Raw genomic sequence first — 57,671 nt, forward strand, 5'->3', positions numbered from 1 at the left:
CCCTCACGCAGCGGTTCGAGCCTCGGTGCGCAGCCACGCCGGAATCGCCTCCGGGGTTCGATCCAGCCACTCCAGGTAGCGGCTCACCCCGTCCTCGATGTCCACCTGCGGAGCCCAGCCCAGCACCTGGCGCATCCGGGTGATGTCGGCGCAGGCGCCGAGCGGATCGCCCTGCGGCCGCGGGGTCTCGACGATCCGGGCGCCCGGGCAGTGACGGCGTACCAGGTCGGCAACCTGCCGGATGGAAGTGGCCCGGCCAGTACCGACGTTGAGCGTCGTACGGTGCGCGCGCTCGGACACGGCCGCCAACAGGGTCGCTTCCGCGATGTCGTCGACGTGCACGAAGTCCCGGACCTGGTCGCCACCACCGTTGAGGTGCAGCGGCAGACCGAGCGCGGCCCGCATGGCGAACCAGGCCACCACCCAACTGTGGCTATTCTCTTTGACCACCTGCGGTTCCCCGTAGACGGAGAAGTACCGCACGATCGTGTACGAGTCGTCGGCGCCGACCAGGGTCAGGGCGGTCTGATGCTCGCCCCACAGCTTGGTGTTGGCGTAGACCGACCCGGGCACGAGCGAACCCTCTTCGCTGAACCGGGCTCCCGTGGTTCCCGAACCGTTTCCGATGCCGTAGACGCTTGCCGAGGAGACGAACACCAGCCGCTTCAGCGTGCCGCTGTGCCGAGCCGCGGCATCCAGAACGGACTGGGTGCCGTGGATGTTGGCGCTCAGAGCCGCCACCGGGTTGCGGGTGCACTCCGCGACGTCCGCCAGGGCCGCGGCATGGATGACGTAGTCGCTGCGCGACACCAAGTCATCCATCAGCGCGACGTCGGTGATGTCGCCGACGATGACGTCCGGGTCCCGGGGCGAGATGCCGAAAACGGAGGAGTAGACGGAGACGGATCTGCCGTAAGCGTCCAGCCGTCCCACGGCCAGCGGCTCGGCGCCGACCTCCCGGAGCTTGTGCACGATGCGGCTGCCGACCAGCCCGAAGCCGCCGGTCACTGTGACCGTGGTGCCAGACAGATCGGCAATGAGATCCCTTGTGTTCATGCGGGTCGGCCCTTCTCGACAGTGCCACGCGGCTGCACGGCATCACGCTGCCGAGGACACCACCTGCCCTCCGCCGTGCTCCAGGGGACGACTGTGTGGCCGGTGTGTGCCCGGCCCTGGTGAAGCCTCCTCACTGCCCGGCCGGGTAGGGCATCGTGGAAGGGAGGCATCGGCGATGACACCTCGGGGGCGGCATGGATCTGGACAGGCACCCGCTGGCGCACCTGCGCCGGCTCCACCACTGGTCCATGAGCGACCTCGCCCGCCTCCTGCGCGATCAGGCCCGACGGCGTGGCCTGCGCAGCGGAATCGACCGCAATCGGATCTGGCTCTGGGAAGCCACCAGCACCACGCCGAGCGAGGAGAGCCAGTCACTGCTCGCGGATGTCCTCGATGTTCCCGCCGCCACGGTCGAGCAGCTCGGATGGCCCGACTGGCTGCCCGCCTTCGAACAGCCCGCCCCGTTCAGCCCCTCGGGAAGCCGGGCTGCCCTGAGAGAGGTGCAGATCACCCGCATGGACCGACGATCCTTCCTGGTACTCAGCAGCAGCACCCTTATCGAGGTCGCCGCAGACTGGGCCCGCATCGAGCCACGTCACCTGTCCCAGGCCCTCGACGGGCAGAGCATCGACGGTGAACTCCTGACCTGGCTGGAGCAGCGGTCCGGCGAGCTGCGCGCCCTTGCCGCCGGACCGCACCCGCAGGTCTCCGGTCTCATCGACGCACACCTGAACACCGCCATCGACCTGATCACCCAGGACCGCTACACCGCGGCAGCCGGTCGCCGTCTCCACTCCGTAGCCGCCGACCTCGCACACTGCGCCGCATGGCTGCGCTTCGACGCCGACCGGCACGCCGCCGCCCAACGCCACTGGCAGGCCGCCGTTCACGCCGCGCACCAGGCCGGGGACCGCGACCTCGCCGCCGTCGCCCTGTCCGACCTCGCCTACCAGGCCACCTGGCTGTCCAGGCCCGCCGATGCGATCCAAGTCCTGGAACACGCCCGCTCCCGCACCCGTTCGCCGGCCGCCCGTTCCCTGCTCGACGTACGCCGCGCACGTGCCTGCGCCGTACTCCAGGACCACCAGGCGACCCAGCACGCGCTGACATCCGCGGAGACCGAGTTGAACCGCAGCTGCTCGCGGGACACACCCCCCGTGGTCTCCTGGATGTCGATGGCGGACGTCAACGCCGACGCCGGACGCTGCTGGCTCGACCTCGGCGACCCCGGCCGCGCCGACGCCGCGATCGGCGCCGGACTGGACGAACTCGACCCGCGCCGCTCCCGCACCAAAGCGGTGTTCCTGACCTACCGGGCCGAGGGGTCACTCCACAACCGAGACGCTGCCGCTGCCGCGGCCGATGCCCGTTTCGCGCTCGAGACCGCCCTGGATTCCGGAGCCGCTCGATGCGTCGACCTCGTCTCCGCACTCATCAGCCGCATGGACAACCGGACAGAGCAGCCAGTGATCGAGCTACGCGAGTACGCACGGGAACGACTTGTCGCATGAGCAAGCGGGACTTTCTGCAGGCTCCCTGCCAGGACGTGGTCACCGGACCCGCGACGGTGAAGGCCACGGGAAGCGCGGCGGGAGCCAGCTTCTTGGCCTGGGCGGTGATGACCGGGTCGGAATCGACGGCGTTCACGGCGGTGGCACGTGTGGCCAGGAGCCTTGCGAGGTCACCGCTGCCGGAGCCGCGGCGGGGGAGCAGGGCGTCGCGAGCCCGGGCCCGGCGACGGTCATTGCGGATCGCGGCGGCGCCCCTGCTGCCGGGCGTCGGCGGCTGCTCCGTCCTCGTGTGCTCCGTCGACCCCCGCGTCGTCCTGCGCCGCGTCCGCGTCCGGCTTGAGGGCGCGGACGAGCAGCACTCCGGCGACGATCACGGCGATGCCGAGCCAGGTCGGCCCCGAGCCGAGGGAGAGCATGAGGATGCCCACGGGGACGAGATAGCCGGCCAGCGGGATCATCAGGGCGCCCACCGAGGTCGGGCTGCCGCGGGTCGCCGTGCCGCCGGCGATCCGTTCCCGTACGACGCCGGGGTACCACTCGGTGAAGCGCAGGGCGACGATGATCGCCCCGATCTGGATGAGCCAGTTCGTCCAGATGTTGTCGCTGTCGCGGAGCACGAGGTCCCCGTAGAGGCCGGCGACCGCCGCGACGAGGAAGGCGAGTCCCCACACGGCGGTGATCACGTAGTTGGTGTGCATGAACCCGCGGGTGTTCCACAGTTCGCGGGATACCCGCTCGCGTGCGTACTGCACGGTGAACGGCACGCGGACCGCCATCGAGCCGAAGGCGATGGCCACGAGTGCGAAGTTGGAGAGTTCGCCGGAGTAGGTCTCCAGCCACCGGAGGGTGCCGTCCGAAGCCACCGCCCCGACGATCGCGAGGGCCGCGAAGAAGGCGACGTCGGCGATCTCGAGGATCTTCAGCGACGTGCCCGGGCGCCGCAGCCGGTCGAGGACGACCAGCATCACGGCGATCGCGAGGGCGATGCCGACGGAGAACTCGAACCGGCCGGGACCGACCAGGACCGAGAAGACGATCCACGGGAGCATTCCCACGATGGGGTTGTCGAGGAAGCCGGCGAGTCGGCTTCCCGCCTCGGTGCCTGCGCCGGCGTTCATGAACACGCCCTTCCGGAGACGGCCTACTGTCCAGACTGCGCCCTGACGTGCCGCCGCGCGAGGCGGCCCCGGCGGACCACGCCGTCCGACGGCGTCTGTGGGACGAGGTCGAATCGTGGCCGGTCCGGCGGTTCACAGAAGGGCAAGCGACCGCTTAGTATGCGCTGCGAGCAGTCGTACGCCCCTACACACCGCGGAGGCCCCCGAATGCAGGCATGGCGAGTGCACCGGAACGGCGAGCCGAGCGAGGTGATGCGCCTCGAAGAGGTCGACCGGCCGGAGCCCGGCGAGGGCCAGGTCCTGCTGAAGGTGCGGGCCGCGAACATCAACTTCCCCGACGCCCTGCTGTGCCGCGGCCACTACCAGGTGACGCCGCCGCTGCCCTTCACCCCGGGCGTGGAGATCTGCGGGGAGACCGAGGACGGACGCCGCGTCATCGCCAACCCCGCCCTGCCGCACGGCGGACTCGCCGAGTACGTCGTCGCCGACGAGGCCGCTCTGCTGCCCGCGCCCGAGGCGCTCGACGACGCCGAGGCCGCCGCCCTGCACATCGGTTACCAGACCGGGTGGTTCGGACTGCACCGCCGGGCGCACCTCCAGGAGGGCGAGACCCTCCTGGTGCACGCGGCGTCGGGCGGAGTCGGCAGCGCGGCCGTGCAGCTCGGCAAGGCGGCGGGCGCCCGCGTCATCGGCGTCGTCGGCGGACCGGACAAGGCCGCCGTCGCCCGTGAACTGGGCTGCGACGTCGTGCTCGACCGGCGCTCCGACGACATCGTCGCCGGCGTCAAGGAGGCCACCGGCGGCCGTGGCGCCGACGTCGTCTACGACCCCGTCGGCGGCGACGCCTACGCCAAGTCCGCCAAGTGCGTGGCCTTCGAGGGCCGCATCGTGATCGTCGGCTTCGCGAGCGGCGCCATCCCCAGCCCCGCGCTCAACCACGCCCTGGTGAAGAACTACTCGATCGTGGGACTGCACTGGGGTCTCTACAACCAGAGGGACCCGCGGGCCGTCCTGCGCTGTCACGAGACCCTGACCGAGTACGCCGCCAAGGGCCTGATCAAGCCGCTCATCAGCGACCGGGTCGCCTTCGCCGACGCCGCCGACGCCGTCCAGCGCGTCGCCGACGGGTCCACGACCGGCCGGCTGGTCGTCCTTCCGGAAGGAGCCGCGGCATGACCGACGCCGCCGAACTGCGCACGCGCACCCGCGCGCTGCTGGCCGCGCACCCGCCCGCCGAGACCGACCGCACCGACTTCCTCGAGGCCCGTTTCGACGCCGGACTCGCCTGGGTGCACTACCCCGTGGGCCTCGGCGGCCTCGACGCGGCCCGCTCGCTGCAGGCCGTCGTCGACACCGAACTGGAGGCCGCGGGCGCCCCCGACAACGACCCCCGCCGGATCGGCATCGGCCTCGGCATGGCAGCGCCCACGATCCTCGCGTACGGCACCGAGGAGCAGAAGCGGCGCTTCCTGCGGCCGCTGTGGGTGGGCGAGGAGGTGTGGTGCCAGCTGTTCAGCGAGCCCGGCGCGGGCTCCGACCTGGCCGCACTCGGCACCCGCGCGGTGCGGGACGGCGACCACTGGGTCGTCGACGGCCAGAAGGTGTGGACCTCCAGCGCCCACCTCGCCCGCTGGGCCATCCTCATCGCCCGCACCGACCCGGACGCGCCCAAGCACCGCGGCATCACCTACTTCCTCTGCGACATGACCGATCCGGGTGTCGAGGTCAGGCCGCTGCGCCAGATCACCGGCGAGGCCGAGTTCAACGAGGTCTTCCTCACCGGCGTCCGCATCCCCGACGCCCACCGTCTCGGCTCCGTCGGCGACGGCTGGAAGGTCGCGCAGACCACGCTGATGAACGAGCGCGTCTCCATCGGCGGCATGCGGCTGCCGCGCGAGGGCGGAATGATCGGGCCCGTCGCCCGCACCTGGCGCGACCGCCCCGAACTGCGCACCCACGACCTCCACCAGCGCCTGCTCACCCTCTGGGTGGACGCCGAGGTCGCCCGGCTCACCGGTGAACGGCTCCGCCAGCAGCTCGCCGCCGGCCAGCCGGGACCCGAGGGGTCCGGGATGAAGCTCGCCTTCGCACGGCTCAACCAGGAGATCAGCGGGCTGGAGGTGGAACTGCGCGGCGAGGAAGGCCTGTTGTACGACGACTGGACCATGCGCCGCCCGGAGCTGGTCGACTTCACCGGCCGCGACGCCGGCTACCGCTATCTGCGCTCCAAGGGCAACTCGATCGAGGGCGGCACGAGCGAAGTGCTGCTCAACATCGTCGCCGAACGCGTGCTCGGGCTGCCCGCCGAGCCGCGCAACGACAAGGACGTCGCCTGGAAGGACCTCGCGCGATGAGCACACAGCCCGACCTTCTCTACTCCGAGGCCGAGGACGACCTGAGGGCCGCCGTACGCTCGCTGCTCACCGACCGCTCCGACCACGCCGCCGCCCTGGCCCGCGCCGAGTCCGGGGCGCCGTACGACGAAGGACTGTGGCAGTCCCTCGCCGCCGGTATCGGCGCCGCGGGGCTCCTCGTTCCCGAGGAGCTCGGCGGTCAGGGAGCCGGTCATCGTGAGGCCGCGGTCGTGCTGGAGGAGCTCGGCCGGGCCGTCGCCCCGGCGCCGTACCTCACCAGCTCCGTCATCGCGACCGAGACGCTCCTCGCCCTCGACGTCGAGGACGCCGATGTCGCCGAGCTGATCAAGGGACTGGCCACCGGCCGGACCGCCGCGGTGCTCGCCGTCCCGCTCTCCGCCTCCGCCGGTGCGGAACTCCCCGACGGCGCCGGCGTGCGCGGAGTCGCGGACGCCGCTGCCGCCGACGTCCTGCTGGTCCTGCGGCCGGACGGCCTCCACGCCGTGGAGCGCGGCGATGCCACGGTCGAGCCCCTCGTCCCGCTCGACCTCACCCGGCCCCTCGCCTCCGTCACCACCGGCAGCGGCACGGGCATCCGCCTCGCGGACGCGCGGACGGCACGCACCGCCGTGCGCCGAGGTCTGCTGGCCGGGGCCGGACTGCTCGCCTCGGAACAGCTGGGCGTCGCCGAGTGGTGCCTGGAGGAGACCGTCCGCTACACGCGTGAACGGCACCAGTTCAACCGGCCCGTGGGCTCGTTCCAGGCGCTGAAGCACCGGATGGCGCAGCTGTGGCTGGACGTCGCGGGCGCCCGCGCCGCCGCCAGGAACGCCGCCGACGCGCTCGCCGCCGCAAGCGCCGAGGCGCCGCTCGCGGTCGCCGTCGCCCAGGCCCACTGCTCCCGGGTCGCCGTGCGCGCCGCCGAGGAGTGCGTCCAGTTGCACGCCGGCATCGGTATGACCTGGGAGCATCCCGCGCACCTGCGTCTCAAGCGGGCCAAGGCCGACGAGATCGCGCTCGGCACGCCGGGCCGCCACAAGGAGGTGCTGGCGGAACTCGTCTCGCTGCCCGCCCCTCGATGAGGCGGTAAGGGGCAGTGATCTCCCCACCCCTTTACATGCTGTTTAATTGCGTATCGTTTGCAACAACAGTTGATCTTCAGTAGGGGTGTGGGATCCATGACCGCCCGTTCGATACGCGGCACGGCCGCCGCGACCCTGGCCACCACCGTGGCCATCACCGCGGCGGCCTGCTCGAACCCGGGCAGCGCCGGACCGGGAGCCGCCAAGGACTCCGCCGTCGTCGGCATCGCGTACGAACCGGAGAGCCTCAGCCCGCTCCTGGGCTACGGCAAGGACGGCAACTCCAAGATCTTCGACGGGCTGCTCGCCTTCGACGGGGCGATGAGGCTGAAGCCCGCGCTCGCCGTCGCGCTGCCCGAGGTCGCCGACGACGGCCTGACGTACACGTACCGTCTCCGCAAGGGCGTCACCTTCAGCGACGGGAAGCCGTTCACGGCGAAGGACGTCGTCTTCACCTACCGGACGATCCTCGACAAGAAGACCAACAACCCCAACAAGACGGAGCTCGACGCACTCAAGGACGTCAGGGCCGTCGGGGACGACACCGTCGTCTTCACCCTCAAGTACCCGTACGCTCCCTTCGCCGAGCGCACCGTCCTCGGCATCGCGCCCGAGCACGTCGCCGCGAAGCAGGACGTCAACTCCGGCCCCTTCACGACCCGCCCCATCGGCACCGGGCCCTACGTCCTCACCGGCTGGTCCCGGGGCGAGAAGCTCAGCTTCAAGGCCAACCCCGGCCACTGGGGCGGAGCGCCCGCGGTGAAGAGGTTCACCATGGCCGTCATCAAGGACGACGACGTACGCGCCACCCGGTTGCGGGCCGGCGACCTCGACGGCGCCATCCTGCCGCCCAACCTCGCCAAGGGCTTCAAGGCCGACGGGAGCAGGAAGACGTACGAGGCCACGACGTACGACTACCGGACGGTGACCCTCCCGACCCACAACGAGGTCGCCGGCGACACGGCCGTACGCCGGGCCCTCGACATCGCCGTCGACCGGCGGACGATGGTCGACAAGATCCTCGAAGGGGCCGGAGAGCCCGCTTACGGACCCGTGCCGACCGCAAGCGCGTGGTTCGCCAAGGGCACCGAACGGCGCCACGACCTCGCGGGCGCGAAGAAGATCCTCGACGAGGCCGGCTGGAAGCCAGGACCCGACGGCATCCGCGTCAGGAACGGCGTCCGCGCCGCCTTCCCGCTGTGGTACCTCTCCGGCGACAAGCTCCGTCAGGACCACGCCCTCGCCTACGCCTCCGACGCCAGGAAGGCAGGCCTCGACATCAGGACCCAGGCCGGCGCCTGGGAGGTCATCGAGCCACGGATGAAGGAGGACGCCGTCCTCGCGGGCGGCGGCTCGCCCGGCGACCCCGACTTCGACCAGTACCTGCTGCTGAAGTCCACCCTCGGCGGCGACGGCTTCAACAACATGGCCCGGTACGACAACCCCGCCGTCGACCGGGCCCTCGAAGCGGGCCGCAGGACCGACGACAAGGCCGCGCGGAAGGCCGCCTACGACACGGTCCAGCGCGAGCTCGCGAAGAACCCCGGCTACACCTTCCTCACCCACATCGACCATGTGTACGTCGTCGCCGACCGCTGGGACGGGCTGTCCACCCAGGTCGAACCGCACGACCACGGCCTCGCCTCCGGCCCGTGGTGGAACGTCGAGGACTGGAAGCCGAAGAAGTGACCCGCCGCCCAAGGGGACTTCCCTGGGCGGCGATGGCCCGGATGACGGGACGTCGGGCGCTGTCCGCCGTCCCCGTCCTGCTGGCCGTGACCTTCGCGGTCTTCGCCGTCGCCGCGGCCTCCCCCTTCGACCCGGTCAAGGCGTACACCGGCACCGCCGGACTCACCGCCTCCCAGGAGAACCTCGACCAGATCCGCGCCAACCTCGGCGTCGACCAGCCGCTCCTCTCCCGCTGGTGGCACTGGCTGACCTCGGCGCTGGCCGGCGACCTCGGCGACTCCAGTGTGCTGCGCCGGCCCGTCGCCGAGGTGATCGGCGAACGCCTCGCCTGGTCCGCGCTGCTCGCCGCCGCGGCCTTCACGCTCGCGATCCTGCTCGGCACCGCCCTCGGCGTCGCGGCGGCCCGCCGCAGGGGCGGACTTCTCGACCGCGCGGCCGGCTCCGCCGCCTACATCCTGGAAGCCGCACCCGCCTTCTGGCTCGGGCTGCTCGCCATCTGGTTCTTCGCGCTGGAACTCGGCGTGCTCCCGGCCGGCGGCCTCACCGACACCGCCGACGACACCGTGACCGCCGGCCAGGTCGCCACCCATCTGGTGCTGCCCGCCGCCGTGCTCGGCATCAGCCAACTGCCCTGGTTCTTCCTCTACGTACGCCAAGGAGTCGGCGACGCGCTCGACGAGGACCCGGTGCGCGGCGCCCGCGCCCGCGGTCTCGGCGAACGCACCGTCCTGCTCGGACACGCGCTGCGCTCCGGCATGCTGCCGATGCTCACCCTCATCGGCTCCCGGATCCCCGAACTCATCACCGGCGCCCTGCTCGTCGAGACGGTCTTCAGCTGGCCCGGCATCGCCGCCGCGACGGTTCAGGCCGCCACCTCCGTCGACTTCCCGCTGCTCGCCGCGCTCACCGTCCTGGCGACGGCAGCGGTGCTCCTCGGGAACCTGCTCTCCGACCTGCTGTACGGGCTCGCCGACCCGAGGGTGGGCTTCGATGGCTGACCTCGCATGGCGCTCACGCGGCCGGACCCGGCGCTCCACGCGCACGGTACGGGTCGTGGCCTCCGCCGCGATCGTCACGGCCGTCGTCCTGGCCGTCCTCGTCGTACCGCCGCTCGTCCGGCTCGACGAACAGGCCGTCGACTTGTCGATGAAGCTGCGACCGCCGTCCTGGGAGCACCCTTTCGGCACCGACGACGTGGGCCGTGACCTGCTGCTGCGCTGCGTCTACGGACTGCGGGTCTCCCTGCTCGTCGGTCTGGTCGCCGCGATCGTCGCCACCGTCGTCGGCACCGCCGTCGGCGCGGCGGCCGCGGCGCTCGGCGGCTGGACCGACCGCCTCGTGATGCGCGTCGTCGACGCCTTCGCGTCCGTGCCGCATCTGCTCCTCGGCATCTTCATCGTGGCCATGTTCCGGCCGGGGGTGTGGCCCGTGATCGTCTCGGTGGCGCTCACGCACTGGCTCTCGACCGCCCGTATCGTCCGCGCGGAGGTGCTGTCGCTGCGCGCGCGGCCGTTCGTCGACGCGGCGATCTCCGGTGGCGCGTCACGGTGGCGGGTCACCGTACGCCATCTGCTGCCGGGCGTCCTGCCCCAGGCGGGCCTCGCCGCCGTCCTGATGGTGCCGCACGCCATGTGGCACGAGTCGGCGCTGTCGTTCCTCGGCCTCGGCCTGCCCACCCACCGGGCCAGCCTCGGCAACCTCGTCCAGACCGCGCGGGGCTCTCTGCTCGCCGGCGCCTGGTGGCCGACGCTCTTCCCCGGCCTCTTCCTGATCGTCCCGACCCTCGCCGTCGCCGGTCTCGCCGCCGCCTGGCGCGACCGGCTCAACCCGCGCCGCCGATCGGAGCTGATGCTGTGACCGTCCTGTCCGTGAGCGGGCTGTCCGTGCGCTTCCGGATGCGCGGCGGGCGGCACGTCGCCGCCGTCACCGACGCGTCCTTCGACCTCGCGGCGGGGGAGTGCCTGGCCCTGGTGGGGGAGAGCGGCTGCGGCAAGTCGGTGCTCGCCTCGGCGCTGCTGGGGCTGCTGCCCGGCAACGCGGAGACGGCCGGGTCCGCCGTCGTCGACGGCATCGACGTCCTCGCGGCGGACGAACGCACCCTCGCGCGTACGGTACGGGGCCGGCGCATCGGGCTCGTACCGCAGAGCCCCGCCGCGCATCTGACGCCCGTACGGACGGTACGCGCCCAGCTGGAGGAGACGCTCCGGGCGCTCACCGGCACACGGAGGAAGGAGCTTGCGGCCGCCACCGAGGCCGCGGCCGCGCGGGCTGCCTTCCCGCCCGGACACCTCGACGCGTACCCGCACGAGCTGTCCGGCGGGCTCGCCCAGCGCGCCGCGACCGCGATGGCGCTCATCGGCGACGCCCCGCTGCTGCTCGCCGACGAACCCACCACCGGGCTCGACCGGGACCTCGTCGACCGCACCGTCGACGAACTGCGGCGCCACGCCGACGACGGCCGTGCGCTGCTCATGATCACCCACGATCTCGCCGCGGCCGAGCGGATCGCCGACCGCGTCGCCGTGATGTACGCAGGCCGTATCGTCGAACTCGCGGACGCCACCGGGCTCTTCGGCCGGCCGGGCCCCCGCCACCCGTACACCCGGGGTCTCCTCGACGCCCTCCCCGAACGCGACTTCACCCCTGTCCCGGGCCTGCCGCCCGCCCTCGACGCACTCCCCGCCGGCTGCGCCTTCGCGCCCCGCTGCCCCCGGACGACCGACGCCTGCGGGACCGCACCGCTCCTCACCGCCGGCCTGGCCTGCCACCACCCGGTGACCCCCGTGGAGACCCGCCATGCTTGAACTCGACCGCATCACCGCCGGATACGACCGCCGCGCCCCCGTCGTCCGGGACGTGTCCCTGAGCGTCGCGCCCGGCGAGGCCGTCGGTCTGCTCGGGCCGAGCGGGTGCGGGAAGTCCAGGCTGGCGCGGGTCGCCGCGCTGTTGCACCGGCCGGACGCGGGCCGGGTCGTGCTCGACGGCGAGGAGGTCCGCGGATGGCGGCACCGCGCGCCGCGGGTCCTGCGCACCGCGATCGGAGTGGTGTTCCAGCAGCCGAGGATGTCCGCGGACCCCCGGCTGCGGCTGCGCGACCTGATCGCCGAGCCCCTGCGTGCCACCGGCCGCCGTGCCGAGGCCGCCGGCCGGGTGAGCGAACTGGCCGCCGCCGTGGGGCTCACGGACGACCTCCTCACCCGCCGCCCCCACGAGGTCAGCGACGGCCAGCTCCAACGGGCCTGCCTCGCCCGCGCCCTCGTGCTGCGCCCGCGCTGGCTGATCTGCGACGAGATGACCGCGATGCTCGACGCGTCCACCACCGCGGCCCTCGTCGGGGTCGTCGAGGACTACCGCACGGCGACCGGCGCGGGCCTCCTCGCCGTCGGCCACGACCGCACCCTCCTGGAGCGCTGGTGCGACCGTACGGCCGACTGGGCCGAGCCGGCACCCACCGCCGCCGCACACGTACCGGCCCACCGCGCCCGGCCAGGGCCCCGGTTGAGCGCCGGATGACGGATGGCCGAACTCTTTCCCGCGACCTGCCCGCCGGAGGGGGACGGCACGGATACTCGCCATGTCCTCGCACTCCCGCCCGCACCACAGAGCCCGGAGGCATCATGGCCCGCACCACCCGTCGCCGTGCCGTCACCACCCTCACTGCCGCCGCCTTCGCCGGAGCCGTCTCCGTCGCCACCGGCTCCGTACCCGCCCAGGCTTCCGGACACCCCGGCGCGGGGCGCCCGTTGCGGCGGGCGCACGCCCACAACGACTACCTCCACGCCCGCCCCCTGCACGACGCGCTGGACCACGGCTTCACCAGCCTGGAGGCCGACGTCTTCCTGGTCGACGGGCAGCTCCTCGTCGCCCATGAGCCGGCGCAGCTCGACCCCACCCGCACCCTCGCCCGGCTCTACCTCGATCCGCTGCTGGCCCGGGTCAGGGCCAACCACGGCTGTGTGTACCGCGGTTACCACCGGCCGGTGCAGCTCCTCATCGACCTCAAGAACGACGGCGCGAACGCCTACCTCGAACTCCACCGCCAACTCCGCGACCACCGGCGCATCCTGACCACCTTCGCCCACGGAACCGTTCGCCCCGGCGCCGTCACCCCCGTCATCTCCGGCGACCGTGCCGCCCGCGCCCCCATGGAGGCCCAGCGCGTCCGCCACGCCTTCTACGACGGACGCCTCGACGACCTCGCCGCCCCCGCCCCGGCACCCGCCTCCTTCATCCCGCTGATATCCAGCAACTGGACCCAGAGCTTCACCTGGCAGGGCGACGGCCCGTTCCCCGACGCCGAGCGCGCACGGCTGAACTCCATCGTCTCCACCGCCCACGCCCGCGGTCAGCGCATCCGCTTCTGGGCCACACCCGACGCCCCGGGCCCCGCCCGCGACGCCCTGTGGGCCGAACTGCTCGCCGCCCGCGTCGACCACATCAACACCGACGACCTCGCGGGCCTGCGGCAATTCCTGCGCGCCCACGACCGGTGAGCCACCACCGGTAACCGCCCTGGTCAACAACCGATTTGACGACCACCCGATCGGCGGACACGCCATTCGTCCGTCCGGCGCCTCCACTCCGCCACACTGGCGCCCGAATGCCGCACACTCCGGGTGCGGCGGAGGGAGGCCGGCCATGGCAATTTCGATCTCGGTGGTGCTTCTGCTGCTCGTCCTCGCGGTGATCTTCCTCCGCAACGGCGGGCTGAAGCTGTCGCACGCGCTGGTGTGCGCCCTGCTCGGGTTCTTCCTCGCGGGCACGAGCATGGCGCCCACCATCCAGGACGGGGTCTCCGCCACCGCCGAGGTGGTCGGCAAGCTCAAGCCCTGACCCTCCGTCCCGCGCCGCTCGGGCCGCTCGGGCCGCTCGCGGCGCCCCGGGCTGCGGGCGACAGGGCGCCTCTCCCGGCGTTCAATGGAACGTATGCATGCCGCGAAGGCCGTGCGACTGCGCCGTAGCCGCTCACTCGCCGTATCGGGCCTGGCCGTACTGCTCACCGCGGCGACGGCCCTGTCCTCGGGTGCCGCCGACCCGGGCCCTTCGCCCAGCCCCACGCCATCACCGTCGGAAGCCGCCCCGAAACCACCCCCGGACCAGCCGCCGCCGCTGCTCACACAGGCCGATGTGGACCGCGCCGTCGCCCGCCTCGACGGCGTCGTGCAGGACATGATGAAGCGGACCGGCGTACCCGGAACCGCCGTAGGTGTCGTGTACAAGGACCGGGTGGTGTACCTGAAGGGTTTCGGCAAGCGGCATGTCGGTGAACCCGCGGCCGTCGGCCCCGACACGGTCTTCCAGCTGGCGTCGCTGTCGAAGCCGGTCAGCTCCACCGTCGTCGCCGGGGCCGCCGGCGACGACACCGGCGTCTGGGACGAGCCGGTCGCCGCACACCTGCCCGGCTTCGCCCTCAAGGACCCCTGGGTGAGCGGCCACGCCACCGTCACGGACCTCATGTCCCACCGCAGCGGACTGCCGGACCACGCCGGTGACCTGCTGGAGGACCTCGGCTACGACCAGGCGTACATTCTCGGCCATCTGCGGTACGAGCCCCTCGCCCCGTTCCGCGCGAGCTACGCCTACACCAACTTCGGCTTCACCGCGGGCGCGGAGGCCGTCGCCCGCACCAAGGGCGTCAGCTGGCAGAAGCTCAGCGAGGACACGCTCTTCGGCCCCGCCGGCATGAACTCCACCAGCACCACCTTCGCCGACTACGCCAAGGCCCGGAACAAGGCCGTCGGGCATGTGAGGAACGCCGACGGCACCTGGCAGGCGAAGTTCGTCCGGGACGCGGACGCACAGGCACCGGCCGGCGGCGTCAGCTCCACCGCGTCCGACATGACGCGATGGCTGCGGCTCCAGCTCGCCGACGGCACGCTCGACGGCAGACGGATCGTCGACGCGGAGAACCTGGAGCACACCCATCTGCCGGAGATCGTCTCGCAGCCGCCGGCCTCCCCGGCGGGCCGCACCGGCTTCTACGGCCTGGGCTGGAACGTCGGCTACGACGACCAGGGGCGGCTCCGCCTCAGTCACTCCGGCGCCTTCGACCTCGGGGCCAACACCAATGTGACCATGCTCCCCGGCGAACGACTCGGCATCATCGTCCTCACCAACGGCCGCCCCGTGGGCCTCGCCGACTCCGTGGCCGAGGACTTCTTCGACACCGCCCAGTACGGGAAGCCCACCCGGGACTGGCTCCCGCTCATCGCCGCGGTCTACGCGCAGGAGGACCGGGCAGCGGTCTCGCCCACCGACTACGCCGAGCCGCCCGCCGTCCGGAAAGCGGCACGCACCGACAGCGCGTACACCGGGACGTACGACAACGCGTACTACGGAAGGGCCGTGGTCACCACGGACGAGGACGGGCTCGTCCTCGAACTCGGCCCCGCACCGAAGCGGTACCGCCTCAGCCACTACGACGGCGACACCTTCAGCTTCGCCACCACCGGGGAGAACGCGGTCGGCCCGACCGGCGTCACGTTCACCTTCGGGGAGGGCAAGAGCGCGGACAGGCTCCGCGTCGAGTACCTCGACGAGACGGGCCTCGGCACTTTCACGCGCCGCTGAACCGCTGAACCGCTGACCGGGCAGTGGCTCCGGGGCCCATGCCGCGTTGTTGCACGGTCATGAAGGACCCATGAAACCCCCCGCGTCTCCATGGACACTTCACGAAGTCGGCTCTAGCGTCGGACGCGGCGCGACTGACGAATCGTCAACAAGGAGTCGCATTGTCCCGAAGAGCGCTGTTCCGCGCACTGGCCCTGACCCTGGCCTTGGCCCTGTACGCCGTCACCGTACCGGCCCCCGCCGCACAGGCCGACGAGATCCCCAAGGCCCCCGGCCACCGCCTCGTGAGCGCCTACGAGGGAGCACCCGCCACCGCCCGCCCCGTTCCGGGCACACCTCCGCCGCAGCATCCGTATCTCGCGCCCAACGGCCGCAGCGGCATGCACGCGGACGCGGCCGGCAGCGGCACCCACCCCTTCCCGGGCCCGCTCGGCGACCACCCGACCGTGACCAGCGAGCAGATCGCCCCGCTCGGCGGCGAATGCGCCACCGCCACCTTCGCCTCGGCCGGCCGACTCGTCACCGTCTGCGGCACGTTCTCCGGCTTCCTGCTCAAGCTCCTCGATCCGCGCGGCCTGGACACGCTCGCCGAGTACCAGCTGCCGCAGCGCCCCTCCACGGTCGAGGCCATCACCCGCCTCGACTTCTCGAAGATCTTCAAGGACACCTCGGGCGGCGCCTACTTCTACCTCGACGACCGGGACCGGGCCGTGCTCGCCGACTCACGCGGACACCTTCTGCGCGTGGCGCACGAGCGGTCGCCGGACGGTTCCTGGCGGTTCGTGGTCGAGGACGACTGGGACCTGACGCCGTACGTCCCGCACGACTGCGTCAGCTGGACCAACCTCCACCCCAGTGGTATCTGCGACCCCGTCACCTCCGTGATGCCCGACTGGCAGGGCCGCATCTGGTGGGTCACCCGGCTCGGCCGCGTCGGCACCGTCGACCCGGAGACCTCGGCCGTCCGCTCGGTGCGGCTTGCGGGCGAGGAGATCCAGAACTCCTTCTCGGTCGCGCAGGACGGCGTCTCGATCGTCTCCGACCACGCCCTCTACAGCTTCGTCGCCGGGTCGGACGGCACCCCGCGCATCCAGTGGCGCCAGACGTACGACCGCGGCACCGGCACCAAGCCCGGGTCCGTCAACCAGGGTTCGGGCACCACACCGGACCTCTTCGGTGACGGCGACCGCTATGTCGCGATCACCGACAACGCCGACGAGCGGATGCACGTCCTCGTCATGCGGCGAGGCACGGACGTCCCGGCGCAGCAGCGGCTGGTCTGCAAGGTCCCCGTCTTCGGCTCGGGCGCCTCCACGACCGACAACTCCCTCATCAGCTGGGGGAACAGCCTCGTCGTGGAGAACAACTACGGCTACGAGAACCCCTTGTCGCTCACCTTGGGCCGCAGCGTCGTCGGCGGCGCCACCCGCATCGACGTACGCGAGGACGGCAGCGGCTGCGACACCGTCTGGGAGAGCGACGTCCGCTCACCGTCCACCGTGCCCAAACTGTCCACCGCGAACGGGCTGCTCTACTTCTACGAGAAGAGGCCCCACGGCCTCGGCATCGACGCCTGGTACCTGACCGCCGTCGACTTCCGCACCGGGCAGCGCCGCTGGAGCCGGCTCACCGGCACGGGACCGCAGTACGACAACAACTGGGCGCCCATCACCATCGGTCCCGACGGCACGGCGTACGCGGGCGTCTTCAACGGCATCGTCGCCGTCCGGGACCGGCAGGCCCCGGGCGACGGGGGCTGAGCGGGGGCCGGAACCGCGGATGCCCGGGGCCGTATCAGGGTGGGCCCCGGGCATCCGCCCGCACATCACGTGATGTTCGGCATCTCGCCCTCGGTCGTCGTGACGTCGATGACGGCGAACGCCGCGCCCTGCGGGTCGACGACGGCCGCGAATCTGCCGAAGGGGCTGCTCATCGGCCCGAACACCGGCTTGCCGCCCAGCTTCTGCGCGGTCGCCACCGCGGCGTCGCAGTCGGGGACGGTGAAGTACACCTGGATGTACGACGGGACCTCGGGCGGGAAGTCCTCGTCGGACATCTTCATGCGGCCCAGTACGGGGTCCGCGCCGAGATCGAAGAGCTTGAAGTCGATGCGCTCGTCCTCCACCGTCTTCGTGCCGTAGCCGAAGACCGCGGGGAAGAACGCGTCGGACTTCTCGGGCTCACGGGTGAACACCTCGGCCCAGCAGAAGGCGCCGGGCACGTTCGTCGCCTGGAAGCCCTCGTGCGTGCCGGGCTGCCACAGGCCGAACGTGACACCGCCGGGGTCCCGGGCGAGGCACATGGTCCCGAAGTCGCCGATCGCCATGGGCTCCATCAGCACGGTGCCGCCGCTGCGCCGGATCTTCTCGGCGGTGGCGGCGGCGTCCGGCGACGCCAGGTAGAGACACCACTGCGAGTGTGCGTCCTGTCCCGGCATGGGCGGAACCACGGCGGCGACCGCCTTGCCGTCCGCGTACGCCTCCGTGTAGTCGCCGTACTCCGACGCCGTCTCGCCGAAGGTCCAGCCCAGGACCTCGCCGTAGAAGGTCTTCGCGCCCTCCACGTCGGTGAACATCGCGTCGGCCCAGATCGGTGTGCCCTCGGGTGCTGCAGCCATGACGATGACTCTTTCTGCCGTCCGGTGGGAGGTCCTACGGGCAACGCTAGTCAGCGCGCCCCTGCCGCGCGCGGTGACGCCGCTGTTCACGCGCGGGAGAAGACCCCGATGCCGTTCGGTACCGGCCGCTCCGCCCCGCCGCTCGGATGGTTACGCACCGTGACCGAACCGGCTCCGGGATCGCGGGTGACCAGCGTCGACGAACCTCCGCCGTCCAGACTGAACGCGTCGACCGACCCGGCCCGCCGCATCACGGCGGCCAACTCGGCGATCGTCAGCCCGGTCCTGAACTCCGGAGCGCCGTCCAGCGCGAGCAGCAGGAGCGTGCGCCCGTCGTCGGCGATCCCGGCCGCCGAGCGCACCGCGGCCGTGTCGGCGTCGAGCCCGGGCAGCGGCGCTCCGCCCCGCAGGACCGGATAGCCGCCCACCGCGAACCGGTACGGCTGGCCGGAGCGCGCCTCGACGAGCCGGTGCCGGATCGTCACGGCGTCACCGACGTGCAGCTTCCGCAGCTCCACCGCCCCGGCCTCCCGGCCGACCAGCACTTCGGCGTCCGCGGCGATGGGACCGCCGCCCGGGGTGGCGGCGGCCGAGACGACACGTCCACCGCGCACGGTCACCTCGTGCGTCACCGTGCTGCACGGCGCCGCCCGGTCGGTGTCCGTACCGCAGGTCGCACGGACCCGTGACACCGAGCCCCAGTCGGAGGTGAACGCCCCGACCGAACCCACGGGCAGCGCGTACTGGTTGAGCCCGCCGAGGGCCAGCTGACCGCCCGGAGTGCGCAGACTGCCGTCGAGGGCCAGCCGGCCGAGTCGTGCCCGGTGCTCGCCGTCCACGCCGATCACCTCACGCGTGGAGGTGCCGGGCGGCAGCACCGGACCGAACCGCTGCCCGTCCGGCACGGCCGCCTTGAGCTCCCGGCCGTCCGCGATCGCGGGCCCCACCGAGGCCCCCGTCGCCTCGACACCGGGATGCTGGGTCTCGGTGATGTTGAAGAAGTCGCCGTTCACCCCGCCGACCGCACCCCTGCCGCCGGCCAGCGTGGACAGCGTGGCCCGCGCACCGACCGCGCCCGGATACAGCAGTCCGACCGAAACCCGCGGATCGTGCAGGTCCACCGACAGCAGATGGGCCCTCGCGGGGCCCTTCGACGCCGCGATGTCGAACTGCCGGTACCGGACGCCCGGCGCGAGCCTCGTCCAAGCTCTCTCCCCGGCCGCTGCCGGGGCGGCGGCCACGAGCCCGGTGGTGGCCAGGACGCCCCAGGCCACCAGCAGGCCGAGAACCGTACGGAACCGAGCATGACGTGCCGTCACTGCGCCCCCAACTGTCCGGTCGACTCTCCTGATTCACCGGAGAGTTGACCAGACGCGGGAGGGCTACGAGCCGACGAGCCGGGAACGGATCAGAAAACGCACCCCTTCGGGTGCCTCGAGTGAGAATCCGCTGCCGCGGCCCTCGACGACGTCGACGATAAGGCGGGTGTGCCGCCACGCCTCGTACTGGCTCGCCGACATCCAGAAAGACACCGGCTCGGTCACTCCTTCGACCGACAGCCGCGTCAGCAGCACATCCGAACCGCCGGTCCTGAACTCGCCCTCCGGATAGCACATCGGCGCACTTCCGTCACAGCAGCCACCCGATTGATGGAACATCAGCGGACCGTGGACGGCCCGCAGCCGCCGCAACAGCTCGGCGGCCGCGGGGGTGAGCTCGACGGGCGGAGATCCGTTCGGGTCCACCATCGGAACCCCCTCTCGGCGTGTCGGTGCCCCAGCCAACACCGCGCAACGTTGCGAGGCGGTTGCATGCCCCGTCCCACGCGTGCAGCCGGCCGCGGGGTACGTCGCCGACGCGGGCCGTCAGCCCTCCAGGCGCTCCAACAGCCCCGGCAGACCGGCGAAGGAATCCACGACGTGGTCCGGCGAACCCGACGCGGCCCGGTGCGTTTCGGGACGGTACTTCCCCGTCCTCACCAGAACGCCGGTGAGTCCGTGGCGCTGGGCGGCGAGCACGTCGGACTCGATGTCGTCGCCCACCATGAGCGTTTCGGAGGCATCGGCGCCGAGACGGGCCAGGGCGGCCGCGAAGAAGGGGCCCGCGGGCTTCCCCGTCACCTCGGCCTCGACACCGGCCGCCCGCTCCAGGCCCGGCAGAAAGGCGCCCGAGTCGAGGTCGAGCCCCGACGCCGTACGCCAGTACAGATTGCGGTGCATGGCCACCAGATGGGCGCCCCGCTGGAGATGGGCGAAGGCGCGATTGAGCGCCGCGTACCCGAACTCCGGCCCCGCGCCCCCGACGACGACCACGTCGGCGACACCCTCCTCGTCCGGGCCCATGACGGTGACACCCGCGAAGTCCTCCCCGATGTCACCGCTGTTGAGCAGCAGACAACGCGCCCCGGGGAAACGCTCGGTGAGATAGGCGGCGGTCGCGACGGGGGCGGTGAGGACGTCGTCGGCGGTGACCGGGAAGCCGGCCTCGGCCAGCACCGTCGCGATGGAGTTCCGCGTGCGTGAGGTGGTGTTGGTGAGCAGCGCCAGGCGAAGGCCCCGCTCCCGCAGTCGCTCCAGCGCCGTGACCGCGCCCGGAAGGGGCTCCCAGGACACCGTGAGCACACCGTCGATATCGATCAGGACCGCGCCGACCCGCTGCATGAGCTGACGGTACCGAGGGCCGGTGGGCGGACCAAGCAGATCCGCCGCGCCCGGCCCGGGCCCGCGCCCGGGCCGGGCATGCGTCCGCGGTGTGAGCCCGGCTCGGGACACGGGCTCACACCGCGGGTCTCAGGTGCCGACCCGGCCGTCCGTCACGGCGCGGGGTCGAGCACGACCGGCAGCTCCACGAGGCCGCGGAACGCCGGGAAGGGGACCTCCATCCACTTCGGCCCCGCCGAGGGATCGGCAGGCGCGATCCTCGGGAACCGGCTGAACAGGCCGGTGAGGGCCAGTTGCATCTCCAGCCGGGCCAGCGGCGCGCCCAGGCAGTAGTGACTGCCGTGGCCGAACCCCAGATGCGCGCTCTGCGCGTTCCCCGGTCGTGTCACGTCGAACTCGTCCGGGGAGTCGAACTTCAGCGGGTCACGGTTGGCCGAGAGGAGCGCGATCTGCACGAGGGCACCCTTCGGGATCCGCGTACCGCTGATCTCCAGGTCCTCGGTGGCGAACCGGAACGTCGCGCTCTCCACCGAGCCGTCGTAGCGCACCAGCTCGTCCACGGCGGGTCCGACCAGCTCCGGGTTCTCCTGCACGGCACGCAGCTGTGCGGGATTGGCCAGGAAGTGGTACACGGCGTTGCCGATGAGGTACGCGGTCGTCTTGTGACCCGCGAACATCAGCAGGAACGCCGTCGAGACCAGCTCGTTCTCCGTGAGGCCGCCGTCCTTGTCCTGGGCCTCGGTGAGCGCGCTGAGCAGGTCCTCGCCCGGGCTCCTCCGCTTGCGCGCGATGAGCTCGGTGAAGTAGGCGTGGAGATCCTCCTCCGCCTTCTGCTGGGCCCGCTTGGACTCCTCGCTGAAGCCCGTCTGCGCCACCGTGGTGGACAGCCGCTGCATAACGGACCGCTCCTCGGGCGGTACGCCGAGCAGCTCGCAGATCACGGTGATCGGCAGCGGGAACGCGAACGCGGGCAGCAGATCCACCGGCTCCCGGGTCGGGCATGCGTCGAGCAGCTTCCCGACGATGTCCTGGATCTTCGGCCGCAGCGCCTCCACACGGCGCGGCGTGAACTCGGAGTTGACGAGCTTGCGCAGCCGCGTGTGCTTGGGCGCGTCGGAGTTGAGCATGTTGTCGTCCAGTGCCACCGACGAGTCACCGAAGATCCTCCGGTACGCGTCCATGGCCCCGTACATGTCCTTGCTCAGCCGGGGATCGGACAGGGCGGCCCGGGCGTCCTCGTACCGTGTGATCAGGTACGTCTCGATGCCGTGCGGCGGTTTCATCGGGCAGACGGGCGCGGTGTCCCGTAGGTGTGCGTAGACCGGGTGCGGGTTCCGCCGGAACTCGGCGGTGCACTGCTCGGCCGCGGCGACGGGGTCTTGCGTGGTGGTCACGGACGGCTCCTGAGGTCGAAGAGGGCCTCGGCGTTGCCGCCGAGGATGCGCTGCTGCGACGCCTTGTCCACAGGCAGCTTCTCGATCATGCGGATGAGGTCCTCCAGCGGTGCGGACATCGGCGGCGAGTCGCTGCCGAAGAGCATCCGCTCGGGCCCCAGGACCTCCGCGTTGAGACTCAGGTGCGCCGGGCTGAACGGGCTGGTGTCGACGTACATGCGCTGCAGTGCGGCGCCGGGGTCGGCCGACCGCGGGCTCGACGGCGGGGGACCGCCCGCCGGGGCGGCGGGCCGCCCCGACGGCGCTTGCGACGGCGCTCCGGACGGAGGGCCCGAGGGCGCCCCCGAGGGCGCGCCCCCGCCCCAGTGACGGGGGCGCGCCGCCGTCTGCAGGCGCTCCGGCAGCAGCGCCATCGCGCCGCCGCCGGTGGCGCCGATCAGCCGCAGACCGGGGTACCTGTCCAGCCATCCCGCGAACGCGATCATGGCCATGGCCGTGCCGACATCGCCGAACCGGCCGATCTGCTCGACGAAGCCGATGTCGTCGACCCGCTCCGTGCCGATGGGTTCGGCCGGGGCGTGGACCATGACCGGCACTCCCGCCTCGGCGGCCAGCGCGAAGAAGGAGTCGGACCGCGGCGAGCCGAGCAGCTCGCCGTGGACGCTGGAGGGGGTGATCAGGCCGACGAAGGCGGGGTCGGCCAGGGTCTCCCTCACCCCCTCCAGATGATCGTCGTCGCCGAACGGGTTGGCGTAGACGTATCCGCGCAACTGGTCGGGGAACGAGGCGATCAGCCCCGACATCCAGGCGTGGAAGCCACGGAGCCGGTCTCGCGGCTGCTTGAAGTTGTCGACGCCCGGGACCCGTGCCATCGCGCCGGCGCCCACCGGGCTGCCGATGATGGTGAGGTCGATCCCGGCCTGGGCCCGTGCGGCGAGCATTCCGTCCACGTCGGTCAGGCTGGGGGGCATGGGGAAGCGTTCGGCCGCCTCCGGTGGGGACAGATGTCCGTGGATGTCGATGATCATGTGTGGCTTCCCGGTTTCGGTGTGAGGGCGCGGGTGACCGCGGCACAGTCCTCGTCGCCGAGTCCTTGCTCGGTGGCGCGGACGTGGGTCTCCGCCGCCGCGGCGGCGAGCGGCAGACGCAGTCCGGCCGCCTCTGCCTGCTCAGAGGCGAGCATGAGGTCCTTCGCCATCAGGCGCAGCCGGAAGTCCGGCTCGTCGAAGCGCCCGGTGGCCAGGCGCCTGGACTTGAACGCCATGACCGGGGAGGCGAAGCCGCTGCCCGCGATCGTCTTGAGAACGAGCCGCTTGTCGAGACCGGAGGCGGCCGCCAGTTCGGCGGCCTCGGCCAGGGCCTGCACCTCTATACCCATGAGCAGGTTGAGGAGCAGTTTCATCCGCATGCCGGAACCGAGTGCGCCCAGATGGACGACCTCCTTGCCCAGCATCTCCAGCAGCGGCCGGCCGGCGGTGAACACCCGCTCCTCGCCGCCGACGAACAGCCGCAGCTCGCCGTCGCGGGCGTGCTCCCGGTTGCCGAGCATGCCCACGTCCATGACGGAGGGCGCGTTCCCGGCGATGCGGACGACCTCCTCGGGGGCGACGGTGCTGGCGCAGATCAGGGCGCCGGGGTAGTCGCCCCTGGCCAGGACCCCGTCAGGGCCGCGCAGTACGGTGCCGAGGGCCTCACCGTCGGCGACGGTGCAGATCGCGGCGCTCGTTCCCTCGACGGCCTCGCTCGGACGGGCCGCGGCGAAGGCGCCGGCCCTGGCGAGCGGTTCTGTCCGCTCGGGGGTACGGTTCCAGACCCGTACCTGTATGCCCTGGTCGAGAAGGCGGGTGGCAAGGCCCGTGCCCATCGTGCCGAGGCCGAGGACGGCGACGGGGCCGTTGGTGGTGCGCGTCATGACGTCTCCTTCACGGTCTCCTTGACGACCCGGAACCGCAGCGACTGCGTCGAGTCGACCCATTTGCGAAGCGGGGCCACCAGCGCGCGGTGGTCCTCGCTCTGCTGCCAGGCGAAGAAGTGTTCGGGAGTCTCCCATTCGCTGGTGATGACCCACTGGCGGGAGTCGTCAACGGGCTCTCCCAGCCTCTCGATGATGTGACCGGGAGTTCCGGCGACGGATTTCCGGAGCTTCTCGTACATCTCCAGGAATCCTTGCTCACCGCCCTCGATCACACGGACCGCGAAAACCACGGACAACCTTTCGGCCATCTGGCCGTTCTGCACAGTGCCCATGTCTCCTCCTGATGGTGAGATCTGGCAGGACACGCTTTCTAAGGACTCATGGCGCCAGTAGCCACGCAACTCCAATGGGTGCACGACCCAGTGGGGACAAGGGCTTTCCCTTACTGGTTAGACCGTCCGGGTGAGTCCGGAAGGCCCCCTGGGCGGGGCGGATTTGAGCTGGGCCGAACGTGCTTACGGGTGCGGGGGACGGCCCGTCGGTCGAGGCCCTTCAGGCGATCGGATCCCGGTTGCAAGCCGTTGGGGGCACATTCCCCGGCGCATCGGGAGGACACGTTCCCGCGCATGCGACGACGTGATCAAGAGGGCCTATGAACTGTTACCGCTCGTGATGTGTGTGCGCGGGCATTCGGCAGTTCCTCGACCACTCCCGGGAGTCGTAGATGTCCGTAGCCCCATCCCCAGGAGGGTCGGATCCCGCGCTCGGCAGGGCGCGCTCCGTTCCCCGGACCCGGACGCTGTCCCGGTCCCGGCGCTACGTGTCCTGGGCCCTCGGGGCGCTACTGGTCCTGGGGCCGGTCCCGGCGGCGGTGGCGGCACCCGCCGACACGAAGCCGGTGACGGCGGAACCGACGAGGGCCGAGGCGGCGACGGCCGAGCAGAAGGCAGCCAAGGCGGACGCGGCCAAGGCGGACGCGGCCAGGTCGAAGAAGCCGAGCGCGACGAAGCCGAGCGCCAAGAAGCCGGGCGCGGGGAAGCCGAAGCCGCGGCCGAAGCCGCCGCGCTTCCCCTCGACTGCTCGGGCAACACCATCTACGCCCTGCAGAACGGCGCCAGTGCCTCGGACGACGGCACCCTGCTCGCCCTCAACGCGAGCACCCTCGCCGGTCCCACACCCACCGTGACGGCGACCTTCGTCAGCAAGATCCCCCAGGGCGGCATGACCAACGCCCTCGGGATCCTCCCGGGCGGAACAGGCGCGTATCTCGTCAACCGCACCGGCACGGCGTCGTCCATCGTCGTGCACGGATACGACGCCGCCTCCGGCACCTGGACCAAGTACCCCGGGACCACCCCCGGCGACGGGGTCGTGGTCGTGGCCGGCGCGATCGACCCGGCCAGCCGCATCTACTACTACGCCGCCCTCGGCACCGGCACGACCACCACCCCGGGCAAGGTCACCGTCTACGGTTTCAACACCCAGACGAACACCGCGATCCCCGGCGTGATCGCCACCTTCGACCTGCCCATCACCAGCCGGTTCAGCGCCAACGGGGACATCGCCTTCGACGCGTCCGGCAACCTCTACATCGTCACCTCGGCGAACAGCTCCAACAACGCGGCGATCGGCGTGGTCCCCGGACCGCTCCCCACCACCGGCTCCGCCACCGGGGTCGCGCTGACCGACACCCTGCTGACCACCATCAACAACCCCCAGCAGCGTCAGTACAACGGGATCGCCTTCAACAACAGCGGTGAGCTCTTCATCGAGTTCAGCTCCCCCGCACCGTCCACCGCGACCTTCCTGCAGGCCGTGAACCCCAACAACGGCGCGCTCATCGGCCAGGCGAAGCAGCTTTCGGACACCACCTTCGCCTCCGTGGACCTCGGTGCCTGCTCGACCAATCCGACGCTGACGCCGCAGAAGAACATCGCCGGCCGGTTCGCCACGTCGACCACCTCGAACGACCAGTTCGAACTGTCGATCACGGGTGGCGGCATCAGCAGCGGCAACACCGCCACCACCACCGGCACCACCACCGGCACCACCACCGGCACCACCACCGGCGTCCAGTCACCGGCCGCCGGACCCGTCATCGGCGTGGCGAACACGACGTACACGCTGACCGAGACCGCCGTGTCCGGCGGCAGCCTCGACAACTACACATCGACGTACGCCTGTGTCGACACGGCCAACGCCAACGCACCCGTCACCTCGGGCACGGCCACCTCGTTCGAACTGCACTTCCCCGCCACCCAGCAGGGGGCGAACAGCCCCCGCATCCTGTGCACCTTCACCAACACACCGAAACCGGCGGCCCCTTCGCTGACGTTGGCGAAGTCCGTGGAGCCGGTGTCGGTGACCGCGGCGGGGCAGGTGGTGACGTACCGGCATGTGGTGACGAACACGGGCAATGTGACGTTGTCGGGTGTGGCGGTGAGCGAGACGGTGTTCTCGGGGACGGGTACGGATCCTGAGGTGTCGTGTCCGGGGACGTCGCTCGCTCCGGGGCAGTCGATGGAGTGCACGGCGACGTACGGCGTCACGCAGGCGGATGTGAACGCGGGGGAGATCGAGAACACGGCCGAGGCGACGGGCACTCCGCCGTCGGGCCCGGCGGTGACCGACACCGCGAGTGCGTCCGTCACCGCCCAGCAGACTCCGGTGCTGTCACTGGTGAAGACCGTCGTCGGGGACGGCGGCCCCTTCCGTTCCGGCGAGATCCTCACGTACTCGTACCTGGTGCACAACACGGGCAATGTGACGCGTTCGCCCTGATCGCGGAGCTGACCGTGGTGAAGACGGTCTCCCCGTCCGTGGTGACGGCCCCGGGCCAGCGCGTGGACTACCGCTTCGTGGTGACGAACACGGGGAACGTGGCACTGGCGAACGTGACGGTGAACGAGACCGCCTTCACCGGATCCGGCCCACGGCCGGACGTCTCGTGCCCCGACGCCGCCCTCGTGCCGGGTGAGCAGATGACCTGCACGGCGAACTACGAGGTCACCAACGAGGACATCCGCGCGGGCTCCGTGCAGAACACGGTCACGGCCACCGGCACACCGGCCGGGCTTCCCCCGGTGACCTCGCAGCCGTCGAGCGCCACGGTGACCACCCCCGGGCATCACGGTGCGGTGCTGAAGCTGAAGAAGTCGGCCTCGCCGAGCAAGGTCACCCGGCCCGGCAAGCGGGTCGAGTACCGCTTCGTCGTCGAGAACACCGGCACGCAGGCCCTGACCGATGTGCGGGTGGAGGAGACGGAGTTCACCGGGAAGGGCCGCGATCCCGAGGTCTCCTGCCCCGGCACTTCCCTCGCGCCGGGCGAGCGGATGACCTGCACGGCGTCCTACGAGGTCACCAAGGGCGACATCCGGGCGGGCTCGGTGAAGAACACGGCCATCGCGACGGGCACGCTGCCCGCAGGCTCCGAGGTGACGTCGAACCGGTCGAGCGCCAAGGTGACCACATCGAAGGGCCACGGGGACCACGACCACGACCACGATTCCCACGACAAGAAGCGGCCCGATCACCACCGGCCTTAGCACCACGGCCTGACCACCACCGGCACGGACAAGGGCCGGGTCCTCGACACACGTCGAGGACCCGGTCCCTGTTCGTACGGTCGCGGCCCCGGCGGCGTGACACAGCGGCGAGGACGCCGTGTCAGGGCCGGGCCGAGGACGTCAGCCGTTCAGCGCCGCCGCCACCACGGACCGGGCCTCCTCCTGCACCTGCGTGAGGTGTTCGGGCCCGAGGAAGGACTCGGCGTACACCTTGTACACGTCCTCGGTGCCCGAAGGGCGTGCGGCGAACCAGGCGTTGGCCGTGGTCACCTTGATGCCGCCGATGGCCGCACCGTTGCCCGGAGCGTGCGTGAGCACGGCAGTGATCGGTTCTCCGGCGAGGGTGTCGGCCGTCACCTGGTCGGCGGAGAGACGGCTCAGTACCGCCTTCTCCTCGCGGGTCGCGGGGGCGTCGAGGCGCGCGTACGCCGGTGCGCCGAACCGGTCGGTGAGCGCGGCGTAGTGCTCGCTCGGCGTCCGCCCGGTCACGGCCAGGATCTCCGAGGCGAGCAGGGCCAGCAGGATGCCGTCCTTGTCGGTGGTCCACACCGAGCCGTCGCGGCGCAGGAAGGAGGCCCCGGCGGACTCCTCGCCGCCGAAGCCGATGGTGCCGTCGGCGAGCCCGTCCACGAACCACTTGAAACCGACCGGTACTTCGACCAGTTCACGGCCGAGGTCGGCCGCCACCCGGTCGATCATGCCGGACGACACCAGCGTCTTGCCGACGCCGGTTCCGGCCGGCCACCGGTCCCGGTGGTCGAAGAGATACGCGATGGCGGTGGCGAGGTAGTGGTTGGGATTCATCAGCCCGCCGTCGGGGGTGACGATGCCGTGCCGGTCGGCGTCGGCGTCGTTGCCGGTGGCCACCTGGAAGCGATCGCGCCCCTCGATCAGCGACGCCATCGCGTACGGGGAGGAGCAGTCCATCCGGATCTTGCCGTCCCAGTCCAGCGTCATGAACCGCCAGGTGGGATCGGTGTGCGGGTTGACGACGGTCAGATCGAGGCGGTGCTCCTCGGCGATGCGGCCCCAGTACGCGACGGACGCGCCTCCCAGCGGATCGGCGCCGATGCGCACTCCCGCGGCCCGCACGACGTCCAGGTCCAGCACGGACGGCAGGTCGCGCACATAGGCGCCGAGGAAGTCGTACCGCCCGGTGGTGGGCGCGGCCAGCGCCCGGCTCCAGGGCAGCCGCCGTACGTCCTTCAGTCCGCCGGTGATGATCTGGTTGGCACGCTCCTGGATCCAGCCGGTGGCCTCGGAACCGGCGGGCCCGCCGTTCGGGGGGTTGTACTTGAAACCGCCGTCGGACGGCGGATTGTGCGAGGGCGTGACCACCACGCCGTCGGCCAGGCCGGAGTCGCGCCCGCGGTTGTGGGCGAGGATGGCGTGCGACACGGCCGGGGTGGGGGTGTAGCCGTCGGCGGCGTCGATGAGCAGGGTGACCTCGTTGGCCGCGAAGACCTCCACGGCGGTCACCCGGGCGGGCTCGGAGAGCGCGTGGCTGTCGGCGCCGAGGAACAGCGGCCCGTCGGTGCCCTGTTGGGCGCGGTACTCGCAGATCGCCTGGCTGGTCGCGGCGATGTGGTCCTCGTTGAAGGCGGTGGCGAGGGAGGACCCCCGGTGTCCCGACGTGCCGAAGGCGACACGCTGGGCGGGGTCGGCCGGATCGGGGTGCAGGGCGTAGTACGCGGTCACCAGCCGAGCCACATCGATGAGGTCCTCCGGCCGGGCCGGCTGTCCCGCGCGCTCGTTCGGCATGCGCCCTCTCCTTCGCGTCACTCGGTGCGATCAGTGCACGAGTCATGATCGCCTGTCGGTCGTGTTTCGTCCGGTTGCCCCTCCGCGGGACCCTCCGGTGAAGCCTCCAGGCAGACATGCCCACCGTGGGGACGTACACCCGTGGCGGGTGGTGGTTCTCCCGGGCCGGCCGCCGGCCGGGGGACCGGGCGGGCGCTCTCGTCCCTCGCCGGCAACTGCCGGGTATTCAAGGGTTCTTGTGAGAACTCGTGGAGCACGGGGCGTTGACCAGTGCGCATGCGGCTGCCAGACTCGCGGGGCGGTAATTGGTTTAGACCACCTTCGTCATCTGTGTGTGCCCATTGGAGACACCATGAGAACGAGCAGGATCGCGCGGGGCGCCCCGCTCGCGGCCGCGTTCACCGCCGCCGCCCTCGGGCTGGGCGACCTGACACCGCCGTCCGACGTCGCGTCACTTCCCGTCGCCTCGGCCCTTCCCGCCGTCGTACCCACTCCGCAGTCCCTGACCCGTGCCGGTGAGGACATCGTTGTCACCCGCCGGGTCGTCCTCGTCGCCGACGAGGACACCGACCCGGCGGCCCGGGCCCGTCTCGTCGAGGTCCTCAAGGCCCACGGCGCGGCACGCGTCGACGTCACCGGGCCCCGCACGTCCGCCCCGGCCTCCTCGCGGGACCTGACCGTGCTGCTGGGACCGGCGTCCCGGCCGGACATCGCCGCGGCCCTGGGCACCACCCGCGTCCCGGCACAGGCCGAGGGCCATGCGATCCGGGTGGGCGTCGGCCGGCACGCTCCCGGCGTGGTGGCCCTCGGAGGCCATGACGCCGCCGGGCAGTTCTATGCGGTGCAGACCCTGCGCCAGCTCTTCCGCCCCGCCACGGGACCCCGCTGGAAGATCGCCGGGGTCCGGGTCAGCGACCATCCCTCCATGGCCCTGCGCGGCACGATCGAGGGCTTCTACGGGCAGCCCTGGACCCACCAGGAGCGCCTGGACCAGATGGACTTCTACGGCGACGTGAAGGCCAACACCTATGTCTACGCCCCCAAGGACGACCCGTACCACCGCGGCAAGTGGCGGGACCCGTACCCGGCGGACAAGCGATACGAACTCGGCGAACTCGTGCGCCGCGCCGGCGAGAACCACGTCCGGTTCACCTTCGCCGTCTCTCCCGGCGAGTCGATCTGCTACTCCGACCCCGCCGACCGCGAGGCGCTCAAGGCCAAGCTCCAGGCCCTGTACGACCTCGGCACCCGCGCGTTCTCCATCCCGCTGGACGACATCAGCTACACCAAGTGGAACTGCGAGGGCGACGCCACCAAGTTCGGCGCCCCCGGGCGTGCGGCGGCCGCCGCGGCGCAGGTCGATCTGCTCAACGACGTCCAGAGGAACTTCGTCGCCACCCACGAGGGCGCCCAGCCCCTCCAGATGGTGCCCACCGAGTACGGCGACCTGACCGACACCGCGTACAAGCAGACGATGCGGGCCGAACTCGCGCCCGAGGTCGTGGTGATGTGGACCGGCACCGACGTCGTCCCGCCCAGCATCACCAACGCACAGGCGGACGCGGCGTCCACGCTCTTCGGCCGCAAGGTGTTCGTCTGGGACAACTATCCGGTCAACGACTTCGGCAACACCAGCGGCCGACTGCTGCTCGCCCCGTACGACAAGCGCGAGGCCGGTCTGTCCGAGCATCTGAGCGGCATCGTCGCCAACCCGATGAACCAGCCGTACGCGAGCAAGGTCGCCGTCTTCGGCGCCGCCGACTTCGCCTGGAACGACCGCGCGTACCGGGCGGGTTCCACGTGGTCGCGGGCGATGTCCTATCTCGCGGGCGGTGACCGCAGGGCGACCGAGGCCCTGCTCGTCCTCGGCGACCTCGAACATCTCGCGCCCACCTTCGGCTCCACCCCCTGGCAGAGCCAGGCGCCGCGGCTCGCCGCCGAGGTCTCGGACTTCTGGGCCGCCTGGGACGGCGCCGACCGGGACAAGGCGATCCGTTCGCTGCGCGGCTACGCAGAGGAGATCGAGCGTGCGCCGGCCGTCATCCGCGGCGGCGCGGTGCAGCGGGGGTTCGTCGCCGACGCCGGCGCCTGGCTCGACGCCACCGAGCTGTGGGGCCGGGCGGCGGTGAAGATGATCGACGCCCTCGCCGCCAGGAACGACGGCGACAAGGACCGGGCCGACAGCCTGGTGGCCGAGTCCCGTGCGCTGCAGAGCCGGGCCAGGGCCGTACGGACCGTCCCGGCCCGCAACACCTGGGGCGAGGTCCAGCCCAAGGTCGGGGACGGCGTTCTCGACACGTTCCTGGCGCAGGCCGACGTACGGATCAGCCTGTGGGACGTCGCCGGAGGCGGCCACAACCTCGCCCTCGCGGGTACCGCCACCGCGTCCGGTGTGGAGCAGGACCTCGACCGGTTCACGGCCGCCAAGGTCAACGACGGCGACCCCGGCAGCCGCTGGGCGTCCGGATACAGCGACGACTCCTGGGTGCAGATCGAGCTGGCGGCCCCGGCGCGTGTCGCCGCGGTCACCCTCGCGTGGGAGTCCGCCTGCGCGTCGGAGTACGCCGTGCAGACGTCGACCGACGGGACCGCCTGGACGACCGTCGCCACCGAACGTCCGGAGTCCTGCGGCAACGACGTCGTGCGACTGCCCTCCGGGAGTGAGCCGGTCCGCTATGTACGGATGCAGGGAGTCGAGCGCGCGACGACCTGGGGCTATTCGATCTACGAGTTCGGCGTCTACGGCGCCGTTGATCGATCCGGGTGACCGTGTCCGGTGACCGAGCCCGGTGATCCGACCGGGTGCACTGGCCGGGTGATCAACGTGCCGGTGGCCGTCGACCCGCGGGTCGGGCACGGTCACCGGCCGGGGCGCGTCATGAAGGGCCAGGGCGCATCATGAAGAGATGGCGAAGGCGACGATCCTGACCGTCGACGACGATCCAGGGGTCTCCCGGGCCATCGCCCGCGACCTGCGGCGCCAGTACGGCGACCGGTTCCGGGTCCTGCGCGCGCCCTCGGGCGACGAGGCCCTCGAAGCCCTGCGTGAGCTGAAGCTGCGCGGTGACCCGGTGGCCGTGATGATCGCCGACTACCGCATGCCCGCGATGAACGGCGTGCAGTTCCTCGAAGCGGCCATGGATCTCTTCCCCCGGGCGCGGCGGGTGCTGTTGACCGCGTACGCCGACACCGGGGCGGCCATCGACGCGATCAACGTCGTGGACCTCGACCACTACCTCCTCAAGCCGTGGAGCCCGCCGGAGGAGAACCTCTACCCCGTCCTCGACACCCTGCTGGAACTCTGGGACACGGCCCCCGACCCGGACGCTCCCGAGACGCGGCTCGTCGGCCATCGCTGGTCGGCGCCCTCCTTCGCCGTGCGGGAGTTCCTCGCGCGCAATCTCGTTCCCTACCGGTGGATCGCCGCCGACGAGCCCGAGGGCACGGAACTGCTCGAAGCGGCCGGCCTGACCGCCGCGGACGTCCCGCTGGTGATCACGACCGACGGCAAGACGCTGCACGCCCCCACCGAGGCGGAACTGGCCGAACGGGTCGGCCTGAGCACCAGCCCCGCGTCCGACTTCTACGACGTCGTCGTCATCGGGGCGGGCCCGGCGGGCCTGGGGGCCGCCGTCTACGCCGCCTCGGAGGGCCTGCGCACCGTGCTCGTCGAGCGCAGCGCGACCGGCGGACAGGCGGGCCAGAGCAGCCGCATCGAGAACTACCTGGGCTTCCCCGACGGGGTGTCCGGAGCGCAGCTGACCGACCGGGCGCGCCGGCAGGCCGCACGCTTCGGTGCCGAGATCCTGAGCGCGACCGAAGTGGTGGCCATGGAGGCGGCGGGAGCGGGACGCGTGCTGCGTTTCGCCGACGGCACCTCCATCGGCGCGCACACCGTCGTCCTGGCCACGGGTGTCTCCTACCGGCGCCTGGCCGGGGCGCACCTGGACTCCTTCAAGGGCGCGGGCGTCTTCTACGGATCCGCCTCCTTCGAGGCCGCCAACTGCCGGGGCGACGACGTGTACATCGTGGGCGGCGCCAACTCGGCGGGCCAGGCCGCCGTCTACTTCTCGCGCTACGCCGGGGCCGTCCATCTGGTGATCCGCGGCCCGGACGTCGCCCGGTCGATGTCCCACTACCTGATCCAGCAGATCCAGGCCGTCCCCAACATCCGCGTCCACACCTGCACCGAGGTGACGGCCGGCGACGGCTCGGGTCACCTGGAGAAGCTGACACTGCGCGACAGCCGCACCGGAACCGTCAGCACCGTCGACGCCACCTGGCTGTTCGTGTTCATCGGCGCCGAGCCGCAGACGGACTGGCTGGACGGCCTGGTGGCGCGCGACGACCGCGGATTCGTTCTCACCGGACCGGATCTGCCCGCGGCGAGCAGCCGGTCGCCCCGGTGGCCGCTGACGCGCGCTCCGTACCATCTCGAAACCAGCGTCCCCGGAGTGTTCGCCGCGGGGGATGTACGTGCCGAGTCGGTCAAGCGGGTCGCCTCGGCGGTGGGTGAGGGAGCGATGGCCGTCACTCTCGTACACCGCTACCTGGAGGCGCAATGACCGCCTCGACGTCTCGGAGCGCGCTGACGCCGGACGAACTGCGCACCCTCTTCCTCTTCGAGGCACTCGACGACGAGAAGCTGTCCTGGCTGGCCGAGCGCGGACGGGTCGAGGTGCGGGACGCGTCGACCGACGTGTACACGCAGGGCGAGAGCGCGACCTGCTTCTTCGTGCTGTTGAGGGGCGCGGTCGCGCTCAGCCGTCATCTCCACGGCGACGACATCGAACTCAGCCGCACGGATCAGCGAGGCGCCTACGGGGGTGCCACCCAGGCCTACCTCGGTGACCGGGTGGACCAGGTCTACGCCCACTCGATGCGCGCGATCACCGACGCGGAGTTCTTCGTGCTCCCCGCGTCGGAGTTCGCCACCGCGCTGCGCACGTGGTTCCCCATGGCCCTGCACCTCCTGGAAGGGCTGTTCCTGGGGACGCGCGCCATCGACGTGATCGTGGGCGAGCGCGAACGGCTCCTGGCGCTCGGTTCGCTCACCGCCGGGCTGACCCACGAACTCAACAACCCCGCCGCCGCGGCCGTCCGGGCCACCGACACCCTGCGTGACCGGGTGGCCAGGATGCGGCACAAACTGGCGCTCGTGGCGGACGGCCGGATCGACGGCACACGCCTCCATGAGCTGGTGGAGATGCAGGACGCCGCGGTGCGGCGGACGCTCCAGGCGCGGAAGCTGTCGGCGATCGAGGCGGCGGACGCCGAGGACGAACTCGGCGACTGGCTGGAGGACGCCGGTCTGGACAACGCCTGGGACATCGCTCCCGTCCTGGTCTCCGGCGGCATCGACTCCGCCTGGCTGGACGAGGCCACCGAGGGGCTCACGGACGAGAACCGCCTGGCGGCGGTGAGCTGGCTCAGCTACACCGTGGACACCGAGCTGCTCATGGGGGAGATCGAGGACGCGGTCCGGCGCATCTCGGGACTGGTCGACGCGGCACGGCAGTACTCCCAACTCGACCGCGCCGCGCAGCAGCCCGTGGACCTGCATGAACTCCTCGACGCCACCCTGGTGATGTTCCGGGCGAAGATCCCCGGCGGTGTCCAGGTGGTGAAGACGTACGACCAGGACCTGCCGCACGTCCTCGCCTACGGTGCGGAGCTCAACCAGGTGTGGACCAATCTGATCGACAACGCGCTCGCCGCCATGGGCGACAGCGGCACCCTCACGCTCGCCACCTGGCACGACGAGGACTGTGTGCACGTCGAGGTGCGGGACACGGGGACGGGGATCGACCCCGAGGTCCGGCCACGGATCTTCGAACCGTTCTTCAGCACCAAACCGGTGGGCGAGGGCACCGGGCTGGGACTGGACATCTCCTACCGGATCGTCGTCGACAAGCACGGCGGAGACATCCGCGTCGAATCCCGCCCCGGCGACACACGCTTCCGCGTCTCCCTGCCGCTCGCCCGGCACGCGGCCGCAGAACCGGCCTGAGAGCCCACACATGGCGATCACCTGCGCGTGGCGCGAGCCTGGGAGGGAGGGCCCTTCGGCGAGCACCGGCGGCCGGAGTCCCGACAGCAACCGAAATCGACCGAGAGCGATCGAGGAGCGGCGCCATGGCGGACGACCGGATTCCCGGGATCGACCCCACCTCGCACCCCAGCGGCGACGGCTGTGTCGAGTGCCTCGCGGGTGACGGGCCGGGCTGGTGGATGCATCTGCGGCGGTGCGCCGAGTGCGGCCACATCGGCTGCTGCGATTCGTCCCCGTCCCAGCACGGCACCCGCCACGCGGTCGCATCGGGCCACCCGTTCCTCACCAGCTTCGAGCCGGGCGAGAACTGGTTCTGGAACGCGCAGACCGAGGAGTACTTCGAGGACGGCCCGAAGCTCGCCGGCCCCGACTGCCACCCGCTCTCCCAGCCCACTCCCGGACCGGCGGGCGCCGTCCCGTCCGGCTGGGAGCGGCACCTGCACTGACACGGTGTTCCTCGCGGAGGTGACGTCGCCATGGCCCGGCCGATCATCGTGGGGGTCGACAGATCTCCGGAGAGTGTCGCCGCCCTGGAGTGGGCGGCCGAGGAGGCACAGCTGCGCGGAAGGCCGCTCCAGGTGCTGCACGCATGGGCGTGGCACCCGCTGCCTCCGGCGTCCGTGCCGGCCGGCACCAGCGAGCACGAGTGGGCGGAGGGGGTGCTGAACGAGGCTCTGGAGCATGTCTCCGGGATCTTCCCCGGGCTCCCGGTGGAGGGGGAGCTGGTGTCGGGGGCCGCGCGGGACATGCTCGTGGCGGCCTCGTCGAGAGCGGAGATGCTGGTCATCGGATCCCGTGGCATCGGGACCCTCACCGGCTTCCTCGTGGGTTCCGTGGGCCTCGCCACCGTTGCCCGTGCGGAGCGACCGGTGGCGCTCGTCCGCCCGGCCGCCGCCGCGGGCGCGGCGGAGACCGCCGGTGGCGGGGCGCCGCCCGTCGTCGTGGGGCTGGACGCGGCCCATCACGCCGACCTGCTGATCGAGTTCGCCTTCGAGAGCGCCAGGGTCCGCGGCCTCGCCCTTCGGTTCGTGTACGCCTTCAGTCCTCCGACCATCCATGAGCGCCTGGCCGGTGACCTCGAATCGCCCTACGGCCATGTGCTGAGGCAGGAGCGGCAACAAGCGCTGGAAGCCGCGCTGAGCGGCTGGCGCCACAAGTACCCGGAGGTGCCGGTGGCCGAGGAGGCCGTACCGGGCAAACCGGCCAGATTGCTCCTCGAAGCCGCGCGGGAAGCCCGCCTGCTGATCCTCGGGCGGCCGCGGCGCCCCGCCCGTACCGGGGCGCACGTGGGCCCGGTCGTCCATGCGGCGCTGCACCACGCCCCGTGCCCCGTGACTGTGGTACCCCACGACTGATCCACGCCCCGTGCCCCGTGACTGTGGTACCCCACGACTGATCCACGCTCCGCGCCCTGTCACTGTGGTGCCCCACGACTCATCCGGACGTCGCGCCCGGCGGGAATGGAGCGCCGGTCCGCGTTGTCGAAGAGTCCGGGGGTGTCGGGAGAGCTGGGCCGGTAGGGGGCCGGCGAGGGGCTGGGAGAGGGGCAGCATGCTGGAGGCGGTGGGCCTTTCGGCCGCCGAGACCGAGGTGTACGGCGCGCTCGTCGTCGCCGTGACGTCGTCGGCTCGGGAGATGTCCGCGACGACGGGCCAGGACGAGAGGAGCGCGGAACGGCTGCTCCTCGCGCTGGAGGAAAGGGGCCTGGCCCGCGGGGTGGAGGACAGCCCCGGGCGGTTCGCGGCCAATCCGCCCGATGTGGCTCTCCTGCCGCTGCTGGATCGTCGCGCGGACGACCTCGACAAGGCACGCGCCGCGGTGAACGAGCTCATGGAGAACTACCGCCGCAGCGCCTGGAGCCGTGACGCCGGCGAGGTGATCGAGATCATCAGCGGGGCCGGGGCGCTGCGCCAGCGCCTGCGGCAGGTCCAGGACAGTGCCCGCCACGAGCTGCTGTGGTTCTGCAAGGCGCAGTACGTCGCGATGCCGTCCGGCACGAATCGCTCGGAGTTCGAGGCACTGGCCCGGGGGGTGGGCTACCGCGTGCTGTACGAGCAGGCGTTCTTCGACGACTCCGGCTCGGTTGACAACGTCGTCAGGGCCGTGCGCGCCGGGGAGGCAGCCCGCGCGGTGCCCGCGCTGCCGCTGCGGATGGCGATCGCCGACCGGAGTCTGGCCATCTGCCCCCTGGCGCCGGACGGTCCGGCAGGCAATCCGCGTGACGTGAGCACGGCCGTCGTCCGCGGCAGCAGCCTGGTGGAGGCGCTCGTCGCCCTGTTCGAGCGCTACTGGGAGGTCGGCGCCCCGCTGCGGGTGACTCCGGAGGGCCAGATCGGCGGGACCGTTCTGTCGGCGGACTCCGCCGCGCTGACCCCGGAGGACCAGCACCTGTTGTCGCTGATGGTCGCCGGCATCACCGACGATTCGATCGCCGGGCAGCTCGGCGTCAGCAAACGCACCGTCCAGCGGCGCATCCAGGGTCTGATGAACCTCGCCGGCGTCGCCACCCGGATGCAGCTCGGATGGCATGCCGCGCGCCGCAACTGGCTCTGAGCGTGCGAGATGCGGCCGGCGAATCCGCCGGCCGCACCTCTCCGGGCGGCTCCGTGTTCTCCCGCCCCCACGCGGGTGATCACGTCACCCACGCCGCCCGGGGCTTTCGGCTACCGCACGCCGAACGCGCGGACCACCGTCTGGTCGACGTCGTTGCCGCTGCCGTCCCAGGCCTTGACGCGCAGGGAGACGGAGTCCGCGTGGCGGAGCACGGAACGGTCCAGCCGCACGTCGTACGTCCCGCTCCCGCTCCCGCTCCCGTTCCCGTTCCCGCTCTTCGAGACCGGCACCTGGACCCAGTGCGCGCCGTCGTCCGTCGACGCCCAGACGCGCATGCCCGCGATGCGCGCGCCCGTCCAGCCGTCCTGATGACGCGCCGTCACCCGGAACTTCGCCGACGACGAGCCGTCGATCTCGTTGCGGACGTCGACCGGCACGTCGTAGTCGAGCATCACCAGCGGCATCAGCTCCCGCTCGCCCGCCGCGGGCGGCGTCGACCGGAACGACCACGAGGTGTCGGTCCGCGTCGAGTACGCCCAGGAGGGTGAGGTGCGGGAGGTCTCCAGCCGCAGCCGGTAGGAGCCCTTGTCCGACCCGGCCGGGAAGGCGCCCCACGGCCAGACCTGGTCCGCGAGCTGGGTGCCGTCGCGGTAGAGCCGGGTGCGCACCTTGTCGGTCTCGTCGTCACCGGCGAAGGCGTAGTGCCCGTCGCCGTCGGCGAACTCCGCGAGCCGCAGGTCGAAGGTGTCGGCCGCACGCACCGAGCGGAAGGCCGGGTTCCCGGCCGGTGCCGCCGGCCGGACCACCGCGCCGTACCAGTCCTCGCGCAGCCGCTGACCGGCCGCGTACTGGTGCAGCCCGCCCGTCATCCCGCCGCCGAGGGAACCCCACAGGTTCCACGGGGACTTGTGGGTGACCCTCTCCAGCCACACGGTGTCGCCCGCGCTGACCGTCTCCGTCCGGGCGGACGGCAGCTTCACGGAGGACTGGGTCTCCATCACGAACGACGTGCCCTGCCAGGGACGCCACGCGAAACGCTGCTCGCCGGTCCAGCCCTCGGCTCCGGGCCGGTGGTAGCGGGCCTCGACCGTCGCCGTCGCGGTGTCGCTCACCTGGTAGGAGAGCCGGGACCGCACCGCTTCCTTCTCGATGAGCGCGAGGTCGTAGAGGTGCGGGCTGGCGGACGTTCCCGACAGCTCCAGCGTCGTCTCCCGGTGTCCCTGCCGCTTCAGCCATGCCGCGAGGGCCTCGCCCTGCTCCTGCGGGACGTGCATGGTGATGAGCGGGTCACGCTCGCCCGTCGGGGTCCACGGCTGCCACACCGGCCCCGGGAACTCGTTGATGATCATCAGAGCCGCGGCCCCGGTCCTCGCCACGGCCGCCACCTGGTCGGGGAACGCGCCGTTGGTGCGCATCAGGACCGCCTTGCCGCGCAGGTTCTTCCCCGGCAGCGACTCGGGCTCCACGAGGACGACCGGCAGCCTGCGGGTGCCGTCCACACCGGGCGAGTAGTTGAACAGCACCGGGTTCAGCTCGGGAGCCCCGCTGCCCTGGACCCGGGCCATCAGCCGGGGCGCGACCATGCGCCACCGGGAGTAGAACTCGAAGGTCCCCTTCGCGGTCTTTGCGGTCGGAGTGGCGAACACCGTACGGATCGAATCGAACTCCACCGTCGTGCTGGCGATCTTCCGGATGCCGACGGCCCGGTACGCCCCGAAGTGGATCATTCCCTGCTGTTCGGACGCCTTGGGCGTACGGACCTCGATCGGCTTCGCCGTACGGGCGTCGAGGACGACCTCCATGTCCCGGTCGAGCGTCAGCTCGGGCCGCAGCACCTGGGTGAGGTTCCAGCCCTTGACCGTGTCGCCCGGCACCAGCGCCTTGAGGAAGTAGGTGTCCGCCGGGAGCGTCACCTCGACCGTTCCGTCCCTGGTGAACGCGAACAGGTCGTAGCGGTGGTCGGAACCGTACATCTCGAGGACCGGCACCACCCCGGGGCGGCCTTCGCGGTCGATGAACCGCAGTGTCAGCTTCCGCATCGCGCCCCTGACCGTCAGCGAGACAGCCGTGTGCACGGCGGCCGTGCCGTCGTCCGGGGTCGCCGTCAGATAGCCGGAGTAGCGGCCCAGCGGCACTCCGGCGGCGCGAGCGGTCACCGGCACCCGCACGGTCTCGCCCGGGGCGACGGTGACCGACGACGAGCCCGCCGTGAAGGCGCCCGTCGGCGCGGCCGTACCGTCGTGGTCCTTGACCTGCAGCGACAGCGCCAGCCGCACCGGCCGCTCCGAGACGTTCGTGTACGAGACGTCCTGCGTCACACCGGCGCCGTCGGGCTCCTGCATGCCGAGGTTCACCGTGCCGGTGGCGACGACACCGCGGCCGAAGGCCCCGGCCACGTCCAGCCGGCCGCCGCCCTGCTCGTCCACGCCCTGACCCGCGACCGTCTTCGACGAACCCACGAGCGCGTTCTTGATGGCCTCCGGCGTCCAGGCCGGGTGGCGCTGCGCCAGCAGCGCGGCCGCACCGGCGACATGCGGGGTCGCCATCGACGTTCCCGACGCGGCGGTGTAGAGGTCGCTCTCCGGACTGCCCATGAGCGTGCCCGCCGCCCGCGCCGCGACGATGCCGACACCCGGCGCCGTCAGGTCGGGCTTGACCGCGTCGGCCGCGCCGACGGGGCCGCGGCTGGAGAACTCGGCGAGCGAGTCGTCACGGTCGACGGCGCCCACGGTCAGGGCGCTCGGGGCCGTGCCGGGCGAGCCGACCGTCTGCGTCCCCGGGCCCTCGTTGCCCGCCGCGACGACGAACAGCGCGCCGGTCTCCTTGGTCAGCGCCTCCACGGCCGTGACCAGCGGATCGTCGTCGGACGCCGGGCCGCCGAGGCTCATGTTGACCACGCGGGCGCCCGAACGGGCCGCCCACTCCATGCCGGCCAGGACGTCGGAGTACGAGCCCGAACCGGTGTCGTCCAGCACCTTGCCGACCACCAGCTCGGCATCGGGCGCGACACCCTTGCGGGTGCCGTTCGCCCCGGCGCCCGAACCGGCGATCGTCGCCGCCACATGGGTGCCGTGACCGACGAGGTCACGCGTGCTGTCACTCGCGCTGAAGTTGCGTGTCTCGCCCACCCGGCCCGCGAGGTCGGGATGGGCGGCGTCGATGCCCGTGTCCAGAACGGCGACCTTGACGCCCTTGCCGGTCACGCCGGTCTTCCAGACCTCGGGGGCACCCACCTGCGCCACGCTGCGGTCGAGCGAGACCTTCACCTTGCGGTCGAGCCAGATCTTCTCCAGGGCGCCGGCCAGCCGGGGCGCGGCCGAGGCGGTACGGGCCTTCTGCGCGCCACGCGCGCCCACGGCCTGCGCGTCCTTGTCGGGTGTGCCCCTGACGGCCTTCCAGAAGTCGTCGAGTTCACCCTTCGCCGCGTCGACCGCGACACCGTCGACGCTGTCGAGCACCCGCCGGCGTTCCACCCCGGCCGGCGCCTTCTGCGCGGAGAGCCGGGCCGACGCGCCGTAACGCAGCAGCAGCGGCAGCTGCTTGGCGTGGGAGTCGTCGTAGCCCTGCTCGATCAGGCCGGTGACGTCGAAGAGTGCGGCGTCCAGCTGCCCGGAGGACAGGTACGGGACGGCGTTCACCGGGGTGACATGGATCCGCCCGTCGACCTCACGGGTGCTGAAGCCCCCGCTTTCCCGGCCATGTGCCGGAAGGACACTGGCCACTTGGCGGCCGTCCGCGTAGCGGCTGACCGTGACACGGTCCCCGGTGATCAGCGTGACCGTGTGGACGGAGGGACGCGGGTCTCCCGACGGCGCGGCACGGCCCGGTCGGGGCTGCTGCGCGGCACCGGGTGCGGCCATGCCCACCAGGACGGCCGTGAGGGCTGCGATCGCCACCGAGCGGTGGTGCGGCGAGCTCGTGGCGAGCCGCAACCATCTGTTCGTTGATCTCATGGACGGAAAGAGTGGCGGCGCGGAAGCGGCCAGTCAGCCACTGGTGCCTGTCCACCCCGCGCCAAGTCACCTTTACGCCATGTCGCCGGGCCCGGCCCGGCAGTGGTGCCTACGAACCGACCCTGCGCTTGTTCCACACGTCGAAGCCGACCGCCGCCAGCAGCACCAGTCCCTTGATCACCTGCTGGTAGTCCGTGCCGACGCCGACCAGCGACATGCCGTTGTTCAGCACGCCCAGCACCAGCCCACCGATGACCGCGCCCAGCACGGTGCCGACCCCGCCGCTCATCGAGGCGCCGCCGATGAACGCCGCGGCGATGGCTTCGAGTTCGAAGTTCACGCCCGCCTGCGGGACGCCGGCGTTCAGCCGGGCCGCGTACACGACTCCGGCCAGGGCGGCGAGCATGCCCATGTTCATGAAGACGAGGAAGGTGACCCGCCTGTCCTTGACACCGGAGAGCTTCGCCGCGGCCTGGTTGCCGCCGAGCGCGTAGACATGGCGGCCCACGACCGCGTTGCGCATCACGAAACCGAAGCCGATGAGCAGCGCGGCCAGCAGCAGCAGGACCACGGGCACGCCCCGGTAGCTGGCGAGGGTGAGCGTGAAGGCGAGGACGGCGGCGGCCATCGCCACGCATTTGGTGAGGAACAGCGAGCGTGGCAGGACGTCGAGTTCGTAGCTCTGCTGCCGTCGGCGGTCGCGTACCTCCTGTGCCACGGCGAAGACGATCAGCACCAGCCCGAGCAGCAGTGTCAGATTGTGGTAGTTGGTCTGCGGACCGACCTCCGGGAGATAGCCCGTGGAGATCTCCTGGAAGCCCTCGGGGAAGGGGCCGAGGGAGCGTGACCCGAGCAGGATCTGCGTACCGCCCCTGAAGAGCAGCATCCCCGCCAGCGTCACGATGAACGACGGGATGCCGACGTACGCGATCCAGAACCCCTGCCAGGCGCCGGCGGCCGCCCCGATCGCGAGCGCGATCACCAGGGCGAGCACCCACGGGACGTCGTGCTCGACCATCATCACCGCGCACGCGGCCGAGACGAATGCCGCCAGCGAGCCGACCGACAGATCGATGTGACCGGAGATGATGACGATCATCATGCCGATGGCGAGGACCAGGATGTAGCTGTTCTGGAGCACCAGATTGGTGACGTTGTTCGGCTGGAGCAGCACGCCGTCGGTCCAGATCGCGAAGAGCGCGACGATCAGCGCGAGCGCGATGAGCATGCCGTACTGGCGCATGTTGCGGCGCATCGCGTCCAGCAGCAGGCCGGCGATCGCGGTCCTTCCCGGTGCGTCGGAAGGGGGTGCGCCGTGCGGAGTCTCGGTGGTGACCGGGCCCATTTCTGTTACCTCTTGTCCATGGTCATATGGCGCATCAGCACTTCCTGGGTGGCCTCGGCCCGGGGGATCTCCCCGGTGAGGCGGCCGGCGGCCATGGTGTAGATGCGATCGCACATCCCGAGCAGCTCGGGCAGTTCGGAGGAGATGAAGACGACGGCCTTGCCCTCGGCGGCGAGCCGGTCGATGACCGTGTAGATCTCGTACTTCGCCCCGACGTCGATGCCGCGCGTCGGCTCGTCGAGGATCAGCACATCGGGACCCGCGAAGATCCATTTGCTGAGGACGACCTTCTGCTGATTGCCACCGGAGAGCCGGCCGACCTGCTCGAAGACGGTCGGAGCCTTGATGTTCATGGTGCGGCGGTACGACTCGGCGACCCGGGTCTCCTCGTGCTCGTCGACGACACCGCGCCGGGACACCTTGGGCAGCGCGCTCATGGTGATGTTCCGGCCGATGGTGTCGATGAGGTTGAGGCCGTAGTGCTTGCGGTCCTCGGTGACGTACGCGATGCCGTGTCCGACCGCCTCGGGGACGGTCCGGGTACGGATCTCCCGGCCGTCCTTGAGGACGGTGCCGCTGACGCCCCGTCCGTAGGAGCGTCCGAAGACGCTCATCGCGAGTTCGGTGCGGCCCGCGCCCATCAGTCCCGCGATACCGACGATCTCGCCCCGCCGGACCTGGACCGAGACACCGTCGACGACCTTGCGCTGCTGGTCGATGGGATGGTGCACGGTCCAGTCGCGGACCTCGAGCGCCGGATGCGCCCCGGTGTCCCCCTCGTACGGGGTCCGCTCGGGGAAGCGGTGGTCGAGATCGCGCCCGACCATGCCTCGGATGATCCGGTCCTCGGTCGTCGAGTCGGCGCGCACGTCCAGGGTCTCGACGGTGCGGCCGTCCCGGAGGATCGTCACGGAGTCCGCGACCCGCGCGATCTCGTTGAGCTTGTGCGAGATGATGATCGAGGTGATGCCCTGCTGCTTCAGCTCCAGGATGAGACCGAGGAGTTTCGCCGAGTCCCCGTCGTTGAGCGCGGCGGTCGGCTCGTCGAGGATCAGCAGCTTCACCTCCTTCGAGAGCGCCTTCGCGATCTCCACGAGCTGCTGTTTGCCGACGCCGATGTCGGCGACCCGCGTCTGCGGATGCTCGTTCAGTCCGACCCGCTTGAGCAGCGCCGCCGCGTGCTTCAGCGTCTCGTTCCAGCTGATCACCCCGCGCCGTGCGTGCTCGTTGCCGAGGAAGATGTTCTCGGCGATCGACAGATAGGGGACCAGGGCGAGTTCCTGGTGGATGATGACGATTCCGCGCCGCTCGCTCGCGCGGATGTCCTTGAAGGCACACGCCTCGCCCCGGAAGCGGATCTCGCCCTCGTAACTGCCGTGCGGATGCACACCGCTGAGGACCTTCATCAGTGTCGACTTGCCCGCGCCGTTCTCCCCGCAGACGGCGTGGACCTCGCCCTCGGCGACGGTGAGGGTGACGTCGGAGAGTGCCCGGACCCCGGGGAAGGTCTTGACGATCGAGCGCATCTCCAGGACGGGTGCGGCTGGTGCGGTCACGTCAGGTCACTCGCCTTGATGTAGCCCGAGTCGACCAGGACGGACCGGTAGTTGGACTTGTCGACGCTGACCGGGTCCAGGAGGAAGGACGGCACGACCTTGACCTCGTTGTTGTAGGTCGTGGTGTCGTTGACCTCGGGCTTCTTGCCGCCCAGGACGGCGTCGGCCATCTGCACGGCCTGCTTGGCCAGGGCCCGGGTGTCCTTGTACACGGTCTGCGTCTGCTGCCCCGCGATGATCGACTTCACGGACGCGACCTCGGCGTCCTGGCCGGTGACCACGGGGTAGGGCTTGGCGGCCGTGCCGTACCCGTCCGACTTCAGCGCGGACAGGATCCCGATCGAGATGCCGTCGTAGGGGGAGAGGACGGCGTCCACGGAATCGGAGCCGTACGCCTTCGTCAGCAGGTCGTCCATGCGCTTCTGGGCGGTGCCGCCGTCCCAGCGCAGGGTGGTGATCTGCTCCAGTTTCGTCTGGCCGCTCCTCACGACGAGCTGCTTGCTGTCGATGTACGGCTTGAGGGTCTTCCACGCGCCCTGGAAGAAGTAGCGGGTGTTGTTGTCGTCGGGCGAGCCGGCGAACAGCTCGATGGTGAACGGCCCCTTCTTGGCACCGTCCTTCAGCCCGAGCTTGTCGACGATGTACGTGGCCTGGAGGACGCCGACCTTCTCGTTGTCGAAGGAGGCGTAGTAGTCGACGTTCGGCGAGCCGAGGATGAGCCGGTCGTAGGAGATCACCTTCACGCCCTGGTCTGCGGCCTGGCGCAGGACGTCGGACAGCGCCCGGCCGTCGATCGCCGCGACCACGAGCACGTCCACACCCTTGGTGATCATGTTTTCGATCTGCGAGACCTGCTGGTCGACGTCGTCCTCGCCGTACTGCAGATCCGTCTTGTAGCCGAGCTTCTCGAACTGCTCGACCATGTTCCTGCCGTCCGCTATCCACCGCTCGGACGACTTGGTCGGCATGGCGATGCCGATCGTGGAGTCCTCGGCGGACTTCTCCTGCTTGCTGCCGCCCGTGCCGCTCTGCCCGCAGCCGGCGAGGGCGAGGACGAGAACGGAGGCGGTGAGGGCGGTGGTCGCGGCTCGGTACGTACGCATGGCGTTCAGTCCTTCTCGGGGAGGGTGACGGGGAATCGGTGGAGCTCGCCGGGCAGACGGGAGCCGAGCGGGGACATCCCGCCGTCGGCGCCGTGCCGGGCCAGCAGATCGAGGACGAGCCGCCCGCGCCGCACCCTCTCCCGGGCGGTGGCCAGCGCCGTGTCGCGCAGCTGGGCCCCGTACGGGTAGATGCCGGGGGAGCGGGACAGGCCGAACTTCAGGTAGATCGGTGCGCCGCGCCGGATCAGCTCGGCCGCCTCGTACATCCGGACGTAGCCGCCGAGGTCGTCGGGCGCCTCGACATAGAGGTCCATGGGGGCGCGGCTGACCCGGCGGATCTCGGTGAGATGGCCGAGGGTCAGGTCGGAGGGGATGTTGAGGGAGTCGGCGCCGAGCCGTTCGTGGACGGCGTACGAGGCGGGATTGACCGGGCCGATCAGCGCCGACACCTTGAAGGTGGTGTCGGCCGGCAGAACGCCCGAGACCCGCAGCCGGTGCAGCGTCCACAACACGCCCTCGTCGGCGACGAGCAGGCAGCGCACGCCCAGTTCCGCGGCGCGCAGGGCGTCCTCGACACAGCCGGCGAGTGCGTCATGGCCACGGGAGCGCAACCCCGCGCCGCCCGAGTCGGTACGGGTCGCGGCGCCGATGTCCCAGGTGCCGCGCGGGCCGGTGAACAGGCAGAGCTCGATGCCGCGTTCGGCGCAGGCACCCACCATCTCCGTGATCTCGGCGTCGGTGAGCATCCAGACCCCGCTGCCCTGACTGACGCGGTGCACCGGCAGGTCGTGGCGGGCGCTCTCCTCGAGGACGACGGCCAGCGCCTCGGGCCCCTCCACGGACGGGATTTCGGTGCGCCAGGTGCCGCCGTCGGGGAAGGCGTGGGGTGAGGTGTCGGCGGGGTCGTTGTCCGGCGCGGGATGGCCGATCCGGGCGAGCGCGTCGGCGCCGGGGCGGCGCGGGGTGAGGGAGGGGGCGGTCACGGGACTCCTATGTTCGATATCTCGGACATGGTGCGGATCGTGGGGCGGACGGCGGTACGGAGTCGTCGGAGGCCGCCACGGCCGCGCGGACAGGCCCCAGGGGCGCAGGGGCACCTTCCTACGGGCGCAGGAGCACCTTCCCCGCCTTCGGGTCTCCGCTGCCGACGAGGGCGATGGCCTCGCCGAACCGCTCCAGCGGATACTCGTGCGTGATCAGCGGAGCCGGATCCAGCAGTCCGATACCGAAGGCACGTACGGCGTCGGCCCAGGCGGACGACGACGCACCGAAGACGCTCCGTACCGTGAGCTGGCTCAGCGAGAGCCGGACGGGATCGATCCCCGCCGCCCCCGGCGCGAACATCCCGGTCAGGACGACCCGTCCGCCCCGGCGGGCGAGCAGGCACGCGTCCTGTGCGGTGGTCGGCGCGCCCGCGGTCTCCACGACCAGGTCGTACCGTCCGGCGTGTGCCACGGCCTCCTCGGGGGCGCGGGCCTCGTCCGCCCCGAAGCTCAGCGCCTGTTGGGCGCGGGACTCCCGTGGGTCGATCGCGGTCAGCACGGCGGGGGAGTGCGCGGCGAGGAGCTGCACGGCGAGCAGGCCCAGCGTTCCCGCCCCGACGACCGCGATCCGCTCCCCGGGACGTGATGCCCCTGCCCGTACCGCCGCGGCGATCACCGCGGCCGGCTCCAGCAGGGCGGCGGCCCGCAGGTCCGCGTCGTCGGGGAGCGGGTGCAACAGCCGGGCGGGAACGGTGAGATGGTCGGCGAAGGCACCGGGCAGGGTGAAGCCGGTCTCGTCGTATCCGCGCGTGCAGAGATTGGTGTCGCCCTCGCGGCACCGCTCGCAGACACCGCACGCGCGGAATCCCTCGGCGACCGTCTTCCGCCCGGCCAGGGCCGGATCGACCCCCTCGCCCACCGCCTCGACCGTGCCGGACCACTCATGGCCGGGCACGACCGGGTAGCGGACGTAGTCCGCGTCGCGATGGCCCTGGTACACCTCGCGGTCGCTCATGCAGATCCCGGCGGCGGCGACCCGGATCCGCACCTCGCCCCGCCCCGGTTCCTGCGTCTCGCGCCGGACGAGCCGGAACACGCCCGGCTCGTCGACGACGATCGCGCGGCTCACTTCGGCGCCCTCTTCTCCCAGCCGTCGGCCCACAGGTCGAAGCGCGCCCGCTGCTGGGGGAACTCGGCCGCGGCGGCCTCGTCGAACTCGACGCCGAGGCCGGGCGCGTGGGAGACCTCGAAGTAGCCGTCCACGACCTGGGGCGCTCCGCGCACCACCTTCTTGATCTCCGCGTCCGCGAAGTCGTTGAAGTGCTCCAGGATCTTGAAGTTCGGGGTGCAGGCGGCGAGTTGGAGGGAGGCGGCGGTCAGGACCGACCCGCCGACGTTGTGCGGGGCGACGAGCACGTAGTGCGTCTCGGCGGTCGCGGCGAGCTTGCGCGCCTCCAGGATGCCGCCGATGTGGCCGACGTCGGGCTGGATGATGTCGGCGGCCTGCGACTCGAACAGCTCACGGAACTCGATCCGGTCGTGGACGCGCTCGCCGGTCGCGATCGGCATGTCGACCTTGGCGGCGACCTTCTCCAGCGCCTTCAGATTCTCCGGCGGCACCGGCTCCTCGAGCCACGCCGGCCGGAACGGGGCCAGCTCGCGCGCCAGCCGCACGGCCGTCGCGGGTGAGAAGCGGCCGTGCATCTCCAGCATCAGCTCGGTCTCCGGGCCGATGGCGTCACGGACCGCCTCGATCAACGACACGGCGTACCGGGACTGTTCGTGGTCGAGCTCGAAGTGACCGGTTCCGAACGGGTCGATCTTCAGCGCCCGGTAGCCGCGGGCGACGACCTCCTGGGCGGCCTTGTGGTACGCCTCCGGGGTCCGCTCGGTGGTGTACCAGCCGTTCGCGTACGCCTTCACACGGTCCGTGACCCTGCCGCCGAGCAGCTGCCACACCGGTACGCCCAGCGCCTTGCCCTTGATGTCCCAGCAGGCCATCTCCACGACCGCGATGCCGGACATCACGATCTCGCCGGCGCGTCCGTAGTCGCCGTACTTCATGCGGCGCACGAGATCCTCGACCGCGAACGGGTCGGAGCCGGCGATGTGGTTGGCCTCGGCCTCGCGGAGATAGCCGACGAGTGCGTCGGTGTGACCGAGCATGCGGGTCTCGCCGACCCCGGTGAGGCCCTCGTCGGTATGGACGAGGACGTAGGTGAGGTTTCGCCAGGGAGTCCCGACGACGTGCGTGCTGATTCCCGTGATACGCAAGGCAGTTGCCCCTCGGGTTGTTCGAAATTTCGTCACACGTTCGAAATCGTGGCGCGACCGTATTCAGGCAGGCGGAGGGGTGTCAATGGTTCACGCAGAAGGTGCTCGAGCCCGGGCCGTTGCCCGTCGAACAAAGCTGTGCGTACCCTGTGTTCGCGATACCGGCCGCTGGTCGGGGTTTCGAACAAGCGGGACGGAGGCCGACCATGGGACGACTGGTACCGGCGGTGACCAGAGCGCTGGACATCCTCGAGCTGTTCCTCGAAGGCGACGGCACGCTCTCCGCGCCGGACGTCATCCGCAGGCTCCAGCTGCCGCGCACGACCGTGCACGAGCTGCTGACCACCCTCGCCGCCCGCTCCTACGTGGTGCCCGTTCCCGAACAGCCCGGCCGCTACCGCCTCGGCGTCCGCACCTACCAGCTCGGCAGCCGGTACGCGGAACAGCTCGATCTCGCCGCCGAGGGACAGCAGGTCGCCCGGGAGATCGCCGACACCTGCGGCGAGACCGTCCATGTCGCCGTCCTCGAGGACACCGACGTCATCTACATCGCCAAGGTCGACTCCACGCACGCCGTGCGCATGGTCTCGGCGGCGGGCCGGAGACTGCCCGCGCACTGCACCTCGGTCGGCAAGATGCTGCTCGCGAGCCTGCCCGAGCCCGAGCTCGAAAGCCGGTTCGCGGGCCGGGAGTTCACCGCGATGACCCCCAACAGCATCACCGACCCGGACGTGCTGCGCGAAGCCCTCGCCGGCATCCGGGCCCGCGGCATCGCCGTCGAGCACCAGGAGTCCAACCCGGACGTCAGCTGTGTGGCCGCTCCCGTACGCGACAGGGCCGGACGTGTCGTCGCCGCGCTCTCCATCTCCGTACCGATGATCCGCTGGAGCGACGCGCGCGAGTGCGAGCTGGCCGAGCTGGCCGCCAAGGGCGCCGCCGACCTGTCGGCGCGCCTCGGCCACCGGAGCGCCCGATGAGCCCGATGAGGCCGATGAGATACGAGGTCGCGGTGCGGGAGCGGGCGTCCCTGGGCGAGGGCCCCACCTGGGACCCGGCGACCGGCCGGATCATCTGGGTCGACATCCTCTCCTCACGCATCCACACCTACGCCCCGTCGAACGGCCGCCGCACGGTCATGACCGCCGAGCAGCACGTCGGCGCCGCGAAGCCGCGCGCCGGCGGCGGCCTGGTGGTCAACCTCAGGGACGGCGTCGGGCTCTACGGCCCCGACGGCGAGCCCTTCCGCTGGCTGGTCCACGATCCGCTGCCCGGCCGCCGCGGCAACGATGCCGCCGTCGCCCCGGACGGATCGCTCTGGGCCGGCACCATGCGCTACGACGAACGCCCGGGCGGCGGAAGCCTCACCCGTGTCGCACCGGACGGCACGGTCACGAGGCAGCTCGCGGACGTCGCCGTCAGCAACGGCACGGGCTGGAGTCCCGACGGCCGGCTGATGTACTACATCGACAGTCCCACCCGCCGGATCGACGTCCTGGACCACGACGGCGGACGCGCCCTGAACCGACGGGAGTTCGCCCGCATCGAGAGCGGCGCCGGATTCCCCGACGGGCTGGCCGTCGACGCCGACGGCTGCGTCTGGGTCGCCCTGTGGGACGGGGCGGCGATCCGCCGCTACACACCGGACGGCGCACTCGACCGCGTCGTCGAACTGCCCGTACGGCGCCCCACCGCCTGTGCCTTCGGCGGCCCGGAGCTGCGCGACCTCTACGTCACCACGGCCCGCACCGGCCTGGCCCGGCCGCATCCGCTCTCCGGCTCGCTGCTGGTCCTGCCCGCCGCGGGCCAGGGGCAGCCCGGTAGGCCCTTCGCCGGCTGAGCGCGGCGCACGGACACGTGCTCCGCTCCGCTCCCTCCGTCCGGCGGCTCCGTCCGTTTCGCGCGGGTGAGTCGTATCTCACCCAGGGGCACGACTTGTCTGTGCAACGAGTTGCATAGAAAGATCTGGTCCTGGCGCCCAGCCCTCGACGCCGAGCCGGAAAGGCGGACCCCTCGTGGCCGACCAGCTGCTTTTCAACCCGCGCACCTACGACCCGGAGCACTTCGACCCCGAGACCCGCAGGCTGCTGCGTGCCACCGTCGACTGGTTCGAGGACCGCGGCAAGCGCAGGCTGATCGAGGACTACCGCTCCCGTGCCTGGCTCGCGGACTTCCTGGCCTTCTCCGCCAAGGAGGGGCTGTTCGCGACCTTCCTCACCCCGGCCTCCGCCGCCGAGGGGAACGCGGACAAGCGGTGGGACACCGCCCGCATCGCCGCCCTCAACGAGATCTTCGGCTTCTACGGGCTCGACTACTGGTACGCGTGGCAGGTCACCGTCCTCGGTCTCGGCCCCGTCTGGCAGAGCGAGAACGCCGAGGTCCGCCGCCACGCGGCGGAACTCCTCGCGCAGGGCGAGGTGTTCGCCTTCGGCCTGTCCGAGAAGGCCCACGGCGCCGACATCTACTCCACCGACATGCTGCTGGAGCCCGACGGCCGGGGCGGCTTCCGTGCCCGCGGCTCCAAGTACTACATCGGCAACGGCAACGCCGCGGGCCTCGTCTCCGTCTTCGGCCGCCGCACCGACGTCGAGGGCCCGGACGGGTACGTCTTCTTCGCCGCCGACAGCCGGCACCCGGCGTACCACCTCGTGAAGAACGTCGTCGACTCCTCCAAGTACGTCAGCGAGTTCCGCCTCGACGACTACCCCGTCGGCCCCGAGGACGTGCTGCACACCGGCCGCGCCGCCTTCGACGCCGCCCTCAACACCGTCAATGTCGGCAAGTTCAACCTCTGCACCGCCTCCATCGGCATCTGCGAGCACGCGATGTACGAGGCCGTGACCCACGCGCACAACCGGATCCTCTACGGCCGCCCCGTCACCGCCTTCCCGCATGTGCGCCGTGAGCTGACCGACGCGTACGTCCGTCTCGTCGGGATGAAGCTGTTCAGCGACCGCGCCGTGGACTACTTCCGCTCCGCGGGACCCGACGACCGCCGCTATCTGCTGTTCAACCCGATGACGAAGATGAAGGTGACCACGGAGGGCGAGAAGGTCATCGACCTGATGTGGGACGTCATCGCCGCCAAGGGCTTCGAGAAGGACACCTACTTCGCCCAGGCCGCCACCGAGATCCGTGGGCTGCCCAAGCTGGAGGGCACCGTCCACGTCAATCTCGCGCTGATCCTCAAGTTCATGCGCAACCACCTGCTGGACCCCGCCGAGTACGCGCCGGTCCCGACCCGGCTGGACGCGGCCGACGACGCGTTCCTCTTCCGGCAGGGACCGGCCCGCGGGCTGGGTTCCGTACGCTTCCACGACTGGCGCACCGCCTACGACGCGTACGCGCACGTGCCCAACGTCGCCCGGTTCCGGGAACAGGCCGACGCCCTGTGCGCGTTCGTCACCACCGCCGCCCCGGACGAGGAGCAGAGCCGCGACCTGGACCTCCTCCTCGCCGTCGGCCAGCTGTTCGCGCTCGTCGTCCACGGTCAGCTGATCCTGGAGCAGGCGCACCTGACCGGCTCGGACGAGGACGTGCTGGACGAGCTGTTCACCGTGCTCGTACGTGACTTCTCCGAGCACGCCGTCGAGCTGCACGGCAAGGACTCGGCCACCGGTGACCAGCAGCGCTGGGCCCTGGCGGCCATCCGGCGTCCGGTCGTCGACGAGGACCGTTCGGCCCGGGTGTGGGAGCGCGTCGAGGCGCTGTCGGGGGCGTACGAGATGGCGCCGTAGCAGCGCGGCGGCCCCGTCGTCCGCCCGCCCTGACCGCGTACCGCGGCACCGCGGTACGCGGTCAGTCGGCGGCGAGGACTTCGTGGGCCGCTCGCTCGCCCGAGCGGACCGCTCCCTCCATCAGCCCGTGCATGAGCGTCGCCGACTCCGTACCGGCCCAGTGGATCCTTCCCGCCGGTTCGCGCAGCGCGCTGCCGTAGCTCGTCAGGGCGCCGGGCGGGAAATGGGCGACCATCCCGCCCAGCGACCAGGGCTGGTCGGACCAGTCGGTCTCCAGGTATGCGGAGGGCCGGCGCGCCTGCGGGCCGAAGCGGTCGGTGAGCGCGCGCAGCCACAGCTCCCGCCGCTGCCCGGGATCCAGGCGGCCGAGCCGCACGGCCGCGGCACCGTACGCGTAGCTGCTCAGCACGCCGGGCCGTCCCGAGCGGGGAGTCTGGTCGATGGTGATGCCGACGGGCGACAGGGGCGCGAGCGTCTGCCCCGACAGCCCCTGACCCCGCCAGAAGGGTTCGGGGTACGCCGTGATGACCCGGATGATCGCCCCCGGCACCACCCGCTGGCGCAGATGGCTGTGGGCCGCGGGCAGCGGCGGGTCGAAGGAGATCCGTCCCGCCAGCGCGGGCGGGGTGGCCACGATGACACGCCGTGCCCGTACCTCGACGGTGTCGGAGACGACCCGGGCATCGGCGGCGCTCCGCCCGATCCGCCGGACCGGGCTGGACAGGCGCACCGCCGCGCCCAGCTGCCCGGCCATCCGGCGGGCCAGCTCGGGGGCCCCGCCGTCCACCAGGTGGGATTCCGTCCTGCGGGAATCGGTGTAGTAGCCGAAGCCGCCTCCGCCCCGCGCCAGGACGAGTGCGCCCAGCAGCGAGACCTCCGCCGGATCGGCGCAGAACAGCAGGTTCATCGTCGATCTGAGGAGGGTGTGGGCGGTGGCGGAGGGCACGTTGAGCGGGTGGGACAGCCACTGCCCGAGCGTGCGGGCGTCCCACGCCCGTGCCTGCCGCGCCTCCCACGGGGCGTCCGCCGGAAGGCGCCGTGCCATGAGGTTGAGGCGCAGCAACGCCACCCCGAGCGTGGCGAGCGCCGCCGGGCCGGTCTTGGGGATGGTGCCCCGGTAATGGTGGTTGACCCCGTCGAGACGCACGATGTGCCGGCCCTCGTCGTACTGCGGATAGACGTCCAGGCCGACCTCCCGGCACAGCTGGAACATGCGCTCCTGGCCCTTTCCCAGCCAGGTGCCGCCCGCGGAGACCACCGTGCCGTCGGGCATCTCCCGGTTCCAGACCCGCCCGCCCACCCGGTCCCGGGCTTCGAGCACCACGACCTCGCGTCCGGCTGCGGTCAGTAGTCGCGCCGCCGCCAGCCCCGCGAGTCCGGCGCCCACGACACACACATCCGCTGTCATCTGCTCCACGACCGACCTCCTCGGTGCAGCATGGCCCGCCGGGGGCCGCCGCACCCGGTGGGTGGACCGGCCGTGCGCTGCCGGGGCCCGTCCGAGTGAGCGCCCCACCGGGAACGGTCGACCGGGAACAGTCCCGCACCCCGATGCGGCTCACACCTGCCCGGGCCGGACGCCGGGCCGCGAGACCCGCCCCCTCGATCGAGCGGAACGCATATGCGCTTCGCCCGATATGATGCCATTTGTGATCATGTCCGGATGGCTGCGGCGCCGCCGTGCCCCCTACGGCACCCGGTGGCAAGCTGCCCGGCTCTCACCGGTGATCCTCACTGTCGTCGTCGCCGGCCTGGCGTTCTCCACCCCGAAGGAGATCGCCTTCAGCCGCCTCCTGCCGGCCGCACCCGCCCTGGCCGCCGCCATGTGGCCCGTGCTCCCCACGCTCATTCTGGGGATGTTCTGCCTGCTGGTCATGATCGGCCTCAGCTTCGTCTACACCGACCTGGGGACCGCCTACACCGGGGCCGCCATCGTCGCCGTCACCGCGGCCGCCGCGTACGCGAGCCATGTCCGGCTCCAGCGGGAGGAGGCCCTCTTCCACATCCGGCTCGTCGCCGACACGGCCCAGAAGGTGCTGCTGCGCCCCCTGCCCCGCCGTATCGCGCACGTGGAGATCGAGTCGCTGTATCTGGCGGCTCAGGAGCAGGCCAGGATCGGCGGAGACTTCTACGAGGCGGCCGACACACCCTACGGAGTACGGCTCCTCATCGGCGACGTGCGCGGCAAGGGCCTGACGGCGGTGGGCGCGGCCGCGGCGGTGATCAGCTGCTTCCGGGAGGCCGCGTTCGACGAGCCCGACCTGAGGGGCATCGTCCGGCGCCTTGAGATCAGCATCGCCCGCCACAGTGCCGCGTTCCCCGGCCTGGACCTGCCGGAGCGCTTCGCCACCGCTCTGCTCATCGAGATCCCGAGCAACAAGGGCCACGTCAAACTTCTCAACTGCGGGCATCCCCCGCCACTGCTCGTCCACCGGGGCGAGACCCGCGTACTGAACCCCACCGCCGCCTCGCCGCCCCTCAATCTGGCGACGCTCATCGGAGCCCACTACTGGGTCGACACCGTCGCCTTCGCCCCCGGCGACCAGCTGCTGCTCTACACCGACGGCATCACGGAGACCCGCGACCGCACGGGCGAGTTCTTCCCGCTGCCGGACTGGATGCGCAGGCAGGACCCGATGCCGCCCCGCGAGCTGCTCGAACGGCTGCACCAGGACCTGCGCCACTTCAGCGGCGACAGGCTCGACGACGACATCGCGGCCCTCGCCGTGCGGTCCCGGAGCACGCTCTTGTGATGTCCGGTTCATCCCCTACGGCAGGACGGCCGTGGCGGTGCGCACGGAACGACGCAGACGGGCGGCGTCCTGGCTGGGCGGTGCGCCGAACTGGCGGCGGTACTCCCGGCTGAACTGGGAGGGGTTGTCGTAGCCGACGCGATGACCGACCCCCGTGATGTCGTTGGGGTGGGTGGCGAGCAGCAGCCGGGCCTCCTGCAGCCGGATCTGCTTCTGGAACTGGATGGGGCTCATGGCGGTCACCGCCTGGAAGTTGCGGTAGAAGGCGGAGACGCTCATGCCCGACCGCTGTGCCACGTCCTCGACCCGGAACGGCTGCGTGTAGTGGTCGCGGATCCACCGCACCGCCCGCGCGACATGACTGAGGCTGCTGTCGGCGAGACCGAGCTGTCGCACGATGCCGCCCTGCTCACCGGTGATCAGCCGCCACAGGATCTCGCGTTTGACGAGCGGGGCGAGCACCGCCTGGTCGCGGGGCTCGTCGAGCAGGCGCAGCAGTCGGACCACCGCGTCGAGCAGTGCGTCCGGCGCGTCGCTGACGGCGATGCCGGGCAGCGCGCCGCCACCCGTGCGCGGCACGTCTCCCGGCCCGGACCTCAGCAGCAGCTCGGCGACGTCGGACGGGTCCAGCGTGAGCCCGAAGCCCAGTGCCGGGTGCTCGGTGCTGGCCTCGGTGAAGTGGCCGGTGACCGGCAGGTCGACCGATGCGACGAGATACTGCCCGGCCCGGTACTCGTAGACCCGCTCGCCCAGTGCGAGGCGCTTGGCGCCCTGGGCGACGAGCGCCAGCACCGTTCCGGAGGTCGAGGGCGACGGCGGGTTCGGCTCGTCGACCTTCGAGATGAGCACGCCGTCGATGGCCGTGGTCCAGTCGGGCCGCGCGTGCCTGACCAGCAGGGTGCGGAGCTCGTCGAGGTGCATGCCTCAAGTGCAGCACACAACCGCTCGTCGGCTCCCGGACGGGAGAGGATCGTGCAAGGACCGGGGAGTCCTCACCTGGCCCTGACCGGGCCGCCCCCGTCGCACCCCGTGATTCACCCGTGTGGAGCGTTTGGGTCGACGGTCCGGGCGAGCGTGCCGTCTGATGGGTGTGACCGCAACCGCGTTCGAGCGGGAGGTAGCGATGTACACCATGCGCGCCGAGCACCAGACGACGGAGACCGGACCGCGGCTGCTGTGGCACGTGCTCCACCGCGAGGGCCGGGCTCTGTGCGGCCGGGCCCTGAGCGCGAACGCGACCGTCACGGCCGACGACAGCTACGAGCACGAGGGCTACTGCACCCCCTGCATGGACGCCGTCGCCGCGGCGACGGCGGCATCCTCCGGTGACGTACGGCCGGCGGAGCCGAGGGTATGAGCGGGCCGAGGACCGGCGTCCATCCCCTGGGTGCCGAGAGCGCACGGCGGAGCGCCCCCGCCCGGCCCAGGCTCATCGACCGCTGGCGGCAGACGGCGGACCGGAACCTCACCCCCACCAAGCGGTCGCTGATCGTCACCTGGGCCTCGTTCGGCACGACCTGGGGCACGGTGCGGCTGATCACCCACGGCATCCGGGGCGGCTGGCTGCCCTGGGGCAACATCTCCGCCGGCGGCCGTCATCTGCACCACTACAACTTCGGCATCGCCACCCTCGCCGCCATCGGCCTGATCGCCGTACGCGGTGACGAACGGGCCGTCGGCCACCCCGGGGTCGCCGCTGCCTACGGAGCCGGAACCGCCCTGATCACCGACGAGTTCGCCCTGCTCCTGGATCTGCAGGACGTGTACTGGGCCAAGCAGGGGCGCCTGAGCGTCGACGTCTCCCTGGGCGTTCTCGCCGCGCTCGGCACCTACCTCACCGCCAAGCCGTTCTGGGACGAGATCGCCAAGGTGACGCGCCACCACATCGCCGCCGTCGCGAAGCGGGACCTGGCGTCGGCCACCTGAGCCACCCCCGGAGGGGTGGCTCGGGCGGGGACTCAGGGGCCGGGCGGCCGGGGTGCGGAACGCGTCAGGGGTAGCTCACCAGATTGGCCACGTTGGTGGTCGAGTTGGAGGGGCCGCCCCGGTCGTTGATCACATGCCGGATCGTG

49 protein-coding genes (1 of these 49 running past the window's edge) are annotated in these 57,671 nt (G+C 71.4%); 27 read left to right on the forward strand and 22 right to left on the reverse strand.

Translation table 11 applies throughout. The annotated features are described in order from the left end of the window. Positions 1 to 3 precede the first annotated feature (3 nt). Positions 4 to 1,056 (reverse strand): NAD-dependent epimerase/dehydratase family protein, encoded by a 1,053-nt coding sequence (locus OG766_RS32845; RefSeq protein ID WP_266385232.1) that lies wholly within the window; start codon positions 1,054 to 1,056, stop codon positions 4 to 6. 194 nt (positions 1,057 to 1,250) lie between these two features. Between OG766_RS32845 and OG766_RS32850 the strand changes: the two genes are divergently transcribed. After that, positions 1,251 to 2,567 (forward strand): helix-turn-helix transcriptional regulator, encoded by a 1,317-nt coding sequence (locus OG766_RS32850; RefSeq protein ID WP_328726998.1) that lies wholly within the window; start codon positions 1,251 to 1,253, stop codon positions 2,565 to 2,567. 230 nt (positions 2,568 to 2,797) lie between these two features. Here OG766_RS32850 and OG766_RS32860 read toward each other — a convergent pair whose 3' ends face one another. Next, positions 2,798 to 3,685 carry a hypothetical protein gene (locus tag OG766_RS32860; RefSeq protein WP_328726999.1) on the reverse strand — a complete coding sequence of 296 codons (888 nt, stop codon included), beginning with the start codon at positions 3,683 to 3,685 and terminating at the stop codon, positions 2,798 to 2,800. Between the two features lie 207 nt (positions 3,686 to 3,892). On the opposite strand from OG766_RS32860, the gene OG766_RS32865 reads away from it, so the two are divergent. The 12 genes from OG766_RS32865 (at position 3,893) to OG766_RS32920 (ending at position 17,140) form a co-directional block, all read left to right on the forward strand. Further along, positions 3,893 to 4,861 carry an NADPH:quinone oxidoreductase family protein gene (locus OG766_RS32865; protein WP_266385223.1) on the forward strand — a complete coding sequence of 323 codons (969 nt, stop codon included), beginning with the start codon at positions 3,893 to 3,895 and terminating at the stop codon, positions 4,859 to 4,861. Beyond that, the gene (locus tag OG766_RS32870; protein ID WP_328727000.1) at positions 4,858 to 6,039 is read left to right on the forward strand and encodes an acyl-CoA dehydrogenase family protein; all 1,182 of its coding nucleotides are present in this window, start codon (positions 4,858 to 4,860) and stop codon (positions 6,037 to 6,039) included. The genes OG766_RS32865 and OG766_RS32870 overlap by 4 nt, the downstream gene beginning before the upstream one ends. Continuing rightward, positions 6,036 to 7,121 (forward strand): acyl-CoA dehydrogenase family protein, encoded by a 1,086-nt coding sequence (locus OG766_RS32875; RefSeq protein ID WP_328727001.1) that lies wholly within the window; start codon positions 6,036 to 6,038, stop codon positions 7,119 to 7,121. Before OG766_RS32870 ends, OG766_RS32875 begins: the two co-directional genes overlap by 4 nt. Positions 7,122 to 7,217: 96 nt before the next feature. After that, entirely contained in the window at positions 7,218 to 8,810 is a 1,593-nt protein-coding gene (locus tag OG766_RS32880; protein ID WP_328727002.1) for an ABC transporter substrate-binding protein, read from the forward strand. A gap of 32 nt (positions 8,811 to 8,842) precedes the next feature. After that, the gene (locus OG766_RS32885) at positions 8,843 to 9,808 is read left to right on the forward strand and encodes an ABC transporter permease (RefSeq protein ID WP_328727003.1); all 966 of its coding nucleotides are present in this window, start codon (positions 8,843 to 8,845) and stop codon (positions 9,806 to 9,808) included. Then, complete coding sequence (locus OG766_RS32890; protein WP_266385209.1) at positions 9,801 to 10,667, forward strand: ABC transporter permease; 867 nt, start codon at positions 9,801 to 9,803, stop codon at positions 10,665 to 10,667. Before OG766_RS32885 ends, OG766_RS32890 begins: the two co-directional genes overlap by 8 nt. 38 nt (positions 10,668 to 10,705) lie before the next feature. Then, the gene (locus tag OG766_RS32895; RefSeq protein WP_328727563.1) at positions 10,706 to 11,614 is read left to right on the forward strand and encodes an ABC transporter ATP-binding protein; all 909 of its coding nucleotides are present in this window, start codon (positions 10,706 to 10,708) and stop codon (positions 11,612 to 11,614) included. Next, complete coding sequence (locus OG766_RS32900) at positions 11,607 to 12,323, forward strand: ABC transporter ATP-binding protein (protein ID WP_328727004.1); 717 nt, start codon at positions 11,607 to 11,609, stop codon at positions 12,321 to 12,323. The genes OG766_RS32895 and OG766_RS32900 overlap by 8 nt, the downstream gene beginning before the upstream one ends. 104 nt (positions 12,324 to 12,427) lie before the next feature. Continuing rightward, positions 12,428 to 13,303 (forward strand): phosphatidylinositol-specific phospholipase C/glycerophosphodiester phosphodiesterase family protein, encoded by an 876-nt coding sequence (locus OG766_RS32905; RefSeq protein ID WP_266385203.1) that lies wholly within the window; start codon positions 12,428 to 12,430, stop codon positions 13,301 to 13,303. A 145-nt stretch (positions 13,304 to 13,448) separates the two neighbouring features. After that, positions 13,449 to 13,643, forward strand: a complete 195-nt coding sequence (locus OG766_RS32910) for a hypothetical protein (protein WP_266385200.1) — start codon at positions 13,449 to 13,451, stop codon at positions 13,641 to 13,643. 93 nt (positions 13,644 to 13,736) lie between these two features. After that, positions 13,737 to 15,380, forward strand: coding sequence for a serine hydrolase (locus tag OG766_RS32915; RefSeq protein WP_328727005.1), 1,644 nt, complete (start codon positions 13,737 to 13,739; stop codon positions 15,378 to 15,380). A 161-nt stretch (positions 15,381 to 15,541) separates the two neighbouring features. Continuing rightward, positions 15,542 to 17,140 (forward strand): hypothetical protein, encoded by a 1,599-nt coding sequence (locus tag OG766_RS32920; RefSeq protein ID WP_443045575.1) that lies wholly within the window; start codon positions 15,542 to 15,544, stop codon positions 17,138 to 17,140. A gap of 65 nt (positions 17,141 to 17,205) precedes the next feature. Here OG766_RS32920 and OG766_RS32925 read toward each other — a convergent pair whose 3' ends face one another. The 9 genes from OG766_RS32925 to OG766_RS32965 form a co-directional block, all read right to left on the reverse strand. Next, positions 17,206 to 17,997: a VOC family protein gene (locus tag OG766_RS32925; protein WP_266385192.1), complete on the reverse strand. Its 792-nt coding sequence runs from the start codon at positions 17,995 to 17,997 to the stop codon at positions 17,206 to 17,208. An 86-nt stretch (positions 17,998 to 18,083) separates the two neighbouring features. Continuing rightward, complete coding sequence (locus OG766_RS32930) at positions 18,084 to 19,316, reverse strand: phosphodiester glycosidase family protein (protein WP_266385189.1); 1,233 nt, start codon at positions 19,314 to 19,316, stop codon at positions 18,084 to 18,086. A 63-nt stretch (positions 19,317 to 19,379) separates the two neighbouring features. Next, complete coding sequence (locus tag OG766_RS32935; protein WP_328727006.1) at positions 19,380 to 19,745, reverse strand: DUF779 domain-containing protein; 366 nt, start codon at positions 19,743 to 19,745, stop codon at positions 19,380 to 19,382. A 117-nt stretch (positions 19,746 to 19,862) separates the two neighbouring features. Then, complete coding sequence (locus OG766_RS32940; RefSeq protein ID WP_266385183.1) at positions 19,863 to 20,657, reverse strand: HAD-IIA family hydrolase; 795 nt, start codon at positions 20,655 to 20,657, stop codon at positions 19,863 to 19,865. Positions 20,658 to 20,809: 152 nt separating this feature from the next. Next, the gene (locus tag OG766_RS32945; RefSeq protein WP_266385181.1) at positions 20,810 to 22,051 is read right to left on the reverse strand and encodes a cytochrome P450 family protein; all 1,242 of its coding nucleotides are present in this window, start codon (positions 22,049 to 22,051) and stop codon (positions 20,810 to 20,812) included. Next, positions 22,048 to 23,079, reverse strand: a complete 1,032-nt coding sequence (locus OG766_RS32950; protein WP_328727007.1) for an amidohydrolase family protein — start codon at positions 23,077 to 23,079, stop codon at positions 22,048 to 22,050. Before OG766_RS32950 ends, OG766_RS32945 begins: the two co-directional genes overlap by 4 nt. Beyond that, positions 23,076 to 23,963: an NAD(P)-dependent oxidoreductase gene (locus tag OG766_RS32955; RefSeq protein ID WP_266385177.1), complete on the reverse strand. Its 888-nt coding sequence runs from the start codon at positions 23,961 to 23,963 to the stop codon at positions 23,076 to 23,078. Before OG766_RS32955 ends, OG766_RS32950 begins: the two co-directional genes overlap by 4 nt. Next, positions 23,960 to 24,298 carry an antibiotic biosynthesis monooxygenase family protein gene (locus OG766_RS32960; protein ID WP_266385176.1) on the reverse strand — a complete coding sequence of 113 codons (339 nt, stop codon included), beginning with the start codon at positions 24,296 to 24,298 and terminating at the stop codon, positions 23,960 to 23,962. The genes OG766_RS32955 and OG766_RS32960 overlap by 4 nt, the downstream gene beginning before the upstream one ends. Positions 24,299 to 24,782: 484 nt before the next feature. Continuing rightward, the gene (locus OG766_RS32965) at positions 24,783 to 24,986 is read right to left on the reverse strand and encodes a hypothetical protein (protein ID WP_328727008.1); all 204 of its coding nucleotides are present in this window, start codon (positions 24,984 to 24,986) and stop codon (positions 24,783 to 24,785) included. Positions 24,987 to 25,148: 162 nt separating this feature from the next. Here OG766_RS32965 and OG766_RS32970 point away from each other — a divergent pair, with 162 nt between their 5' ends. Next, complete coding sequence (locus OG766_RS32970) at positions 25,149 to 26,747, forward strand: DUF7507 domain-containing protein (RefSeq protein ID WP_328727009.1); 1,599 nt, start codon at positions 25,149 to 25,151, stop codon at positions 26,745 to 26,747. Positions 26,748 to 26,761: 14 nt separating this feature from the next. After that, positions 26,762 to 27,511, forward strand: a complete 750-nt coding sequence (locus tag OG766_RS32975) for a DUF7507 domain-containing protein (RefSeq protein ID WP_328727010.1) — start codon at positions 26,762 to 26,764, stop codon at positions 27,509 to 27,511. Between the two features lie 141 nt (positions 27,512 to 27,652). On the opposite strand, the gene pgm is transcribed toward OG766_RS32975, so the two are convergent. Then, positions 27,653 to 29,293 (reverse strand): phosphoglucomutase (alpha-D-glucose-1,6-bisphosphate-dependent), encoded by a 1,641-nt coding sequence (gene pgm / locus OG766_RS32980; protein WP_266385168.1) that lies wholly within the window; start codon positions 29,291 to 29,293, stop codon positions 27,653 to 27,655. A gap of 352 nt (positions 29,294 to 29,645) precedes the next feature. Here pgm and OG766_RS32985 point away from each other — a divergent pair, with 352 nt between their 5' ends. The 6 genes from OG766_RS32985 (at position 29,646) to OG766_RS33010 (ending at position 37,898) form a co-directional block, all read left to right on the forward strand. Then, a complete protein-coding gene (locus tag OG766_RS32985) occupies positions 29,646 to 32,060 on the forward strand; it encodes a beta-N-acetylglucosaminidase domain-containing protein (protein WP_328727011.1) in 2,415 nt (804 codons plus the stop codon). Between the two features lie 139 nt (positions 32,061 to 32,199). Next, positions 32,200 to 33,858: an FAD-dependent oxidoreductase gene (locus tag OG766_RS32990; protein WP_266385166.1), complete on the forward strand. Its 1,659-nt coding sequence runs from the start codon at positions 32,200 to 32,202 to the stop codon at positions 33,856 to 33,858. Further along, positions 33,855 to 35,303: an ATP-binding protein gene (locus OG766_RS32995; RefSeq protein ID WP_266385165.1), complete on the forward strand. Its 1,449-nt coding sequence runs from the start codon at positions 33,855 to 33,857 to the stop codon at positions 35,301 to 35,303. The genes OG766_RS32990 and OG766_RS32995 overlap by 4 nt, the downstream gene beginning before the upstream one ends. Before the next feature lie 125 nt (positions 35,304 to 35,428). Continuing rightward, on the forward strand, positions 35,429 to 35,791 hold the full coding sequence (locus OG766_RS33000; protein ID WP_328727012.1) for a UBP-type zinc finger domain-containing protein: 363 nt from the start codon (positions 35,429 to 35,431) through the stop codon (positions 35,789 to 35,791). A 30-nt stretch (positions 35,792 to 35,821) separates the two neighbouring features. Then, positions 35,822 to 36,700, forward strand: a complete 879-nt coding sequence (locus OG766_RS33005; RefSeq protein ID WP_328727013.1) for a universal stress protein — start codon at positions 35,822 to 35,824, stop codon at positions 36,698 to 36,700. 196 nt (positions 36,701 to 36,896) lie between these two features. After that, the gene (locus OG766_RS33010) at positions 36,897 to 37,898 is read left to right on the forward strand and encodes a helix-turn-helix domain-containing protein (RefSeq protein WP_328727014.1); all 1,002 of its coding nucleotides are present in this window, start codon (positions 36,897 to 36,899) and stop codon (positions 37,896 to 37,898) included. 110 nt (positions 37,899 to 38,008) lie between these two features. Here the strand turns inward: OG766_RS33010 and OG766_RS33015 are convergent, their stop codons facing one another. From OG766_RS33015 to OG766_RS33045, 7 genes are all read right to left on the reverse strand, one after another. After that, positions 38,009 to 41,851, reverse strand: a complete 3,843-nt coding sequence (locus tag OG766_RS33015; protein WP_328727015.1) for a S8 family serine peptidase — start codon at positions 41,849 to 41,851, stop codon at positions 38,009 to 38,011. Positions 41,852 to 41,960: 109 nt separating this feature from the next. Then, complete coding sequence (gene mmsB / locus OG766_RS33020; protein ID WP_328727016.1) at positions 41,961 to 43,196, reverse strand: multiple monosaccharide ABC transporter permease; 1,236 nt, start codon at positions 43,194 to 43,196, stop codon at positions 41,961 to 41,963. Between the two features lie 5 nt (positions 43,197 to 43,201). Further along, positions 43,202 to 44,722, reverse strand: a complete 1,521-nt coding sequence (mmsA, locus tag OG766_RS33025) for a multiple monosaccharide ABC transporter ATP-binding protein (protein ID WP_266388635.1) — start codon at positions 44,720 to 44,722, stop codon at positions 43,202 to 43,204. Between the two features lie 26 nt (positions 44,723 to 44,748). Beyond that, positions 44,749 to 45,855 (reverse strand): multiple monosaccharide ABC transporter substrate-binding protein, encoded by a 1,107-nt coding sequence (gene chvE / locus OG766_RS33030; RefSeq protein ID WP_328727017.1) that lies wholly within the window; start codon positions 45,853 to 45,855, stop codon positions 44,749 to 44,751. A 5-nt stretch (positions 45,856 to 45,860) separates the two neighbouring features. Continuing rightward, complete coding sequence (locus OG766_RS33035; RefSeq protein ID WP_266385158.1) at positions 45,861 to 46,838, reverse strand: hypothetical protein; 978 nt, start codon at positions 46,836 to 46,838, stop codon at positions 45,861 to 45,863. 118 nt (positions 46,839 to 46,956) lie between these two features. Then, on the reverse strand, positions 46,957 to 47,967 hold the full coding sequence (locus OG766_RS33040) for a zinc-dependent alcohol dehydrogenase (RefSeq protein WP_266385156.1): 1,011 nt from the start codon (positions 47,965 to 47,967) through the stop codon (positions 46,957 to 46,959). Beyond that, on the reverse strand, positions 47,964 to 49,112 hold the full coding sequence (locus tag OG766_RS33045) for a mandelate racemase/muconate lactonizing enzyme family protein (protein ID WP_266385154.1): 1,149 nt from the start codon (positions 49,110 to 49,112) through the stop codon (positions 47,964 to 47,966). Before OG766_RS33045 ends, OG766_RS33040 begins: the two co-directional genes overlap by 4 nt. Positions 49,113 to 49,318: 206 nt before the next feature. On the opposite strand from OG766_RS33045, the gene OG766_RS33050 reads away from it, so the two are divergent. From OG766_RS33050 to OG766_RS33060, 3 genes are all read left to right on the forward strand, one after another. Continuing rightward, positions 49,319 to 50,089 carry an IclR family transcriptional regulator gene (locus tag OG766_RS33050; protein WP_266385152.1) on the forward strand — a complete coding sequence of 257 codons (771 nt, stop codon included), beginning with the start codon at positions 49,319 to 49,321 and terminating at the stop codon, positions 50,087 to 50,089. A 5-nt stretch (positions 50,090 to 50,094) separates the two neighbouring features. Continuing rightward, positions 50,095 to 50,949, forward strand: a complete 855-nt coding sequence (locus tag OG766_RS33055) for an SMP-30/gluconolactonase/LRE family protein (protein WP_266385150.1) — start codon at positions 50,095 to 50,097, stop codon at positions 50,947 to 50,949. 175 nt (positions 50,950 to 51,124) lie between these two features. Next, on the forward strand, positions 51,125 to 52,846 hold the full coding sequence (locus OG766_RS33060) for an acyl-CoA dehydrogenase family protein (RefSeq protein WP_266385149.1): 1,722 nt from the start codon (positions 51,125 to 51,127) through the stop codon (positions 52,844 to 52,846). 61 nt (positions 52,847 to 52,907) lie between these two features. On the opposite strand, the gene OG766_RS33065 is transcribed toward OG766_RS33060, so the two are convergent. Then, positions 52,908 to 54,254: a flavin monoamine oxidase family protein gene (locus OG766_RS33065; RefSeq protein WP_328727565.1), complete on the reverse strand. Its 1,347-nt coding sequence runs from the start codon at positions 54,252 to 54,254 to the stop codon at positions 52,908 to 52,910. A gap of 241 nt (positions 54,255 to 54,495) precedes the next feature. On the opposite strand from OG766_RS33065, the gene OG766_RS33070 reads away from it, so the two are divergent. Then, a complete protein-coding gene (locus OG766_RS33070; protein ID WP_423247138.1) occupies positions 54,496 to 55,599 on the forward strand; it encodes a PP2C family protein-serine/threonine phosphatase in 1,104 nt (367 codons plus the stop codon). Between the two features lie 15 nt (positions 55,600 to 55,614). Here the strand turns inward: OG766_RS33070 and OG766_RS33075 are convergent, their stop codons facing one another. After that, a complete protein-coding gene (locus OG766_RS33075; protein ID WP_328727019.1) occupies positions 55,615 to 56,520 on the reverse strand; it encodes an AraC family transcriptional regulator in 906 nt (301 codons plus the stop codon). Between the two features lie 163 nt (positions 56,521 to 56,683). Between OG766_RS33075 and OG766_RS33080 the strand changes: the two genes are divergently transcribed. Both OG766_RS33080 and OG766_RS33085 read left to right on the forward strand, forming a co-directional pair. Continuing rightward, on the forward strand, positions 56,684 to 56,956 hold the full coding sequence (locus OG766_RS33080) for a hypothetical protein (RefSeq protein ID WP_266385146.1): 273 nt from the start codon (positions 56,684 to 56,686) through the stop codon (positions 56,954 to 56,956). Then, positions 56,953 to 57,525 (forward strand): hypothetical protein, encoded by a 573-nt coding sequence (locus OG766_RS33085; protein ID WP_328727020.1) that lies wholly within the window; start codon positions 56,953 to 56,955, stop codon positions 57,523 to 57,525. The genes OG766_RS33080 and OG766_RS33085 overlap by 4 nt, the downstream gene beginning before the upstream one ends. 64 nt (positions 57,526 to 57,589) lie before the next feature. Here OG766_RS33085 and OG766_RS33090 read toward each other — a convergent pair whose 3' ends face one another. After that, positions 57,590 to 57,671: the end of an RICIN domain-containing protein gene (locus tag OG766_RS33090; RefSeq protein ID WP_328727021.1), read on the reverse strand. 2,057 nt of this gene lie beyond the right edge of the window; 82 of the gene's 2,139 nt are visible here — the last part of the coding sequence; the start codon falls outside the window, past its right edge; its stop codon occupies positions 57,590 to 57,592.

This window comes from Streptomyces sp. NBC_00259, assembly GCF_036181745.1.
Taxonomy (GTDB): domain Bacteria; phylum Actinomycetota; class Actinomycetes; order Streptomycetales; family Streptomycetaceae; genus Streptomyces; species Streptomyces pratisoli.

Coding starts and splice junctions, on each gene's coding strand:
- pgm (WP_266385168.1), bottom strand. CDS start 29,293: ATGCCGAACGAGCGCGCGGGACAGCCGGCCCGGCCGGAGGACCTCATC.
- OG766_RS32960 (WP_266385176.1), bottom strand. CDS start 24,298: ATGGGCACTGTGCAGAACGGCCAGATGGCCGAAAGGTTGTCCGTGGTT.
- OG766_RS32845 (WP_266385232.1), bottom strand. CDS start 1,056: ATGAACACAAGGGATCTCATTGCCGATCTGTCTGGCACCACGGTCACA.
- OG766_RS33085 (WP_328727020.1), top strand. CDS start 56,953: ATGAGCGGGCCGAGGACCGGCGTCCATCCCCTGGGTGCCGAGAGCGCA.
- OG766_RS33065 (WP_328727565.1), bottom strand. CDS start 54,254: ATGACAGCGGATGTGTGTGTCGTGGGCGCCGGACTCGCGGGGCTGGCG.
- OG766_RS32900 (WP_328727004.1), top strand. CDS start 11,607: ATGCTTGAACTCGACCGCATCACCGCCGGATACGACCGCCGCGCCCCC.
- OG766_RS32865 (WP_266385223.1), top strand. CDS start 3,893: ATGCAGGCATGGCGAGTGCACCGGAACGGCGAGCCGAGCGAGGTGATG.
- OG766_RS32890 (WP_266385209.1), top strand. CDS start 9,801: ATGGCTGACCTCGCATGGCGCTCACGCGGCCGGACCCGGCGCTCCACG.
- OG766_RS32990 (WP_266385166.1), top strand. CDS start 32,200: ATGGCGAAGGCGACGATCCTGACCGTCGACGACGATCCAGGGGTCTCC.
- OG766_RS32905 (WP_266385203.1), top strand. CDS start 12,428: ATGGCCCGCACCACCCGTCGCCGTGCCGTCACCACCCTCACTGCCGCC.
- OG766_RS33080 (WP_266385146.1), top strand. CDS start 56,684: ATGGGTGTGACCGCAACCGCGTTCGAGCGGGAGGTAGCGATGTACACC.
- OG766_RS32885 (WP_328727003.1), top strand. CDS start 8,843: ATGGCCCGGATGACGGGACGTCGGGCGCTGTCCGCCGTCCCCGTCCTG.
- OG766_RS32850 (WP_328726998.1), top strand. CDS start 1,251: ATGGATCTGGACAGGCACCCGCTGGCGCACCTGCGCCGGCTCCACCAC.
- OG766_RS32985 (WP_328727011.1), top strand. CDS start 29,646: ATGAGAACGAGCAGGATCGCGCGGGGCGCCCCGCTCGCGGCCGCGTTC.
- OG766_RS32875 (WP_328727001.1), top strand. CDS start 6,036: ATGAGCACACAGCCCGACCTTCTCTACTCCGAGGCCGAGGACGACCTG.
- chvE (WP_328727017.1), bottom strand. CDS start 45,855: ATGCGTACGTACCGAGCCGCGACCACCGCCCTCACCGCCTCCGTTCTC.
- OG766_RS33000 (WP_328727012.1), top strand. CDS start 35,429: ATGGCGGACGACCGGATTCCCGGGATCGACCCCACCTCGCACCCCAGC.
- mmsB (WP_328727016.1), bottom strand. CDS start 43,196: ATGGGCCCGGTCACCACCGAGACTCCGCACGGCGCACCCCCTTCCGAC.
- OG766_RS32950 (WP_328727007.1), bottom strand. CDS start 23,079: ATGATCATCGACATCCACGGACATCTGTCCCCACCGGAGGCGGCCGAA.
- OG766_RS32915 (WP_328727005.1), top strand. CDS start 13,737: ATGCATGCCGCGAAGGCCGTGCGACTGCGCCGTAGCCGCTCACTCGCC.
- OG766_RS32870 (WP_328727000.1), top strand. CDS start 4,858: ATGACCGACGCCGCCGAACTGCGCACGCGCACCCGCGCGCTGCTGGCC.
- OG766_RS33005 (WP_328727013.1), top strand. CDS start 35,822: ATGGCCCGGCCGATCATCGTGGGGGTCGACAGATCTCCGGAGAGTGTC.
- OG766_RS33055 (WP_266385150.1), top strand. CDS start 50,095: ATGAGGCCGATGAGATACGAGGTCGCGGTGCGGGAGCGGGCGTCCCTG.
- OG766_RS32860 (WP_328726999.1), bottom strand. CDS start 3,685: ATGAACGCCGGCGCAGGCACCGAGGCGGGAAGCCGACTCGCCGGCTTC.
- OG766_RS33075 (WP_328727019.1), bottom strand. CDS start 56,520: ATGCACCTCGACGAGCTCCGCACCCTGCTGGTCAGGCACGCGCGGCCC.
- OG766_RS32935 (WP_328727006.1), bottom strand. CDS start 19,745: ATGGTGGACCCGAACGGATCTCCGCCCGTCGAGCTCACCCCCGCGGCC.
- OG766_RS32995 (WP_266385165.1), top strand. CDS start 33,855: ATGACCGCCTCGACGTCTCGGAGCGCGCTGACGCCGGACGAACTGCGC.
- mmsA (WP_266388635.1), bottom strand. CDS start 44,722: ATGCGCTCGATCGTCAAGACCTTCCCCGGGGTCCGGGCACTCTCCGAC.
- OG766_RS32895 (WP_328727563.1), top strand. CDS start 10,706: ATGCGCGGCGGGCGGCACGTCGCCGCCGTCACCGACGCGTCCTTCGAC.
- OG766_RS33010 (WP_328727014.1), top strand. CDS start 36,897: ATGCTGGAGGCGGTGGGCCTTTCGGCCGCCGAGACCGAGGTGTACGGC.
- OG766_RS32940 (WP_266385183.1), bottom strand. CDS start 20,657: ATGCAGCGGGTCGGCGCGGTCCTGATCGATATCGACGGTGTGCTCACG.
- OG766_RS32880 (WP_328727002.1), top strand. CDS start 7,218: ATGACCGCCCGTTCGATACGCGGCACGGCCGCCGCGACCCTGGCCACC.
- OG766_RS33015 (WP_328727015.1), bottom strand. CDS start 41,851: ATGAGATCAACGAACAGATGGTTGCGGCTCGCCACGAGCTCGCCGCAC.
- OG766_RS32925 (WP_266385192.1), bottom strand. CDS start 17,997: ATGGCTGCAGCACCCGAGGGCACACCGATCTGGGCCGACGCGATGTTC.
- OG766_RS32955 (WP_266385177.1), bottom strand. CDS start 23,963: ATGACGCGCACCACCAACGGCCCCGTCGCCGTCCTCGGCCTCGGCACG.
- OG766_RS32910 (WP_266385200.1), top strand. CDS start 13,449: ATGGCAATTTCGATCTCGGTGGTGCTTCTGCTGCTCGTCCTCGCGGTG.
- OG766_RS33050 (WP_266385152.1), top strand. CDS start 49,319: ATGGGACGACTGGTACCGGCGGTGACCAGAGCGCTGGACATCCTCGAG.